A 57,671-nucleotide genomic window follows, 5' to 3' on the forward strand; every position below is an offset into this window, starting at 1 on the left:
CTAATTTATTTCTTTAAGCAACAATAAACTGCAACTTTATAAGTTATAGCAGAATGATGGTGCATTTCTGTAACAGAAATATTAGAATAAAAGTGTTGTAAAAGCATTCTTATGTTCTAATAAAGATACTTTCGTGTAAAATTTTTGCATTTGTTGTTTATTTAAATGATTTTTGATACAATTGCTAATTGTGTTTTGTACACTATAATTAATATATGAAGAAAATCTACTTTTTGGCTATAATGGCTGTAACTGTATTACTTTCAAGCTGTGGTCATGGTGGGCAGGGTGAGTTAGTTGGCGCTTACAATCGCAAATTTAAAAATCAACGTATTCCTCTGGGTATGGTGTATATTCCACCAGGTCATACACCAATGGGTGGATCTGATGAAGACATTACATTTTCTCAATCAGGGCCAAGCAGAATGACAACTATAAGTGCATTCTTTATGGATCAAACCGAGATTTCAAATGCAGAGTACCGTCAATTTACTAAGTGGGTTCGTGATTCAATAGCAATAGTAATGATGGGCAATCCTCAACAATTCATGATGACTCAAAAGGGTGCTGCAGCCAGTGCCTTGGGTGGTGAAAAATATATTGATTGGAAAAAAGTTGGTAATGGCTCAGCAATCTGGAGCGGTAAAAGCAAAGGAGCCAATGCAGCCAATGCAAGTCAATTAGATAATATGTATTATTCTGGTTTAGATGCTTTGCCAGGCAGAAAAGAGATTGATGTTCGTAAATTAGAATATTCTTATGGTATTTTAAATTTAGATAAAGCAGCTATAGGTCATAAAGATCCAAACAGCAAACGTCAGGACTATATAGACAGATATACGATTGCAGTTTATCCTGATACGATGGTTTGGAAAACAGATTATTCTTATTCTCAAAATGATCCGATGGTTAGAGGCTATTTTAATCATCCTTCTTATGATGATTATCCTGTAGTGGGTGTAAGCTGGGAACAAACACAAGCATTTTCACATTGGCGTACACAACTTTATCAAGGTGTAGCATCAGCAAGAAAAATGCCTTTAAATGCCAGAATGGATTATGATTTACCTTCAGAAACCCAATTCGAATATGCATCAAGGGGAGGTAACACTAAAACTAAGTACCCTTGGGGCGGCCCATACATCAGAAATACTAAAGGTTGTTTACAAGCAAATTTTAAACCTGGCCGTGGCGATTATTCAAGCGATGGTGGTATTTATACGGTTGGTGTAAGATCATATTTCCCTAATGATTACGGCTTGTACAACATGTCTGGTAATGTTGCAGAATGGACAAAAACCGCCTACAATAAATCTGCAAGTCCTTTATTACATGATTTAAACCCGAACTTTACCTACGTTGCCGGTAAAGACGATAGTAAATATTTAAAGCGAAAAGTAGTTAAAGGTGGATCATGGAAAGATACAGGCTATTTCCTTCAAAATGCAGTGTCTACTTACGAATATCAAGACCAACAAAGATCTTACATCGGTTTTAGATGCGTTTCTGCTTATCCAGGAACCGACTTAAGAAACTAAAAAAATCAAACCAACAAAAACTAAAACTAAAAGAAAAACATTAAAATTTTATGGCAGCAAAGAAACAACCAGGTTGGTTACACGTAGCGATTTCATGGGGAGCAAGTATTGTAATTATCGGGGCATTATTTAAGATTTTGCACATTGGCGGAATATTAGGTAACTACATGATAGGTATTGGATTAGGCGTTGAATCTATCCTATTCTTTTTGACTGGTTTCTTCCCACCTGAGCCTGAACCTGCTTGGGAAAGAGTTTATCCTGAATTAAGAGAAGATTTTAAAGGTGAGTTGCCAGTAGCAACAACAAGACCAGTTGCTGCAGTATCCTCTCCAAATACAGCAGCTTTAGATAAAATGTTATCAGAAGCTAAAATTGGGCCAGAGTTAATTGAAAGTTTAGGTACAGGTCTTCGTACATTCGGAGATAAAGTAGCTTCTATTTCTAACGTAGCTGATGCATCTTTAGCAACTACCGAATTTACAGGTAAAGTAAAAACTGCATCTGCCAGCTTTGATAACCTAAGTGCATCTTTCGAAAAAGCAACTGCTAACTTAAAAGCGATGGGAGAGAGCAATGTAGATTCTCAGGCTTATCACGATCAGGTAAATAATTTATCTAAAAACTTATCGGCTTTAAACGCTGTATATGAATTAGAATTGCAGGATTCTAGCGCACACTTAAAATCGATGAATAAATTCTATTCTAACCTTTCACTTACCATGCAAAACTTTAACGAATCGATGGAAGATTCTAAACAGTTCAAAGAAGAAGTGAATAAGTTAGCTAAAAACCTATCATCCCTTAATGCGATTTATGGTAATATGCTATCGGCTATGAACAGCCCTCGTGTATAATTTATATAGTTTTTAATTTTAAAATAGAAAGCTAAATAAACAATGGCAGGCGGAAAAGAAACAACAAGGCAGCGGATGATCAATATCATGTATTTGGTATTGTTAGCCATGCTGGCCTTAAACGTATCAGATACAATATTAGACGCATTCAAAAATATCAATGATAGTTTGGATACATCAAAAACCAACGTTAATACAGGTATAGATCAGCTTTTTTCTTCTTTCGAAAATTCAAAACTTAAAGAAGAACCAGCTCGTGCTCAACCAATTTATGATAAAGCTAAACAGGCAAAAGCAGCGGCTGATGAGTTGAATAACTATATTGAAGGCATTAAAAAGCAATTTACTGCAGCTGGCGATGGTATTAACCCAGAAACTGGAGACTTGACTAATCGTGATAATCAGGATATTGCTCCTAATTTAATGATTAACCAAAAGGAAGGTGAAAAGTTGAAAGCCAAAATTAACGCAACCCGCGAAAAATTAATTTCGCTTCTTGATCCGAAAGATAGAGAAGGCATTACATTTTCATTGGAAGCCAAAGATCCGGCTAGAAAAAGAAAAGGAAATTGGCAAGAAACATTGTTTGGAGAAGGAACTCCTTTAACTGCTGCAATGACAATTTTAACCAAGCTTCAAACCGATACAAAAAATGCTGAAGCTGAAGTAGTTAAAAAATTATTCGGAAATATGGATAAAGCTGTAGTTAACATAGATAAATTTGCTGCGGTTGCTGTGGCACCAACATCTTATGTTATTCAAGGTCAGCCTTATACTGCTGAAGTATTTTTAACTGCAAGTGATTCAAAATCAAATCCTGAAATTATTGTAGGAGGTGGTAAATTAAATGTTAGAGATGGTAAAGGAACTTATACAGGAAGTACAGGTAGTGTAGGTGTTTTTAAATGGGTTGGTACGGTTCGTATTAAACAAACCGACGGGCAGATAAAAGAATACAGAACGCCAGAGCAAACCTATCAAGTTGCAAAACCATCAGCTACGGTTTCATCAACAAAAATGAATGTTATTTATGCAGGTATTCCAAACCCATTTTCTGTTTCGGCAGCAGGCTTCCCTTTAGAAAGTGTAAAGGCTTCAATTTCTGGAGGCAGCATGTCTGGAGGAAATGGAAACTATATGGTAAACGTTTCTGGTGGACAAGTTGGTTCTGAGGTTTCAATAAATGTTAGTGCAAGCAATGCAGGCAAAACGGTTAACTTGGGTGTACAAAAATTTAGAGTAAAGGCAATTCCTGCACCTATTGCAAAAGTGGGTGGTAGAATTGGTGGTGATGTTTCATCAGTACAATTGAAAAGTGAAACAGAGATAGAAGCAGATTTAGATGACTTTCCTTTTGATGTAAGCTTTAAAATATTAAGATATAAAATAACAGTAATAAAACCGCGTTCTGAAGCAGTTACCATTGCTGGTAGCGGTGGGAATTTCGGTGGTGCTGTTAGAAGTGCAATGAATGCAATTACACCTGGTTCTAAAGTGTTCTTTGATGATATCGTTTCTCAAGGTCCAGATGGTCGTCAAAGAATTTTGCCTTCTGTTTCATTTAATGTTAAATAAAAGAAAGATGAAAAGGATTTTAAGCATTGCTGTTTTAGTTTTATCTACTGGGTTTGTATTTGCGCAAACGCCGCTTAAAAAGAAAACCACTACAACTTCAACAAAAGCAGTGGCAGGAAATATAGTTGTACCAATAGATAGCACTAAAAAGGTAACGGTAAAGAAAAAATTAAAAGTACCTCCAAAGGATGGTTTTTATGCCCGTAAGGATATAGATAGTACTGAAATGGTTCCTCTTGCAGATGTGCGTGAAGAAGATGTATTTTATGCAAAGCGCATTTGGCGTGAAATTGACTTACGCGATACTGTTAATTCTGTTTTAAAATCGCCGAAATCCAGGTTGATTGATGTTTTAATTTCATCAATAAAATCAGAAGAATTAACTGCTTATGCACCAATTGATAGTATGTTGAATGAAGATGATACTTTTCAAATGCCGCTAAGTGCAGATTCTGCAGCAAAAGGTGCTTTAGGAACATCGGAAATTTCAAACAATAAAACAGGAACAGTTACTACCGTTGTTAATGATTTTAATCCAGAAGCTTTCTTGAAATTTCGAATTAAAGAAGATTGGATTTTCGATACAAAGCGTTCTATTTTTGAACCGCGTATTGTAGGTATTGCACCATTGAAATACAATGAGATCTCTAAAGTTTGGCAGCCGGTATTTTGGGTAAGTTATGATGAGTTAAGACCAATTATTGCGCATAAGAGATTAGTAAATACAAATAATGATGCATCTTCTCTAAGTTTTGATGATTTCTTTCTTCGTCGGTTGTTTAGCAGTTATATTGTAAAAGAATCTAATCCTGGTGATAATAAACTTAGAGATATTATTTCTGACCCAAGAGAAAGATTGATGGAATCGGAAAGAATTAAAAAATCGGTTCTTGATTACGAACAAGGACTTTGGGAATATTAATATAATTAAGTTAATTAACCCATCAAATGATGAATCGATATAAGAAGGAGCAAATTGAAATCTGCTCCTTTTTTTTTGGTCAAAAACTGTTTACAAAGTCTTAATGGCTCCTAGTGATTTGGGTTTTCAGCTTGTACTTCTGGCACTTGAGGAGTAAAATATTCAAGCAAAGTAGCAACCTGTTTTTTATTAAGTACTTCACTTAATTCTTTTTCCGTTGCTTCTTTTATTTTTTTAACGGATTTGAAATGCGTTAATAATTTATCTGCAGTGGTTTTGCCAATGCCATCAATCTGTTCAAGTTCTGTTTTTAAAGTTCCTTGGTCACGTTTTTTTCGGTGAAAAGTAATGCCAAAACGGTGGGCTTCATCACGTAATTGTTGAATTACTTTTAGCGTTTCTGATTTTTTATCAAGATAAAGCGGATAAGAATCCCCGGGATAAAATAATTCTTCTAACCTCTTGGCAATACCAATTATTGTTACTTTATTTTCTATACCTAAAAGTTTTAAGCTCTTCACGGCAGAAGAAAGCTGGCCTTTACCGCCATCTATAATAATAAGTTGAGGCAAAGACTGATCTTCGTCGAGCATACGCCTGTAGCGTCGGAAAACAGCTTCTTCCATGGTTGCAAAATCATTTGGACCTTCAACCGTTTTTACATTAAAGTGTCTATAATCTTTTTTAGATGGTTTAGCATCTTTAAAAACAACAATAGCTGAAACTGGATACTTGCCCTGAAAGTTCGAGTTATCAAAACATTCTATGTGCTGTGGGAGTTGGGTTAGGCGTAAATCCTTTTGCATTGTTGCCAAAATTCTATCTGTGCGCAAATCAGGATTTAATTTTTCGTATTGATTCAGTTTTTCTTTTTTAAAAAATAGAACGTTTTTTTGCGATAGCTCTAAAAGTTTCTTTTTCTCGCCAAGTTTTGGTACGGTAAAACGTAAACTTTCATCTTCTAATGCCGGTTCAAAGGGTACAATAATTTCTCTTGATGTACTATTAAATTTTGTTCTGAAGTCTAAAAGCGCAAGCGTTAAAATTTCATCGTCACTTTCATCCAATTGTTTTTTAACCTCAATGGTTTGCGTTTGAATGATGGTTCCATTCATTACTTTCAGGTAATTTACAAATGCATACCTTTCATCAGATGCAATACTTACCACATCAACATTAGTAATTGCACTGTTTACAACAGTCGATTTGCTTTGATACTTTTCTAAAACTTGTAATCGTCTTGAGTACTGATGCGCCAATTCAAAATTTAATTCTTCAGATGCATTTTTAATAATGCCTTTTACATCACGTATAACATTGCCAATTTTACCGTTTAGAATTTCTTTTATCTCACCAATGTTTTTGTCGTAATCGCTTTCCGTTTGGTAAGCCTGGCATGGTCCTTTGCAATTACCGATTTGATATTCCAGGCAAACCTTAAATTTCCCTTCAGCAATGTTTTTATCATTTAAAGGCAAACTACAGGTTCGCAAAGTATAGGTTTCCTTAATTAAATCCAGAATGGTGTGCATCATGCCTATCGAACCATAGGGACCAAAATAGGTAGAACCATCTTTAATTACTTTTCTGGTCCAGTAAATTCGTGGGTAGTTTTCATTTTTAACAATAATCCAGGGATAAGTTTTATCATCTTTTAAATTGATGTTAAACTTAGGTTGATGTTTTTTAATTAAGCTATTTTCGAGTAACCAGGCATCAATTTCTGTATCAACTATAGTAAAAGTTATCTTTCTTATTTTAGAAACCAAAACCCTCGTTTTACCATTGAATTGATTTTTATCACTATTGAAATAAGAGCCAACACGGTTGCGTAAATCTTTTGCTTTTCCGATATACATTAACTTTCCGTCGGCATCCCAATATTGGTACACACCCGGTTTATGTGGTATTGCGGTTAATGCTGTTTTATGGTCGAAACTGCTCATTTAATTACAAAAATAGAATTCAAAAAGGGAAATCTCTCAGAGATATGATTATTGTTCAAAGAATTTGGGCGTGTCCCTAAGCTACGCAAAGGGTCAGGCTATCCATTGCAAGTCCTCAAACCGAAAAAAACGGTTCTCCGGTCTTTCCATTTCTATCCTTCACGCAAAACCCTTCGTATTAAAAACCTAATTTCTCATCAAGTTCTGTTGTCCCTTCCTCTTGTTTCTGATATTGATTACAATCAAATACAATAGAAACACCAGATTTTGGTGCATCGAAATCAGCATGGCTTATTTTTAAACCCGGATTAGCATAAACCCTTTTTATAAAGCCTGCGAAAATAGGCAGCGCAGTATTGGCACCTTCACCTTGACTAGTACTTAAAAAGTGAAATGCCCTGTCCTCGCAACCTGTCCATATACCGGTTACCAACTGAGGGGTAATCGCCATAAACCAACCATCGGAATTATTCTGTGTGGTACCCGTTTTGCCACCAATAGGGGCATTAACCTTATATTTATAATTTAGTCTCGCACCCGTTCCACCTGTAACCACACCTTTGAGCATTCTTGTCATCACGTAAGCAACTTCTTCGCTCATTATCGGTTTTGGTATTGGCTTTTGAGAGAATAAAACAACACCATTTTTATCTTCGACTCTTAATAAATAAACTGGTTGAGTGTAAATTCCTTTATTCGCAAAAGCACTGTAAGCACCAACCATATTGTAAACTGAAGCATCAAAAGAGCCAAGACAAATTGATGGATAAGCAGGTACATTTGGTATGCCCATTTTGGTTGCTAAATTGGCCACGGCTACCGGACCAACTTGTTTCATCAGGTAAGCGGTAACATAATTCTGAGAATAAGCTAAAGCTTTTTGTAAAGTAATCGCACCCTCAAGTGGTTTTCCAGATGATTTTGGTGTGTAAGGATCGCCATAACCCTCAATCGTTACGGGTACATTTGGAACAGTTAAGCATGGAGAAAAGCCATTCTCTACCGCAACTGCATAAGTAAATGGTTTTGCCGTAGAACCTACCTGCCGGGTGCCCATTTTTACTTGATCGTATTTAAAATGCTCATAGTTAATGCCACCAACCCAGGCTTTAACATAACCATTTGTCGGGTCCATCGTCATCATGGCGTTTCGCAAAAGCATTTTATAATAGCGAACCGAATCGATCGGTTTCATGATTGTATCGAGATTTCCTTTCCAGCTAAAAATGCTCATTTCAGTCTTAGTGTTGAAGTCATCTTTAATCTCCTCATCACTTTTCCCTTCAAGCTTTGCAGCTTTGTAGCGATCCGATCTTTTAATACCTTGTTCAATTTGTAAAGCTTTATCCTTAAAAGGATTTCTACCTTTCCAACTATTAATAAACTGAGCTTGTAAAATACGCATATATTCCTTTTGCGCTTCCTCGGCATAAACCTGCATGTCGTAATTCAGTGTGGTATAAATCTTCAATCCATCGCGATCTAAATCATATGGAGTTCCATCAGGCTTAAATCTACTTGGATCAGCTAAGACAGCTTTAATATCATTTTTCAGAACTGATCTGAAGTAAGGGGCAATCCCATCATTCACGGTTGCCGCGTTAAAATGAAGGTTAAGTGATGTTTCCTTTTCTTCATCAAACTGTTGTTGGGTTAAAAAATCAGATTTTACCATCATGGCCATTACCGTATTTCTTCTTGCTTTGGAACGCTCGGGATTACGTGTTGGTGAGTACATGGTAATTCCTTTCTGCATTCCAACCAAAGTTGCAGCTTGTGGAACCGTTAATTTATCTGGTGTGGTGTTGAAATAAACTCTTGCAGCCGATTTAATGCCGTAAGCCTGATTACCGAAATCAACCGTGTTTAAATACATGGTAATGATTTCTTCTTTCGTATAGTTTCTTTCCAGTTTAACGGCAACAACCCATTCTTTAAACTTTTGCATTACTCGTTTAAAGAAATTCCTTTGTCTGCCTTCTTCCGAAAATAAATTTAAAGCCAATTGCTGGGTAATGGTACTTCCACCTTGTTTTTTGCCTATTAAATTATATCCGATAATGGTAAAAGTACGCTGAAAATCAATTCCTGAATGTTCTTTAAAACGGGTATCTTCCGTGGCGATTAAACCATTTATTACGTTTGGAGAAATTTCTTTGTAAGTAACATTTGATCTGTTTTGAACAAAGTAGGTTCCAAGTGTTCTACCATCTTCGGCAATTATTTCTGATGCCTGATTACTTTTAGGGTGTTCAATATCTCTGAAAGATGGTAAGCTACCGAAAAGACCGAATCCCATCATGGAAATAAATATGGCAAATATTGCAATACCACCGATTACAATTTTCCAGATTCGTAGGTTATATCTTTTAACGTCGGCTGCAGAAAGGGATTTGTTCATTTTAATAATTGTTTTTGTAAAACTCCAGATACTCGCTTATACGATTCCTATCTGATAGTTTTTCGAAATTTTCTTTACTGATGATAAAGCTTTTGTACTTTGTAACAGGCACTTTCATTATGTTTTTTAACTGCCCTTTTATGCTTTCTTCATAAATTTTTGCATCTTCCAAATCAACAAAGCTGGTTACGTAAATCAGTTGGTCATCATCTAACTCTACCAATTTATGGGCCAAATCATTATCGGGATAATTTCCACGATTAAACTGACCAATTCCAAATCTCGAAGAGCTCAAAGTTAAGGAAGCATCGGCAACATCTATAACATAATAGTAAGTATTTGATGTAGCGGTGCTGAATATGCTTGCCGGTTTTTCTGTTTCTATCTTATTGTCTTTAGGTTTTTCGACTTGCTTTATAATTGCTTCGGCTGATTTATTAACGTCAGCAGCATTTATATTTTCAATTGGTTTTGGTTTTACATCTTCAGGTTTTGCCTGATTAACAAAACGAGGCTCATTAGAATCAAAATCAATTAGGGCAATTGGTCTCTGCTTAAATTCCTCAAGATTTGCTTGTATATATTTAAGGTGATCTTTAACTAGAGGCACTATAATCAAATCATTTGGATAAAGCGTTGTAATCAAATTGAATTCTGTTAAAAGCGCATCAATTTTTGATGTTCTTCCTACTGCAATTGCTTTCAAATAGGCATATTGTGGTGCTAAATCATTTGCCGGATAAGTCTTAATGTTTTCATCTGCCTGTTTAACAACATCTCCATAGTCTTTTTTAGCATAAGCATCAAAAGTGCGGTTGTAATTTGCATTTATCACGTTTTCAAGCTCATCTTGTTTAGCTGAATATGAAGGATCGAGAATGGTTTTTGCAAAATTCGATTCAGGAAACTTTGTTAACACCAATTGGCGATATTCATTAGATTTACCTTCTTCGATGCCTTTATAATTCAAATACAAGCTATAATAAATTGCCACTAGGTGATTGTTTTCAGGAAAACGCCTAAGCAATTCGAGGTAAACTTTATTTGCTTCATCTTTATCATTTAACTCTTGCTGATAAAAACTTGCAATTTCAAAATAGGCATCAACAATTTTCTGATTCGATATTGCCAGTAAATCAGTCGTTACAGGTAGGTTTGCTATAAATCGCTTTTCTAATGACGTTTGGTCAAGCGCAGTAGCCGAATCAGTATTATTAACATTACCAAACCCGTTCGCAACATTACCGCCTGCTAAAATTTGATTATTCTCTTGTGCAGATGAACGGATACTTTGACGCCAGTTATCTTCCAGTTGTCTATTTCCCCAACGCTTTTTAAAATCTGCAAAGCCATTGCTAATCGCTGCATTGTTGTTAAAATAAAATGTATTACCGACTCCTGAAGCTGGATTTGCGTTTAAAGTTTGATTGGGGAAAGAAGCATCGTTAAGAGATTGGTTGCCTGTAGAATTTAAAATATTAGAAACCTCAACCTTTGGTCTTAAATAAGCCTTCACTTTTGCTTCCTGTTCATTTATAGGAAGTTTTGAAATTGCTTGTAAAGTGTCTTCACTGGAAATGATTGTGTACCTATCAGACAAGTATTGAAGGTTATTGGCCTTTTTTACAATATTATCGTAATCAGGAAAATTCTTCGGCAGAATCATTACAGTACTATCGTAATACACTTTGGCCTTGATGTAATTCCTAAACACTTTGAAATTTAAATCTGCAATTTTCAAATAAGATAAAGCTTTTTGATTTTGGTTCTTTGTGTTCCTTTGAACTGACTTTTGATAATTGTCTTCCGCTTTTATATAATTGCCTTCTTTTGAAAAAAGTTCTCCAACCTGATAATAAATCTGGTCAGTATAATCAAAATTCTTATCATCTTTTAATAAAGTTAGTAAAGCTTTATCTTCATTTATTTTGTAGCCGCTTATTAACGCCTTTAATTTAATCCTTTGCAAATTTGAATGGAAGTACATTTCAAAAGGTGCGTTACTGTTTTCAACCTTCGTATAGTTAATGAATGCATTTTGAAGATCATTTTCTTTTTCCTGTAACTGAGCCAAAATATATTGCCAGCGAATTCTTAATTGTTTTTCGTCGGCATTTCTAATGGCAGTTTCTAATAATAAAATAGCTTCTTTGTATCTTTTCTGATAAATCCGCATCTGAGCCGTTGTTGCCAGAGGCATGGCTAAATCTTTTTTAAGTTCATCAGCCGATCTTAGCATGGTATCTAAAATCTTATCAGCATATACCATGTTATTTAATTCCATTTGGCTTCTGGCTTTCCAGTTCATCGCCATAATGAAGGTTTTTAAATCGCTGTTGTAGGTTTTGGCTGTATAATCAAAATACTCAGATGCGATGAAATAATTACCTTTTAAATAATTCGCCCTACCTAAAAGCATATATGCATCATCTATATAATTGCTAAAACTTTTGTCGTTAATAATCGTTTGACCTTTAAAAATAACTTCGTCAAGTGGTTTGTTAGCAGCACTTGGTGTTAAGGTTAAAATAACCTGTGGTTCAGGATCTAAATAAACCGGAAGAATTCTCTCATAGTTGTCAGAATAAGTTTGTAGCAAACCTTCGTTATACTCTGTTAATATAACGTTTGAGTTATAGATATAGTTATACCTTGCCGTTAAGTTTTGCATCTTACGGTCAACGGTAGTATCTTTATTAGCTACACAGCCATAAATTAAAAACAGGCTGAAAATAAATAGGAAGGGAGATAAAGTTTTGTCGGTGTATTTTTTCAAGTATAAGAAATCGCTTTAGTGGATATACAATTAACAAAATGTAAGCAAAATTATTTTATTTGGCAACAAATTTATTATTCAAAGTTAAATAATTATTGTATTAAATAATGGAAAAACCTAAAGATGAAATACCAACAAAGAAAGTGAATGCGGCTGCAAAATACTCTGCAATCGGTTTCCAAATGATTGCAACAATTGGTTTGTTAACTTTTATAGGTTATAAAATTGATGAACATCGAAATAGTAAAAGCAATTTAATAACGGCTGCTTTTGCTTTGGTAGGTGTTGGAATTGCATTATACCAGGTGATTAGACAAGCTACAAGAGATTAGTTTTAGTTGCCGGTTGGCAATTATCGGTTTTCAGTTGCCAGTTACGAATTATCGGTTATCTGTTTTAAAACCCAGTCTTAATACTTGATACTCAAATCTTGATACTTAGCACTTAAACCTTGATACTTGATGCTAAAATCCTATCTTTGCCAAAGTTTTTATTTGCAAAGAATTTATTCCATTGACTCTAGCCAAATTTACCAGTTTCTATTTTATTTTTATCGGTGTTTTAATCGGATTGGTAGCTATTTTGCCTTCTATTTTTCCAGGTTCGAATTTATTTGTACCCAACTTCTGGTTGATGTTTGGTTTTCTGGCAGGCATAACTTTTATCGCTTATTTACTTGTTGACATTGGAATAAAAAGAGATCCTGAAGTAGGGATTATGGCAATTATGGGATCAATTGCCGTGAAGATGATTTTTTGTATGGCTTTTGTATTGATTTACAGTATAAAAGGCAAGGGAATTGGGGTTCTATTTCTCCTAAATTTTTTTTCTTTATATTTATTGTTTTCAGTCTTTGAAATATACTGTCTGTTACGTAACTTGCGCCACCAAAATTTAAAGTAAAAATCTGCCAATAAATGGATTGTAACCAAGTTTTAGTATCTAAAGTTAAGAAGGTAATTGTTGTTTTTACGCTTTTAATCGCGTTTTTATCTATCAAGATTGATACTTTCGCTCAAGCTGATAGTGCTGTTGTTCCTGTTGATAGTGCTGTTGCTAAAACTGCTGAAGCTGTTTCTGGCGAACATGGTGCTGTTGAGCATGATGAGAAAAAATTCGAGCCTACCGAAGTGATTATGGAACACATTGCAGATTCGCACATGTGGCATCTTTGGGGACATACCTCATTGCCTCTTCCGGTAATTTTATATACAAATGGCGGTTTAGAAGTTTTATCTTCGGGTAACTTTCATCATGGCGAGCATGACTATACTGGTAAATACAATACTTACCGTTTAGAAGAAGACCATGTAAAAGTAGTTGGTGCGGATGGTAAAATTGACGAAGAAGCATCTGTTTTAGATTTCTCTATTACTAAAAACGTTGCGGCAATGTTCGTTGCTATATTAGTTATCTTAATCGTATTTATTTCGGTTGCTGGCGCTTACAAAAAGCGTGTTGGTAAAGCACCCAAAGGTTTGCAATCTTTTATAGAACCAATCGTGATTTTTGTGAGAGATGATATTGCTAAGCCAAACATCGGGCATAAATATGCGAAATTCATGCCTTATTTATTAACCACGTTTTTCTTTATACTTTTCAATAACATTTTTGGTTTAATACCAATTTTCCCAGGTGGGGCTAACGTTACAGGTAATATTGCTTTAACGTTTGTAATGGCTTTAGGAACAATGATAATTGTAAACATTAATGGTAACAAATATTATTGGAAGCACATTTTTAAACCTGATGTACCACTTTGGTTATATCCAATTATGATTCCTGTGGAATTAATTGGTATTATTTCTAAGCCATTTGCTTTAATGATTCGTTTGTTTGCGAACATTACCGCCGGTCACATTATTGTATTAAGTTTAATTTCCTTAATCTTTATTTTCGAAACATTGGCTATTGCTCCGGTTTCAGTTGCATTCGTATTGTTTATGGATGTATTGGAATTGTTAGTAGCATTTTTACAAGCCTTTATTTTTACATTACTTACTGCTTTATTTATTGGTATGGCAGTAGAAGAACATCATTAACAGAAAACTATTTTTTACAATTAATATAAATTAAATTAGTTATGGTAGGTTCAATCGCGGCAATTGGTGCCGGTTTAGCAGTAATCGGTGCAGGTATCGGTATCGGTCAAGTAGGTGGTAAAGCAATGGAAGGTATTGCTCGTCAACCAGAGGCTGCATCAAAAATTCAGACTGCAATGATTATCGCTGCTGCCCTTATTGAGGGTGCTGCTTTATTCGGTGTGGTAGTTGCATTATTAGGTAATAATCCTAAATAATCAATACTGAAAAAATTAGGTTGGGTATTAACGATTGGTTATTTACCCGCCTTATTAACTACGATTAAGATAAAAAAAATTAGATAAAATGGAATTAGTAACCCCAAGCATAGGATTGGTTTTTTGGACCACAATATCGTTTATTTGCTTATTGATATTACTTAGGAAATTTGCATGGAAACCTATTTTAGGTGCTATTCACGAACGTGAGCAAAGCATTGATGAAGCATTAAATAAAGCTGAGTTGGCAAAACAAGAAATGGCTCGTTTAACCAGCCAAAATCAAGATTTGATGCAACAGGCTCGTGCTGAACGCGATGAAATTTTAAAGGAAGCTAAAACCTTGAAAGACGGTATCTTAAACGAAGCTAAAAAACAGGCTCAAGTAGAAGGTGCTAAATTAATTGAAAAAGCTAAGATTGAAATCGAGAACCAAAAGAAAGCCGCTTTAGCTGAAGTTAAAGATCAGGTTTCTTCATTATCATTAGAAATTGCTGAACGTGTTTTACGTACTCAGTTAGATGATAAAACCAAGCAAGAAGCTTTAGTTGCCAACTTGTTAAAAGACGTTGAATTAAACTAAATAAGTTATAAGTATTACGTTTTAAGTTTTAAGTTGTGGGTTAGTGTAGCGATGGTTTATCGAACTACAACTTACAACTTATAACTTACAACTTACGACTCCAAGAATATGTCAGAAATTAAAGTTGCAAGCAGATACGCCAAATCATTAATCGACTTAGTTGTTGAAAACAACGGTTTAGCCGACTCTTATAATGATATGGTTTTGTTTGAGAGAGTGGTTGATGAAACCCCTGAACTGGAAGCAATATTAAAAAACCCAATTGTACCTTTAGATAAAAAGACTGGTATATTAAATGGAATTTTTGCTGATAAAGTTGGTAAGTTAACCATTGCCTTTTTCAAAATTGTGGTAAACAAAGGTCGCTCGGCAATTTTATTTGCTACAGCGAAACAGTTTATACAACAATACAATCAAATAAAAGGCATTGTTACCGCCGATGTAACTTCAGCAACAGCTTTAAGTACTGAAGCTAAAGAGCAGATTGTTGCAATTGTAAAAAGAGAATTAGGTGCTAATGAAGTTATTGTTAAAGAGAAAATTAATGAGAAACTAATTGGTGGCTTTATATTAAAAGTTGGCGATAAACAATTTGATGCAAGTATTGCAAGTGGTTTAAGTAAACTGAAAAAGGAATTTGCGCTTTAGAAAGTATCAATTAGTTAGTATCAAGTATCAAGTATCAAGATTGGGTTGAGATGAGATTTGAGGGGTGCTGAAATAACCGAAGAACTACAGCGCTAAAATATATAAACCCGATTGGCAGCGATAGGCTTTGAAGCTGAAAGCAAAAAGACTAAAGCAGAAAGCGGGACTGGAATAACAAAAGAATTACAAGATTTACATTTACAAAAGATATAAATTAAAATTATGGTAGAGGTAAGACCAGACGAAGTATCGGCAATTATCAGACAGCAATTGGCGGGCTTTAAATCAGAAACCGAACTGGAAGAAGTTGGTACCGTGTTGCAAGTGGGCGACGGTATTGCCCGTGTTTACGGTTTAACTAAAGTTCAATCGGGTGAGTTGGTTGAATTTGCAAACGGCCTGCAAGGCATTGTATTAAACCTTGAAGAAGATAACGTTGGTGTTGTACTTTTGGGTGCTTCTGACGAGATTAAAGAAGGCGATACAATTAAACGTACCAAAAAAATTGCCTCTATTAAAGTTGGTGAAGGTATGCTTGGCCGCGTAGTAAACACCTTGGGTTTACCTTTAGATGGTAAAGGCCCAATTTTAGGTGAAACTTACGAGATGCCTTTAGAGCGTAAAGCACCAGGTGTAATTTATCGTCAGCCGGTAAATGAGCCTTTACAAACTGGTATTAAGGCAATCGATGCAATGATTCCAATCGGTCGTGGTCAACGTGAGTTGGTTATTGGCGATCGTCAGATTGGTAAAACTGCAGTTTGTATTGATACCATTATCAACCAAAAAGAATTTTATGAAGCAGGCCAGCCTGTGTTCTGTATTTATGTAGCTATCGGTCAGAAAAATTCTACCGTTGCAAACATTGTACGTACACTTGAGGAAAATGGCGCTTTACCATATACAGTTGTTGTTGCTGCTTCGGCTGCTGATCCTGCTCCAATGCAGTTTTATGCTCCGTTTGCAGGTGCTGCAATTGGTGAGTTTTTCCGTGATACAGGTAGACCAGCTTTAATTGTTTATGATGATTTATCTAAACAAGCTGTTGCTTACCGTGAAGTATCTTTATTACTTCGTCGTCCACCTGGCCGTGAGGCTTATCCAGGTGACGTTTTCTACTTACACAGTCGTTTGTTAGAAAGAGCAGCAAAAATCAACGCAAATGATGATATTGCACAAGCGATGAATGATTTGCCTGAATCTATACGACATATTGTTAAGGGTGGCGGTTCATTAACAGCACTTCCAATTATCGAAACTCAAGCGGGTGATGTTTCTGCATATATCCCAACCAACGTAATCTCGATTACTGATGGTCAGATTTTCTTAGAGTCGAACTTATTCAACGCAGGTATCCGTCCGGCTATTAACGTAGGTATCTCGGTATCACGTGTGGGTGGTAATGCTCAAATTAAATCGATGAAAAAAGTAGCTGGTACTTTAAAGTTAGATCAGGCTCAATACCGTGAATTAGAGGCTTTCTCTAAATTCGGTTCTGATTTAGATGCTGCAACGAAATCGGTTTTAGATAAAGGTGCACGTAATGTACAAATGCTAAAACAAGCACAGTTTACTCCCTTTACGGTTGAGAAACAAGTTGCAATTGTTTATGCAGGTACTAAAAACTTAATGCGTAGCGTACCAGTTGATAAAGTAAAAGAATTCGAAACTGAATATTTAACACAATTGGAAATGCGCCATCCAGAAACTTTAGCAGCGTTAAAAGCTGGTAAGTTTGATGATACCATTACAGGTGTTTTAGATACAGTAGCAAAAGAGATTTCAAGTAAATACTAATAAGTATCAAGTAGTTGGTATCAAATATCAAGACAAAGTTTGACACCTAATCTTGCTACTTGCTACTGATGAAATAAATAGATTAATTAGACACAAGTAGCTTGGATCATCTATCAACAGAGGCAATATGTCTTAACTTGATACTTGATACTTAATACTCGATATTATAAAGAATGGCTAATTTAAAAGAAGTAAGAAACCGAATTGCGTCGGTACAATCAACCCAGCAGATTACCAAAGCTATGAAAATGGTTTCGGCAGCGAAGTTGAAACGTGCAACAAATGCAATTATCGCTTTACGTCCTTATGCAACTAAACTGAAAGAGATTTTAGCTAATCTATCGGCAAGTTTAGAGGGTTCTTCATCGCCTTTTATCCAAGAGCGTGAGCCTAATAAGGTGTTAATTGTAACGGTATCATCAAACCGTGGTTTGGCTGGTGCCTTTAACATGAACGTAATTAAAGCGGCCAATAATTTAATTGCTGAGAAATATAGCGAACAGTTGAAAAACGGTAACGTGAGCATTATTTCTATTGGTAAGAAAACGCAGGATTTTTACGAGAAACGTAATTACAACGTTATCGGTAACAACAATGAGGTTTATAATGCGTTAACTTTCGAAAACGTAACTAAAATTACCGATGCTATTATGGCTGGTTTTATTAAAGGCGACTTTGATAAAGTAGAATTGGTTTACAATCGATTTAAAAATGCAGCGGTTCAAATTATTACTTCAGAGCAATTGTTGCCTTTGCCAAAAGCAGAAGAAACAATGGTTGAAACTAAATCAGCCAATGTCGATTATATTTTAGAGCCATCTCAAGAAGAAATTGTAGAGCAATTGATTCCTAAATCGGTTAAAATTCAGTTGTATAAAGCAGTGCTAGATTCTCATGCATCAGAACATGGCGCACGTATGACATCAATGGATAAAGCAACTGAAAACGCTGGTGAGTTATTAAAAGCATTAAAACTTTCATATAACCAAGCTCGTCAGGCAGCAATTACAACGGAGTTAACTGAGATTGTAAGTGGTGCAGCAGCATTGAACGGATAAAGACAGTTTGCAGCTCTCAGTTTTGAGTTAGCAATTCAAAGCATCGTAAAAATACAAACCCATTCTTAATTGAGATGGGTTTTTTTATGCCCAGTGTTTAAAGGTGACCACAAGAGGAACAAAAGAAAACCAAAGTTTGGTCTTTATTTTGGTCTTAGTAAAGACCTTTGTCTCTTCTGTGGTTAATTAAAATTACTCGTATTTCAATATACTTTTAAAGCATTTTTATTTTAGAATCCAAAATTATTATTTTTATTTTGGAATGAAATCCAGAATTATTATGTTTTTATTGGATTGTAATCCAAAATTATTATATTTTTGTTTTACAATTACTTAGCATGATAGTAAGAAAACAAATGGATTATGCCTTGGCTAGGCTATTTAAAGGCAAAGCATTTATTGTATTTGGCCCGAGGCAATCGGGTAAAACAACATTTGTGGAGCAATTACTAGCTAAAGTTGAAAAAAAAACTTTATACCTTAATGGTGATGATGCTGATGTTCGCGAAAATTTGGCGAAACCCAATGCTACAAAAATAGCACAATTACTTGGTGATTATGAAATTCTTTTTATTGATGAAGCCCAGCGAATCTCTGATGTAGGGTTATTTATAAAAATAATAGTAGATAGATTTAAGCAAATTCAGGTTATAGCAACAGGTTCTTCGGCTTTTGAATTATCAGGAAAAATTAATGAACCATTAACCGGTAGAAAATATGAAATGATGCTTTTGCCTTTTTCGTATGCTGAATTGGTGCAAAAAACTGATTTTATTACCGAAGAACGCTCTTTAGCGCAACGTTTAATTTATGGCTCATATCCTGAAGTAATCAATCAGCCAAACCATGCAGAAGAACACTTAAAGTTATTAATCGATAGTTACCTGTACAAAGATTTATTCGCATTAGAAGAGGTGAAGAAACCTTTGCTATTTGAAAAAATTGTGAAAGCTTTGGCATTGCAGGTTGGAAGTGAAGTAAACTTTTCTGAAATGGCTCAACTCGTAAAAGCCGACCAAAAAACCGTAGAGAAATATATTGATTTATTGGAAAAGGCTTTCGTTATTTTTGTTTTACCAGCATTTTCAGGCAATGTTCGTAACGAGATTAAGAAAAATAAAAAGGTATTTTTTTACGATACAGGTCTGATAAACGCAGTAACTAGAAATTTTAATGCGTTAAACAATCGCAATGATGTTGGTGCGCTTTGGGAGAATTATATGATTAGCGAGCGTATGAAATACCTGCAACAAAATCAAATTGAAGCTGAATTGTTTTTTTGGCGAACCACCCAACAACAGGAAATAGATTATATTGAAAAAAGAGGTGATAAATTATTGGCTGTTGAGTTTAAGTGGAATGAAAAAGCTAAAGATAAAATTCCTGTAACTTTTACTAAAGCTTATCCAAATGCAGAAACCTTAATAATATCTAAAGAAGATAGAGGAAGTTTTTTGAATGGCGAAGTTTCTAGTTTGTAATGCAGAAAAACCCATTTCTTAATTGAAATGGGCTTTATTTGTTTAAAAATAAATGTTCTCTGGATTAATTATCAACCGTAAATATCCACTCTCAATTTTTTTAATATTTGTGCCATCGCCCCGATAGACTGATGCATTGAATTTTGCTTCTAACAAATATTTTCCTGATTTTAGTTTCTGCAAGTTTGTGACTTCAAATTTAGATTGGCTTTGTAATTCAGGCTTTAACAGCGCATGATATGCAAGACTAGAGTATCCATTTGTTTGCAGACCATAATTATCCCCAAATAATTCAAAAACAACGCCGTTTTGTGAATTATTTCTATTAAAATCCATGGCGAATTTACGTTCGCCCACAGAAAATAAATCTAATTTGTTTTTAGGTACAAAAAATATGGTTTGGTTGGTTTGTGGCTGAGCTTGATTTTTGTTGTATTTTTTTAGTAAAGATATCTCAATTCCATTTCTATCCTCATCTTCAAAAAGGAACCCTACTCCAAACATCACTGAATCTTTATCCCCCGAGGTATACTCTTTCTGCTTTACTAACGAATCAAGCTTGACATTAGCTACAGCATTTCTTAATGAGTTACTCCTACTTTTTGATTTTTTTTGTACCATTTGCTTTCCATCAATGATGTACGAAATTGAATCTTTTAATAGTTCCAATGGATCAGTTTTTTCAATTGCAGGTGGTTCAATGATTGGACTTTCTTTTTTGCATGCAGCAAGGCACATTATGGCTATGCCAAGCCCGAGTAAATTTTTAAATTTCATAGCAGTGATTTATTTGTGTGTGCTTAAAAGTAATAAAATTCTACAACTAAGAAATTAATAGTTGCATAGTTATTTGTAACTTGTAGGTAACATCCTGATAATTAATTCAATTAAAATTCGACTTACATTCATAGGTAGTTTAATATCTTTGTATCAGAATTTAAATCATGAAGAAGTACATTTTTATTATTATCGCAGTCGCTCCTTTTTTTGTTAAAGCACAATCTCCTGCCAGAGATTATACCAACGCAGTGCTTTGGCAGCAAACATCTGGAGAATACAAGGCTTTGTGTTTTCAGGCTTATAACTTTGCTCGGTTATCCTTAAAAGAATCACTATGGGCAGATACAAGTCGAAAACCAAATTGTGTTATCGTTGATATAGATGAAACAGTTCTAGATAATTCGCCATTCCAGGGACACGAAATTAAGAAGGGTTTGAGTTATAATCCTACAGATTGGACTGCTTGGACAAATTTAGCTCTAGCAGATACCGTTCCTGGTGCTTTTGCTTTTTTAAAATTTGCAGCATCAAAGAATATAGAAACTTTTTACCTCAGCAATCGTGATGAAAAAGACTATTCAGCAACGTTAAAGAATTTACAAAAGTTCGGATTTCCATTCGCAGATGATGCGCATTTGTTGGTTTCTAAAGGAACTTCTAACAAAGAACCTCGTCGCCAGAAAATTGCAGAAACACACAATATCCTTTTGCTTTGTGGCGATAACTTAAGCGATTTTTCGAATGTGTTTTATCGTGAAAATAAAAATACTGCTGCGCAAGTAAATTCAAATCAAACCTTATTTGGTACAAAATATATCTTGTTACCAAACCCAATGTACGGCGATTGGGAAAAGCCTTTGTATCAAGGGGAAAAGCTTAGTGATAAAGATAAATCTAAGCAGCGTTTAGAACGATTAAAAAGTTACTAAGTATGTGTAAATATTCAGCAATAAGTATTACTTTTGCTGCATCATAAAAATAAACATTATGGAGAACAACGAATTAAAGCACAATACAGAAAGTATGAAAACGGCTAACCAGCCCGGAATATATAAATTAATGATTTTTGGCGTACTGGTTTGCATGGTAGGTACTTATGCTCGTTTCGCTTTCGATTCTTGGATGTTATCATTAGTATCATGGATAATTTTATTTATTGGTGCATTTATTTGCATTAAGGGTGTATTCAAAATTTTAGACGCATAAAATATTTTCTTTCTAAATATAAAAGCCAATTACGATTCTTAAGTAATTGGCTTTTTTGGTATTAAGGTTTTTTTTAGAAAAATATTTGCAGCATTATATCATCCAAAAGCGGTTCTACGCCTAGAATATATTAAAGCTGAGTTCTTGCCAGAAACAATTATGGGTTACCTAAAACACTTTTTTGTATAAAGGAAAAATAGGGCAGTAAATCTAACCGAAACGCCCAACTTCTAATGGCCATTTGAAGCAATATTTTAAAATGATTAATTTTTTAGAACCACAAAATCATGAAAAGGAATATAATTGCTATTGCCATAATTGTAACCATGTTTGGCTGCCAAAATGCCGAAAGAAAGGCTGAAAGTGCTGATGCGATGAGCATCGATGAATTAAATAAAGAAGGTATTGATACAGCTACATCAAAAATTATCAAAACTGCTGATATGCGTTTCAGGGTTAAAGACGTGCAGCATACTAAAGAACGGTTAAGCGAAACCATTAAAGCGCAAGGTGGAACAGTTGCAGAATTTTCTATTCAAAGCAACATCCAAGAAACCGATAAAATTAAACAATCTACCGATTCGTTAAAAGAAATTACTTCATACCGAACGGAAGGATATTTAGTTGCCAAAGTTCCATCCGAGAAATTAGATGAATTTACCAACACCATATCAAAAATGGCTGTTTTTGTAAATAGCTCTTCAATGAAGATGGATGATCAAAGCATTGTCTATTTAGCCAATAAAATGAAGGCACATAACAGGGTAGTAGCATCTAAACAAATTGGTGAAATTCCATCCAAAAAAGTAGAAAATGTTGAAACCTCAATAGCTTTGAACGACGATTATGTAGACAAAAAAATTGACAACATGAGCATCGATTCAAAAGTTAAATTTAGTACCATTACTTTAAATTTTTATCAGGATAACACGGTAAAAACGATGGTAGTTGCTAACGATAACCTTTACGACTATCGTCCGGCTTTTGCAAACAGACTTTGGCTTAGCATAACAAATGGCTGGACAATTTTTAAGGAAATTATTCTTGCCTTGACTAACCTTTGGATGCTTTTTGTACTAGGAATTGGGATGTTTTTTACAATTAGATATTTTGTAAGAAAGAATAAATCTGCAATGGAGTTAGCTACAAAAAACGTGGTTAATCAACGCCTATAGCCATCATATTCATTAACGAGGTACGAATTAATTTATCCTTTAGATATTATTCGTACTTCGTAACACCAAAGGTTATTTTTTAACCTTTACAGTTAATCCCTTAACCTTAGTTTTGTTATCGCTAACAAAAGATTCCCAACCAGAATAGGTTTTTGATTTTCCGCCCGAAGTTATTTTTTGAAAAGAATGGCAAACCGCTACAGCTAAACCATCTGTTGCATCTAAAAATTCAGGAGTTTCTTTAAAGTTTAGCAGACGCTGTAACATGGCAGCCACTTGTTCTTTAGTTGCGTTTCCGTTGCCTGTGATAGACTGTTTTATTTTTCGTGGAGCGTATTCTGTTACCGCAATATTTCTCGAAAGTGCTGCTGCAATTGCAATCCCTTGTGCCCTGCCTAGCTTTAAAAGTACTTGAATATTTTTACCGTAAAATGGTGCCTCAATAGCTAAAACATCTGGTTTATACTCATCGATAAGTACAACTGTTTTTTCGAAAATTCGTTGCAGTTTTAAAAAAGGATCATCAAGGTGAGTCATCTTTACTACGCCTAAACTAATTAATTCTGTTTTATTTCCCTTCTCTAAAATTACGCCATAACCCATCACCGCAGTACCTGGGTCGATACCCATAATTACACGTTCCTTTTTTTCGTTCAACATTACAGCAATATTAAGCATATTTGCAAACTAAAAAGATAAACTTGACGGTAGGTAACAAAAAAATATTTTCGTTCATAATTAAAGCGGCAATCGTTGTATTTGCTTTTTGGTTTATCTACCATAAAATTGTTGCCAATAAAAATCTTCAAAATTTCGAATCACTTTTAACGGGTCTGCCTACAGCAGAAATTGTAAGTATAATCGGATTAGTATTTCTGCTGATGTTTGTAAACTGGTTTTTAGAAGCTGCTAAGTGGAAACATTTAATGAGCCGGATTGAAAGTATAAGCTTTTACCGGGCCATCGAATCTGTTTTCTGTGGCTTAACTTTAGCCATTTTTACACCAAATCGTTTGGGTGAATATGGTGGAAGGGTTTTCTTCTTATCACCAAAGAGAAGAATTGTTGGCGTTGTTGCTATGGCTGTTGGTAATATTGGTCAGCTGGTTTTAACAAATGTTTTTGGAGCAATTGCACTAAGTGCATTTATTTACCGATTTATAGATTTAGATTATCGTTTGTTCTTCGCCATTCAAATTTTAGTCGTGGTATTCTGTTTGTTTTTTATTGTTTTCTATTTCAATATTCAATGGCTTAATGGCATTCTTTTATCGTTCAAATTTACTCGAAAATATAAAAAGTTTTACAGCATTTTAGGGCGGTACAGAAAGGCTGAATTATTCAAAATTCTACTATTTTGTTTAGCCCGATATGTGGTTTTCAGTTCACAATATTTTATACTTTTTATTTGGCTGATACCTGGATTGCATTACGTAGATATTGTAATGATGATAAGTATTTTATTTTTTGTCCAATCTACATTGCCATCTTTAGATTTGTTTGATGTAGGCATCAGAAGTGTAACAGCATCATACTTTTTCGGCTATATTACCAATCACGATATAGCTGTTATTGCATGTACGGCAAGTATTTGGCTCGTAAATATTATTATTCCTGCTATATTAGGCACATATTTCGTTTTTAAACTCAACTTTTTTGGAACTCCTAAATCTAATTAGTCTATTATCAGCTGCGTTAACCTTGGTTTATGGTTTATTAGTTTTCAGTTTTATCCGAGGATGGCATAAACTAACTTATTTTACTCCTCAAAAAAAAATACTTAAAACAAAAGTTTCTATTATTGTTGCTGCCCGCGATGAAGAACAAAACATCGGTAAAACCATTGATGATTTAATTGCGCAAAACTATCCTAAAAACCTCACAGAAATTATTATTATCGATGATCATTCTAGCGATAAAACTGCCGAGATTGTTTTAGAGTATTCTGATAGAAGCGTTAAATTGATAAAACTTAATGAAGATAGAGCATTAAATTCTTACAAAAAAAAAGCGATTCAAACGGCCATTGGTACATGTTCTGGCGATTTAATAATCACCACAGATGCAGATTGCCGAATGGGCAAAAATTGGTTGGCTACCATTGTAGAATTTTATGAAACAAAAGATTTGAAAATGATTTCATCTCCAGTGGCATATTTTCAAGAGAAAAACTTGTTCGAAAGATTGCAATCTTTAGAGTTTTTATATCTGATAGGTTTGGGTGCATCAACTATTGGTAACAAAGCACCTTCAACTTGTAATGGTGCAAATTTAGCCTACCAAAAATCTACTTTCTACGAAGTTGGCGGCTTTCAGGGTATTGATGATTTAGCATCTGGTGATGATGAATTATTACTGCACAAAATTGCAGCAAAATATCCAGAAAGGATTGGTTTCTTGAAAAACAGAGAAGCGATTGTATATACCCATGCAAAAGAAAATCTAAATTCTTTTATTCAGCAAAGAAAACGTTGGGCATCTAAAAGCACGCGTTATAAAAATAAAGCGATTATTGTTCTTGGTGTATTTGTATGGATATTCAATTTGAGTATTTTAGTTAATTTTATTACTGGATTATTTCTTCCTGGTTTTCTTATCATCACATTTTATCAATTATTGGTTAAAATGATTTTGGAAAGTGTATTTTTATGGAACGTTACAGGCTTTGCAAAAAGACGCAGCCTGATGGTTTTAATCCCTGTTTTAAATGTTTTGCATATTCTCTACATTATCTATATCGGCATTGCCGGAAACAGCGGTAAATATAATTGGAAAGGCAGAATGGTTAGATAATGGATAACAGCCCATCGAAAAAGGTTTGGTTAAAACTCAGGCGAAATAAACTTGCTTTAAGCGGCTTGGTTTTTATTTTGTTGTTAATGTTAATGGGTATTTTAGGCTATTTAATTATGCCCGATGATTCACCAAATGCGAATGTAATGCATTTACAATTAACCAATAAAAAGCCAGGAAGAAGCTTTCAGTTTTTAATTATTAGTAAAAATCCAAATGTGAAGAAGGTTAGTTTTTTTGAGCGAATGCTTTACGGCCAGGAATCTAATTTTAAGAGTATTCCGATTACAGCATACAGGATTATTAAAGATAGTGTTTTTGTTCGAGAGTATATTGGCGATGATGAAAAGGCTGAGGAAACAAGATTTAACTTAAAAGAATTATGCAATACTTGTACACTTCCATCTAAGTTAGGAAACCCTCTTCAGCTGTTGCAAAGTAATAATATATACACTAAAACATTTCTTTTAGGAACTGATATTTATGGTCGAGATTTATTGAGCCGCTTAATTTTAGGCATTAGAGTATCGCTTTCGGTAGGTTTAATGGCCGTGCTGATTTCTTTATTTATTGGTGTAACTTTAGGTGCACTAGCAGGTTATTTCGGTGGAAAGGCCGATGCAGCAATTAGTTGGTTTATGAATGTGATTTGGTCATTACCATCGCTGTTACTGGTTATTGCAATTTCTTTTGCTTTAGGGAAAGGTTTCTGGCAAATTTTTATTGCGGTTGGTTTATCAACCTGGGTAGACGTTGCAAGATTAGTTCGAGGGCAGGTTATGGCACTCAAAGAAGTAGAGTTTGTTGAGGCCGCAAGGGCGTTAGGTTTTAGTACTGCCAGAACAATTATTAAGCACATTTTACCAAACATAGCAGGACCTATTTTAGTTGTAGCCTCGGCAAATTTTGCTTCCGCTATTCTTTTAGAAACAGGCTTAAGCTTTTTAGGTTTTGGCGCTCAACCACCAATGCCAAGTTGGGGCAGTATGATAAAAGAGCATTTTGGTTATATCATAATGGATGCAGCTTATTTGGCTATGCTGCCTGGCCTTGCTATTATGCTTACGGTTTATGCTTTTAATGTTTTGGCTATTGGCTTACGCGATGCTTTCGATGTTAAAGGACAGAATGTAACGGTTTAATCATTAATATATAAAAGGAATTAAACGCTTTGTGTTTTTTATGTATTCTAAATAGGCAGTACCAAACTCATTTTTTAATGCAATTTCTTCAACTGAAATTCTATAAATAAAAGCTACAAAAATTGGAATACAGATTACCAATAAACTCAACCCATTTGAAAAGGTAATGGCCAGCCCTAAAAATGACATAAGTACACCTGTATATGATGGATGGCGAATAATTGAATACAATCCGTCTTGTTTCAAAGTTTGATTTTTTGCTATCTGAACATCAACTGTGAAGGCTTTGCCCAATTGTTGTATTGCAACGAACCGTAATATGAAACCAAGAATGGCAATTAGCATGCCTGCATGAAGAATGTATGGCTGAAAAATAATAATGCTAAAGTCTTTAAATTGTGATAAAAAACCGCCGAGAAACATGCTTATCATAATTGTTATCCATAAAATGGTAAGACTGTTTTTGTCCGCTCCACCACTTTTTCGCTCAGATTTATTCCGGAGTTTATAGTTGCGATGAATTTCAGTTAATAAAAAAAGCAGCCCAAAAATTAAGGGAAAATATGTAGTAATTACTTGCACGGTTTATTTTTTAGATTTTTTTCTTCTTTGATGCTTTAGCTAAAGGATTAAATTCGAGTGCTAAATTTATCCAGAAATCTAATTCTATATTCTGGTTAATCACATCTTCTGAAACTAAAATATAGCCTTTCATCATTTTTCCAACCATTTTCATTTGCGCCCACCTATCTTTATTTACCAAAGTATTTAAGATTTCAGAATTAATTCTTAGCATTATCTTATCCTTCATTACCCCGATACACATTTTGCCATTAACCATAAAAACTAACCCGCTAAACATAATTTTTTCTTCAACATCTGGTAAGTATTTTAGTTTTTTACGGATATGGTTAGCAAGAAATTCGTCAAAAGGCATAGTAAATTGTTTAAAACTAATTTAAACATTCCATATCCGTTTGACAAAATTTAACCGTTAATAATTAAATTTGTATCAATGTTACTAAGGTGTTTTCAGGAAGAATTTTTAGAAGCTGGTTGCGATGAAGCTGGAAGAGGCTGTTTAGCAGGGCCTGTTTTTGCAGCAGCTGTAATTTTGCCTGAAGGTTTCATCCTGGAAGGTTTAAATGATTCCAAACAACTTTCTCATACACAAAGAGATTTGTTGAGACCAATTATAGAAAAAGAGGCACTAGCTTGGGCAGTTGCATCATGCGATCATGAAGAAATTGATAAAATAAATATTCTTAATGCATCGTTTCTTGCCATGCACCGGGCAATTGAAAAACTACAATGTCAACCCCAATATTTAGTAATCGATGGTAATCGTTTTAAAGCTTATCCTCAAATTCCGCATAGTTGCATTGTAAAGGGCGATGGGAAATATTTAAACATCGCGGCGGCATCTATTTTAGCGAAAACGCACCGAGATGAATATATGACCAATCTTCATTTAGATTATCCCCATTACAACTGGCAACAAAATAAAGGATATCCTACAATTTCACATCGTAAAGCAGTTATAGAAATTGGTTTATCGCCATATCATCGTAAAACATTTAATGTAAGTGACCCACAACTTAATTTGTTTTCAAAAGCAGTCTAAATTTCGTATTTTCACCACATTGTGAAAATTCTGTTAATTACTAAGCGGATTCCCTTTCCGCCAAATAGTGGTTATCCGATTGTGGTTTATAACACCATGAAAGGCTTGCTACAGCTTGGTGCAGATATCACTTTGTTCAGCTTAAACCCTGCAAATGCCAGATTAGATTTAGAAGATATTTCCGATCCGGTTTTCGATTCGGTAAAAACACACACATACGATTTAGATACAGAGGTAACGATGTGGTCGGCATTTTTTAATATTTTCACAAACGAATCTTACAATGTTTCCAGGTATTATACTGAAGAAGCTGCTCGACAATTGGAAAGTTTACTTCGCGAAAATAGTTTTGATATTATTCAATTTGAAGGACTTTTCGTTGTGCCTTACCTGGATGTTGTTAAGGCAAACAGCAATGCCAAATTGATTTACCGAGCGCATAATATCGAGTTTACCATGTGGGAACGACGTTCTCTTTCAGAAAATTTTATAATCAGGCGTAAATATCTTGCCTTTCTTTCGCACAGGCTTAAAGCATATGAAATGGAGCAAATTAACCGTTTCCATCAAATATTTGCCATAAGCGAACCAGATAGACAAAGCATTTTGCGTTTCGGTTGTGAAGTGCCAATGTCTGTTTTTCCGGTTGCCATCGATTTAGAGAAATATAAAGTTGATAAAACGAAAACCAGTTTTCCTACTTTGTTTCATTTGGGTGCGATGGATTGGCGACCAAATCAGGAAGGGTTGGAGTGGTTTTTAGATGATATTTGGCCCGATATAGAAAAGCTAAATAAAGATCTCAGATTTTACATTGCAGGTAAAAATATGCAAAAGCATTTTTTCGATTACGATTCGGATAACCTAATTGTAGAAGGTGAGGTTTTTGATGCAGTAGAATTTATGAATTCGAAAGCGATTATGATTGTGCCCTTAATTTCTGGAACAGGTATGCGGGTTAAAATTATAGAAGGAATGGCAATGAAAAAATGTATTATCGCCACAACAACCGCTGCCGAAGGCATAAACTGCAAACACGGATATGATATTTTAATTGCCGATTCGGCTGATGAATTTTACCGTTCAATTTTACAATGCATTATTAACCCGAAACGCTGGATGGAAATAGGAGAGAATGCCCGTAAAACAGTAGAAAATGACCATGGTATTCATCTTATCTCATCGAAAATGCACAAGATTTATGAAGAGTTAATTAGAAGCTAAAGAGAGAAATGATAATAAAAAATCTTCTGAATTATCTTTTATTCTACACTAACTTATTATTTTAAATCCACCATAAACAAAATAAATACCTTTTAAATTTTGAGTCAAAACATTGCCAATTTCTTAGTAGTTTTGCCGCAAGCATTAGAAAACTAAAAATATGATTATTTGCTGCGCTATACTTATCGCATGGAGATAATGGGATCGCTTTAGTACCAAAGAAAAAATCAAGTAACGAATGAAAAACACCGCATTAACAGATAAACATATTGCTTTAGGAGCTAAAATTGTTCCATTTGCAGGTTATAACATGCCTGTAACTTACGAAGGTATAAATGCAGAACATGCCACAGTTCGTACTGGTGTTGGTGTTTTCGATGTTAGCCACATGGGCGAGTTTATTTTGAAAGGTGATAATGCATTAGACTTAATTCAAAGGGTAACAAGTAACGATGCTTCAAAATTATTTGATGGTAAGGTTCAATATTCTTGTTTGCCGAATAAAGATGGTGGTATTGTTGATGACCTTTTAGTATACCGTATAGATGAGAAAAGCTATATGTTGGTGGTAAATGCATCTAATATAGAAAAGGATTGGAACTGGATTAAACAGTTTAATGATAAAGATGTTGAGATGCACAACATTTCGGATAAAACATCATTGTTGGCAATTCAAGGTCCGAAGGCGACTGATGCCTTACAAACTTTAACCGATGTGGATTTAGCATCAATGGAATATTACACCTTTGTTAAGGGTACTTTTGCTGGGGTAAATAATGTTATAATTTCTGCTACAGGCTACACTGGTGCTGGCGGCTTCGAAATTTATTTTGATAATGAACATGCCGATAAAATTTGGGATGCAATTTTCGAAGCAGGTAAGGCTTACAATATTAAACCAATTGGTTTGGGCGCTCGTGATACTTTGCGTTTAGAAATGGGCTTCTGTTTATATGGGAATGATATAGATGACAGCACCTCTCCAATTGAAGCAGGCTTAGGATGGATTACAAAGTTTACAAAGGAATTTACCAATTCTGGAGCCTTATTGGCACAGAAAGAAGCTGGTATACAAAAGAAGTTGGTTGGTTTCGAAATGATTGACAGAGGTATTCCACGTCATGATTATGAAATTGCTGATGCTGAAGGAAATATTATCGGTAAAGTAACTTCTGGTACGCAAGCACCATCACTTCAAAAAGCAATTGGTATGGGCTATGTAGCTAAAGATTTTGCTAAAGAAGGAACTGAAATTTTTATCAACATTCGTAATACACCTATTAAAGCTAAAATAGTTAAGTTCCCTTTTTATAAATAGATAAAAGTTTAAGTATCAAGTATCAAGATGGACTGTCTTGATACTTGATACTTTTTACTCGATACTCCAAGTATGTCAAAAAAAATAGAAGTTTGTTTAACACCTGCATTGATTGATTTATATGATATTGAGCAGAGTATTGTTGTTGTAATTGATATTTTAAGAGCAACATCATCTATAACTTATGGAATAGATAATGGAGCAGAAGCAATAATTCCTGTTGCCAATGTCGAAGACTGTTTAACTTTTGTGGATAAAGGTTATTTGCTTGCAGCCGAGCGAAACGGTGAAGTAGTAGCTGGTTACGATTTTGGGAACTCACCATTTTCTTATACTAAAGAAAAAGTTAATGGTAAAACAATTGTTTTAACAACCACTAATGGTACTAAGGCATTACATTTAGCAAATAAAAGAGCATTTCAGGTTGTTATCGGGTCGTTTTTAAATTTAGATTCACTTTGTGACTATCTAAAAAATCAAAATAAAAACGTGCTATTGCTTTGTGCCGGCTGGAAAGATCAGTTTAATTTAGAAGATACTTTATTTGCAGGTGCAGTTGTAAATAAATTGCGCAAAAATTTCGAACATTTTGATGATTCTAGCGTTGCCTCCGAAGATTTATATTCATTAGCGAAAGATGATTTAAGGAAATATTTACATAAATCTTCGCACAGCCACCGACTTGCAGAATTGAATATAGAAGAAGATGTAGTGTTCTGTCTTCAATTAAATGTTTGCAAAGCAATTCCAGTGCTTGAAGGTGAAAGGTTAGTTTCCTTAAACCTCAAAACTCTCTAAAGGGGGTATTAATATCGAAATTATTAGATAAATTTTAAACAGGCTCTTAGATTTACCTTTTGATAGGCAAAGCCTCCTTCAGATGATAGGGGTTTATAAGCTCCGAAATCGTTGGGCTATTTTTGATGGTTATTAAAGCTTCTTCGTGTGCTAACCAATAAATGTCTTCAGCTCTTTTCATATCAAAAGTGCTTATTGCGCCCAAACCTTTTGGCTCTATTACCACATTACAAAATTTTGCTTTTCGTTCCATATCATGGTTGATTGACATAACACCGGCACGGCCCATTAAATTAGTAATACCTGTAATTTTATCAACAGGCTTAAGGTGATTACATGATGATCCAATAATAAAATCACATTCTCCCATCAAAGGTTCTACCGGAAAATTATTTAAAATCCCTCCATCAACATACATTTGCCCATCTATCATTATTGGCTTAAAAATGCCTGGAATACAACTTGAAGCATGAATAGAACGAATTAAGGGCCCTTTGGTAAAATAAACCAGTCTGCCTTCACTAAAATTTACAGCAGCAATAGTTAGCGGAATTTTTAGTTTTTCAATAGAATCTTCAGGAAAATATTCTTTTAGAATTTGTGAGGTATTTTCAATGTTAATTAAGCCTAAAGAACCAACAGCAGGGCGTATAAATCTCCACAACTTTGTCTTTAAAAAAATACTTAGTCCTTCTTCAGGATCAATGCCTGCTGCAAAGAATGCACCCGCAATTGCACCCGCACTTGTACCACTAATGTGACTAAAAGTGATACCTAAATTGCTAAAAGCCTTTAACACACCAAGGTGTGCAATTCCTCTTATTCCGCCGCCTGATAATACAATTCCAACTTTCATGTATGTAGATGTAATCCTTTTATTAGATTTAATAACGCTTATTTGTTACGAAATATTTGATATTCTATAAATTATTCGCTAATTGCAATGAACTAAAAACTTACTTTTTCTTCGGTTTATACTTCGATTGATTTAAAATCTTCTGCGCATCATTATCTGTCATCAACTGCTGTAAAGTAACTTTTGGGTTTTGTTTCATGTACTTTCTTACAATTTGCCAGCCCATCCAAACGCCTAATTTTGGTGCCGATTCTCTGTTTTCACCAAAACCTGGTGTAAATGGTCCATCAGATAAATAAACCTGAATTTTTTGATAATCTGTTTCATATAGCGAATTATTCTCTAAAAAATATGCCCAAATATCCTGTTCGAAATTTTGTGCCCAATTAAGTTGATTGGTACTATAACCTATTTTAGTAGAATCAGTAATGCTTTCAGGTAAAACCTGATCAAGGAAGTATAGAATTTTACCTTGAAAAACCATTTTTGATAATAATGTTCTGTTTGCATCTGGTTCAGGAAAAAGTTCTTCATGAGCGAAAGTTTCAGCAACTCTAGGTACAATATTATCGGGCGTAAATCTTCTGGACATGTACAGCGGAACACTTTCTATAATTCCACGATAAAATTTACTGTCTTTACCTAAAAAGGTATCTAATCCAATACCTAAATAACCATCACCAATTGGCGTTGGATAAGAAAATCCCGAAACAAAAGAAATTAAGCGAGGAATTTTAACCTTCGGATAATAATATTTAATGTACTTAAAGGTTTCTGATAACCCTTCTTCTTGTAGTTTTAGATTTGGATAAACACTACCCACTTCCTTCATTAAGTCATTATATGCAGGGTCATTATAAAGCGTACGTATAATTTCCGAACCTGCATATTCGGGCGTTCCAACCATTTTATGGATGTAATCATCATAGAAAAAACCATATTTTTTTTCTAAAGAAATATTGGTTTGATCTATATTTTTGTTCTTTCCTGAAAGAAGGTCTTTATCGAATCTCTCTATCTTAATCTCAACTTTTATATCGCTTACTTCGGGTCTGTTACTTTGCTTGCAAGAAATAAATGCAATTGCAAACAGAAAAAATAGATAAATTTGCTTGTGTTTTACGTTATACTTCATTAGTAACAAACTTAGAGAAAATTGTGATGTAAGAAAAGGTGATTGAGTGACAATTTTATCGATCTCTTATCAACCTTTGAATTAATAAATGAAAAGAGGAAATATATAAAACATAACTATGAAAAGAATATCGGCGATTTTAATTTTATCATTTTTAAGTATAGCCGTTTGGGCGCAAAATTTTAATGGTTCGAATTATGGTTTTCGGTTGGGTTTAACAGCCACACCAACTATCGGATGGATTAAACCAGAGCAAGGTAAAACTGAAGGTGTTGGTTTAGGCTTTTCTTATGGCCTAATAGGTGATTTTAATTTTGCACCGAATTATAGCTTCTCCACAGCTTTAACCATCACCACAATTAATGGAAAAAGTACAGAGATAAACGTTATGCCCTACCATTCTACAAGTAGTACAACTAATCCTGTTGGTTACGATTTAAAATATAAAATGCAATACATTGAACTTCCGCTAACCATTAAATTGAAAACCTTAAAAACTGATGGTAAACGCTTTTATGGGCAGTTTGGATTATCAAATTCGGTTAATATTAGTGCTAAACAGGATGCGGAAAGAAATGGCTCTCAAGTTGGAGATAACCAAAACATTTCAGATTATAGCAGATTTTACCGTGCAGGCTTAATTATTGGCGGTGGTGGCGAATTTGATATTTCTGGAAGTACGAGCATTCTGGCTGGATTAACTCTTAACAATGGTTTTACAAATATTGTGAAAGATGGAAGCAGGAAAGTTAAAAACCATTATCTGGCGCTTAACTTCGGCTTATTCTTTTAGTCGTGATAAATATACTTTCTAATTGATACTACAAAAATGAAAATAGCGCTGGCGCAACTCAACTATCATATTGGCAATTTCGAATCCAATACTCAAAAAATAATCAGCAATATTCAATTGGCTAAAAGTAAAGGAGCCGATTTGGTTGTATTTGCCGAACTGGCGATTTGTGGCTATCCTCCAAGAGATTTTTTAGAATTTGATGAGTTTATCTCGCTTTGCGAAAGTTCGGCACAGGAAATCGCTAAACATTGTACAGATATTGCTTGCATAGTTGGATTACCAATTAGGAACGATGTTTTACAAGGTAAAGATTTATTTAATGCGGCATATTTTATTGAGGATGGAAAAGTAAAATCTATAACCAAAAAAGCTTTACTACCAACTTATGATGTTTTTGATGAGTATCGCTATTTCGAGCCCGCCACAATATTTAAGTGCATAGATTTTAAAGGAAAAAAAATTGCTTTAACCATTTGTGAAGACCTCTGGAACATTAACGATAACCCGCTTTATGTTTCCAATCCGATGGATGAGTTGATTAAAGAACAACCTGATGTTATGATAAATATTGCAGCATCGCCTTTTTCATATACGCATGATGATGAGCGTATAAAGGTACTTTCTGATAATGCCAAAAAGTATCATTTACCTGTTTTTTATGTAAACCAAGTTGGTGCGCAAACCGAAATTATTTTTGATGGCGGTAGCCTAGTTTTCGATACGGATGGAGCAATGAAAGCAGAAATGAAATATTTTGAAGAAGATTTGCAGGTTTTCGATTTAACAGAAGTAGAAAATGTTCGCAACAAATATCCCCAGCCAGAAAGGTTAACCGATATCGAACAAATTCACGATGCTTTGATTTTAGGTGTTCAGGATTATTTTAGAAAATCGGGATTCAGCAAAGCTGTTTTGGGTTTATCCGGAGGAATAGATTCTGCCGTAGTTTGTGCTTTGGCTTGTTCAGCTTTAGGGGCAGAAAATGTAATGGCCGTTTTAATGCCTTCTAAATTTTCCTCCGATCATTCTGTGCAGGATGCATTGGATTTGGTTACTAATATTGGTTGTATGCACGAAATTATCCCGATAAAAGATGCTGCAGAAGCTTTTGATAATATGTTGGCACCTGCATTTAAAGGCTTGCCATTTAACTTAACCGAAGAAAACATTCAAGCCAGAATACGTGGAACAATAGTTATGGCAATGAGTAATAAATTCGGCTATATTTTACTCAACACTTCTAACAAAAGCGAATGCGCTGTTGGTTACGGAACTTTATATGGCGATATGTGTGGCGCAATTGGTGTAATTGGCGATGTATATAAAACGCAGGTTTTTCAATTGGCTAAATACATCAATAAAGAAAGAGAAATTATTCCGATTAATACAATTGTTAAGCCCCCATCTGCAGAATTAAGACCAGATCAGAAAGATTCCGACTCATTGCCAGAATACGATATTCTTGATAAAATTTTATATCAGCATATTGAATTAAAACAGGGTTCGGCAGCACTAATTGCAAAAGGTTTTGATGAGACATTGGTGAAAAGAATTTTGAAAATGGTAAATGTTGCAGAGTTCAAGCGCTACCAAACGCCTCCAATTTTGCGTGTTTCGCCAAAAGCTTTTGGTATGGGTAGAAGGATGCCAATTGTTGGAAAATACTTGACATAAATCATCAAAAGCATTAATATTATTTCTATATAGTTTATTTTAAGTACTTTACCTTAAATTATTAAGCCTAACGCTCTAAATGGTTAATTTTTATAAATCCATTCTTACGGTTGAAATGCGTTCGCTAATAGATATGCATGCCCAAAGCTTTAGTAAAATTCCTGGTGTTGTAATTATTCATGAAACTTTAAATTGGACTGTTGTTTATATGAGTGAGAGAGGCTTAAATCAACTTGGCATTTCTTTAGAAGAAGTTTGCAATTTAACCAATGCCGAATATTATTCAAGATTTTTTAATACCGAAGATGCTAAAGATTATGTTCCTAAGATTGGTGCTTTTTTGCATGCAAATAATAAGGAAGATACGCTTAGTTACTACCAACAGTTAAAATTCCCTGGGATGGATAACTGGAGATGGCATTTGTCGAGCACTAAAATATTTTTTCGTGATAAGGCTAATATACCTGTCTTATCGATTACAGTTTCCATACCTATAGATGCAATGCACCACATGGCAGTAAAGGCCGACAGGCTTTTAGAAGAAAATAATTTTCTAAGAAATAATTATAATAATTTTTTAAAATTGAGCAAACGTGAAAAAACAATTTTAAAGGAAATTGCTTTAGGAAAAAGCTCAATAGAAATAGCGGCCGAATTACATATTTCTCCAACAACTGTAGATACACACAGAAGAAATGTTAGGTATAAACTTGGCACAAAATCGTCTTTCGAAATATCTAAATACGCTAGAGCTTTCGATTTGATTTAATAAAATCGGGAGTAACAATATAGATATCATATAGAGCCTGTCGGAACTCTTCTAAAATTCTTCGACAAGCTCAGGATGAAAAATTTATACTAAAGTAGCATCAACAGAAATTGTTGTATCTAATAATTTAGAGATTGGGCAATTTTTTTCTGCATCAGCAACCAATTCATCAAATTTTTCTTTTGATAAACCTGGAACTGTGGCTGTTAAAGTTAAATGTGATTCGGTGATTTTACCTTGTGCCGGATCTAAGTTAATTACACATTTAGTTTCTAAGTTTTCAGCTGTGAAACCTGCTTCATCAATTTTAAAAGATAGCGCCATGGTAAAACAACCAGCATGTGCAGCAGCAACTAACTCCTCCGGATTTGTACCTACGCCCTCAGCAAAGCGTGAACCGAATGAGTATTGAGTGTTATTTAATGTTGTACTTTGGGTAGTTAAATTTCCTTTACCTTCTTTACCTGATCCTTGCCATACGGCTGTTGCATTTCTTTTCATTTGAATTTTATTTTGAGTTATTTTAGATTTCTAACAAATAAAGATAATTATATGTTTGTTTATTAACTGCAACTATAATATTAAGAATTTGTGATGTGTTGGAAAATTTATTCAATTTCTGGTTCAATAATTTTGCGTTGATTAAACTTGCTTTTTATAGATTGAACCAATAAAATGCCTACTCCAATCATTATGGAAATATCAGCAAAATTGAAAACACCTGTTTCGAAAACATAAAAATCTATGTGCATAAAATCTGTTACTGAGCCATGAACAATTCTATCGTAAAGATTTCCGATTCCACCACCAATCAGAAAACACAAAGCAATTTGCATGCTTTGAGGTAAATTTGGTTTGGAAAAAAGAAAGTACAATCCGTAGCCTAAAAATAATATTGGCAAACCCATTAAAAAAATCAATCGGAGTATATATGGCATTTGATCGCCAAGACTTAAAAAAGCACCGCTATTTTCTACTTTTGTTAATGTAAATCTGTCTTTTACGATACTGATGTGCTCATATTCACTAATTTTATTACGAACAATATTTTTAGATACCTGGTCGCAGCCAATATTTAGCAGTAAAAAGAAGATAAGGAAAATTATCCTGAAGGAGTGTTTGGAATTCATATTAACTTAACGTAAAATATCAGCATCAACAGGTGTATAACCTAAGTGCCTGCTTAAAGACATAATTTGCCCTTTGTGATGAAATTCATGTGTAATTACATGCGTAAATAATTTTAACGGACTTAAGCCGATTAGCTGTCCGTTTCTGTTAATTTCTAATTCAATTTGATAGTCATTTCCAAAGGATTCAAAGAATTCGTTTAAATATAAATTAACCAAATCAAAATAGATTATACAATCGTTGAGGTTTTTATAATCTTCAAATGGCTTATAATTTATACTCTTTTTTAATGCCCTTTCTCCAATCCAGGATGAATATGTATCGCAAATATGAACAAGTAAATTACGAACTGAACCTCTGCCAAAAGTGCTATTCTCTTTTAAAAAATCTTCTTCTGCTATAGTTTTAATATAGTCCAGAATTTTTTTTCTGGATGATAAGACTAAATTATATTGTTGGGCGAGTAGATCTATCATTTTTTACCCATTTTTTGTAAGGAATTATCAACGCCAATAATATAGCTAATACACTTAAAACTTTGGCAATTACATCACCAGCTTTAACATAAAAAGTTATCTCATCATTTAAGTTAATATCAGCTTTGATAGCGGTTCTTGTCCACCATTTTGTTTTTTGCGTTACATCGCCACGTTGATTTATGAAACATGAAATACCCGTATTTGCAGAACGTGCTATATCGCGATGCGTTTCTATCGCCCTTAACTTTGCATACATTTCGTGTTGATCTTTACCAGATGTATTTCCCCACCAACCGTCGTTGGTAATAATGGCTATAAATTGTGCGCCATCTTTAACTTGTTTACCAATCCAATCGCCCCACAAACTTTCATAACAAACTACAGGGGCAGCTCCGATTCCACTTTGCGCATACAAAACACTTGGTTTATCCTGCCAACCCCAACCGCCAACACTTCCGCCAAGCTCAGAAAATACGCCATCCATAAAAGAAAATACTGCAGGGAAAGGCATCTTTTCTGCTCCGGGAACTAATTTTGATTTATGATAAAACTGAACGTTTGCAGAATTTTCGACTTGCATAGCAGAGTTGAAATTATCATAATAGAATCCAAGATCGGGTCGGAATTTTGCTGAAATAGTTCTTTTATCGGGATATGTTTTTACACTTTCTATACCCGTAATTAAAGTTCCGTTTTTGTATTTGCTAAGAAAATCCTGAAGAGTCAAAAAGTCTGGATTGCTGCGGATTCTATCTTCATCTGCATAATTTGGAATTGCGGTTTCCGGCCAAATGAAATATTCGGTGTTGGTTTGGCCGATAGAATCCGATAGATGGGTTAAAATTTTTATTTGTTCTGCGGCTGGGATTGCCTCCAGTTTTAAATAAGGATCTATATTGGGTTGTACAACAACTACATTACTTGGTGTTCCTTGTTCTGTGGCATTAAAATATTTCGTCAATGAAATTCCAATGGGAATCAGTACAAATAAGCCCCAAATTCCTAATGCTTTGAATTTTAAATAACCCGTTTGTAATTTAAGTTTTTTATAAGCTTCGAAAGCCAAAATATTACTTATTAATATCCAAAGCGAGCCGCCATAAACGCCTGTATAATCGTACCATTGTGCCAACTGATGCATTCCTGCTAAGCCGTTCCCTAATGTCATCCAGGGAAAGGCTAGATCCCAAGTTTGTTGCAAATATTCTAAAGCAATGTAAAAAGAAATTAACCCTAAGTATGCAGTAGTTTTGTTTGTGTGTTTATTTAGTCGATAAAATAACCAAAAGGCGAAAGTCATTAAAGAAGCGCCTAACCCATAAGGGATTAACGAAACAGGTATAGCGACAAATGTTCCGTTATAAGAACTTATTGCATTATAAACCCAATATGTTGATGCTGTGTTCCAAATAAGGAATGTTAAACCTGCAGTTAAGAAAATACGTTTACCTGATTTTTTATTTTCGCTACTCGAAATATTTTCAAGGGCTATAAATAACGGAACTAATGCAACTAATAACAATGGCGTTGTAAACGGCATTGGCGGCCATGCTAGCCAAAGTAGAAATGCGCTTAATAAGGCGAGGGAGTAAGTTTTTTTCGATTTCATTTTTAAGGAGATTTGTCATTTTGAGCTTGCCGAAGAACACTAAGCGTTTCGACAAGCTCAACATGACAATCGAATATTAAAAGCTATCTAAAATATTCGCTTTTTTGGCTTCATATTCTTCTTGCGTAATTAAATGTTTATCGTACAATGTTTTTAGTTTACGTAGCTTTAATGTTGTTTCATCTTCAGGTTCCTCTATAACTTCTGCTATTTGAAATGGTTCAGGTTCTTCAGCCTTAGTGGCCTCTGTTGGAATAACATCAACAAAAGCTTGTGGAGCAGTATTTGTTGTTGAAGCCATCGCCCGGTTTTCTTCCAGTTTTTGTTGATGCAATAATTCCTTATACGCTTCTAACTGTTGGTTAGCTGCCTGATGCAATTTTCTTGCCTGCACTTTAGGAATAAATTCGGTTACAATATTTTCTCCATGCTGCGGAACGCAAATAAATTTAGAACCAAATAATTCTTCCTTAAATGAAATTTCCTTAACACTTTTCCATGAAATGTCTTTAAAATTCATAGTTAAACCTAGGTTGCCGGGTTCACAATAAAAAATTCTCTTGTTTGTAATGGCAATGCTATCAGGTAACAAGTTTACGGCAGGTTTTTTTTGTACACCAAGGTATAAAATTTCTTCTCCAGTGGTTAAAAGGTCATTTAATTTTCCAATAACTTTTTCAACCGCTTTTGGGTCTTGTTCGTCACTTAAAAATCTATCTATGCTAATCATAATGTTGTTTAAAATTGATTGTTGTTAATTGATTGATGTTAATCTTCAGGGCTTTCATATTTATCTTTGTTCTTTACTCTTTTATCCTTGCTCATCTCTTTACCTGCAATGCAAATTACAAATTCTCCTTTTAAAGTATTGTGTTCAAAATGTGATTTTATTTCCACCAAAGTTCCGCGTACAGTTTCTTCAAACATTTTGGTTAACTCCCTACTTACTGATGCTTGCCTGTCTTCACCTAAGTATTGTGCAAATTCTTCTAAGGTTTTCAGTAAACGATGCGGACTCTCATAAAGTATAATGGTACGATCTTCTTCAGCAAGCTTTTTAAATTTTGTTTGTCGCCCTTTTTTAACCGGTAGAAATCCTTCAAAGCAAAAAGCATCGGCTGGTAAACCAGAATTTACAAGTGCCGGAACAAATGCTGTTGCACCTGGCAAACACTCTACCGGAATTTCATTTTTTATCGCTTCACGTACCAGGAAAAAACCTGGGTCGGAAATTGCCGGAGTGCCTGCATCAGAAATTAAGGCAATTTTTTGTCCTTCATTTAAGAATTTAATAATCTCCGAAGTTGCCTTGTGTTCATTATGTTGATGATGTGAAAACACCTTTTTATCGATACCAAAATGTTTAAGCATTGGTGCACTTGTTCGAGTATCTTCGGCTAAAATTAAATCACACTCCTTTAAAATGCGTATGGCCCTAAAGGTCATATCTTCTAAATTGCCTATCGGGGTTGGCACGAGAAATAGTTTTCCATCCATAGTATCAAGTATCAAGTATCAAGTAACAAGTATCAAGTATCAAGATATGCATGATTGAAAACTGCAAACTGAAAACTGAAAACTCTTTCTATCTTTGTGAAAAAAATAAATAATGCTGCAAGTTAACTATATCCGCGAAAATAGAGAGAAAGTTTTAGAACGTTTAAGTGTACGTAACTTTAAACAACCAGAGTTGGTTGATGAAATCATCAAGATTGATGAAGAACGCCGCTCAACTCAAACTTCGCTTGATAGTATTTCTGCAGAAGCAAATGCAGCCGCTAAGCAAGTTGGCGATTTAATGCGGGCTGGAAAAAAAGAAGAAGCTGAAGCCATTAAAGCAAGAACTACCACTTACAAGGAAAACATAAAAAACCTTACCGAAAAGCTAAGTGAACTAGAAAATACTCAGTTTAATTTGGTGGTTCAGTTGCCAAATTTACCATACAATTTAGTGCCTAAAGGTTCTACCGCCGAAGAAAACGAAGTTGTTTATTTACATGGCAAGCCAGCAGAATTACCAACTAAGGCCTTGCCGCACTGGGAATTAGCAGCAAAGTATGATATTATCGATTTTGAATTGGGTGTTAAAATAACAGGTGCGGGTTTCCCGGTGTATAAAGGAAAAGGAGCAAGGCTGCAACGTGCTTTAATAAATTTCTTTTTAGATCATGCAACTGCTGCGGGTTATAAAGAAATGCAGGTTCCACATTTGGTAAATGCAGCATCAGGTTTTGGTACAGGCCAGTTGCCAGATAAAGAAGGGCAAATGTACCACTCAACAGTTGATGATTTGTATTTAATCCCAACTGCAGAAGTACCCGTAACTAATCTGTATCGCGATGTAATTGTGAAAGAAGAAGACCTGCCAATAAAAAATACAGCTTATACACCTTGTTTTCGTAGAGAAGCCGGTTCTTACGGTGCTCATGTTCGTGGTTTAAACCGTTTACATCAATTTGATAAAGTTGAAGTTGTTCAAATTACGCATCCTGATAAATCATACGAAACGCTTGAAGAGATGAGCAAATACGTTCAATCTTTATTGCAGGAACTTGGTTTGCATTACCGCGTTTTGCGTTTATGTGGTGGTGATATGGGCTTTACTTCAGCCATGACCTATGATATGGAAGTATGGAGTGCAGCACAGGAACGCTGGTTGGAAGTATCTTCTGTATCTAATTTCGAAACCTATCAGGCAAATCGATTGAAACTTCGTTTTAAAGGTAAAGAAGGTAAAGCCCAACTGGCTCACACATTAAATGGAAGTGCATTAGCTTTGCCGCGTATTGTAGCTTCTATTTTGGAAAACTATCAAACAGAAAATGGAATTAAAATTCCTGAGGTTTTGGTAAAATATACTGGTTTTGATATGATTGATTAGACCTCAGCCTTTAAAAGCCAGAAATTATTTTAAGTTAGTGCATTCTTTTCCTTAAAGAGAGGGAAACGAAAGATAGTGGGTTTAGACCAATATCAACACAAAAAAAGCTTTGCAGCGATGCAAAGCTTTTCATTTTTATAGATAGGTGTATTTTGAATACTTTGTCGATTACAAAATCAAAATTAATAATAAAATGATAATGATAATTGCACCTACAGAAAGATAAACACCACCAGAAACTGCACGAGCCTGACCTTTTAATTCTCTTAATTCGCTACGTAAAGCTTTACGTTCTGCTTTAGTTAAGTTAGATTTATCCATGTCTCTGATTTCTTCAACACGAGTTTTAATCTTTTCTAACTTTAAAGATTGTTCAGTAGTTAATTCTGTTGGGTTTTTAGCTTTTTCAGCAGCTTGTACTGTGTTAAAACTAACTCCTAAACTAAAAATAAGAGCTAAAGTGTAAATAAATTTTTTCATAATATTTAATTTTTTTAGTGTTTAATCTCTGTTTAACAAAAAACCTACCAAAATGTTCCGGTAGGTTTTAAAAAGCATTAAACTAAATGTTAAATAGGTTATTTAATTTCAAAAATGGCGTTTACAGTAAAATTTAGCTTAATTTTCTTAAAATCTATTTCTGGTGCAGCTTCTGCATCAGCCATTGCCGATTTAACCATGTAGTTTCTATAAACTGGTTGTATAACATTGTCGCCACCATCCTGTATTTCAATTACACCACCTAATTTATCGCCAAGTGCTTCTACCATGTAAGCAGCTTTTTCTTTTGCAGCTAGTAATGCTTTAATTTTAAGTTCCTTTTTTAAGCTTTCAATTTTCGAATAATCGTAGCTTTCAATATTTGTACTGGCAATTCCTTTAGGGTCAATTGCTTCTAATATCCCATCAAATTTATTTAAATCGCTAACTTTTAAACGATATTGTTTACTCGCTAAAAAATCAGGATTTTTCTTTTTTTCTGTAGCATAATTCCAGCTACTTAAGTTACTTATGGTTAAATTTTCTTTAGCAATTCCAGCCTTTTGAACCGCTGCATAAAGTTGTTTTTCCAAATCGGTAATTTCTACTTTTTTCTTTCCATTTAAATATTCTTTCAGCGAAATACTAATGTAAATAATATCTGGTGTAACTTCTGTTTCTGCGCTACCACTAACATTAATTTTGCGGCGTAAATCTGTTTGTTGAGCCATCGCTGTAGATAAACCAAAAAATGCAACGAGTGCAATTGCTATTAACTTTTTCATATTTATTTTTCTTTTGTGTGTGCTGTAATGATGTTGTTTTAATACAAATTCCACACCGAGATTAATTTTTTTTTAAATTTATAGAAAATGAGCGTAAGTAATCAATGGCAAAACCTGCCCCGCTATTCGTTACAAGTCCTCGCTACGCTGTGGGCTTTTTACTCCTATCGGGTTTAAAAACAAAGGGTTGTACCACTATGATAACACAAAGTAGATAAGCAAATATGGACTGTGAAATACCGTTTAAATACCTGTCTTTTTCAAATAATATTCCATTGAATTGCATGGTAATTTTAAAAAGAACTGTAGTTTTTGCTACTTAAACCCGACAGAGCGTATAGCCCGGAATGGTAGCGAAGCGAAAATGAGAACTATAAGCGATGGTGGGACTGCTATTGCCGAAGCATTACAGAACCGTGATTTTCTAAATAAAAATACTAGAAATTAAAAAAAATTATGCGCAAGGTTTTATGCTTAAATAGACGGAAATATAAATGTTTATAAAACCTGGCGCAGCAGAATATTCTGCAGAATTTTAATCGTGTTGCAGTTGGAGTAAACTACAAATTGGAATACTAATTTTAGGTATTTATACCTTTGAAACTTTAACAGCAGTTGGTCCTTTTTGTCCCATTTCTACTTCAAACGTAACTTTATCGCCTTCTTTAATTTGTGTAACCAAACCATTTGCGTGAACAAAAATACTATCCTGAGTTTCTGTGTTTTTAATGAAACCATAACCTTTACTATCGTTGAAGAATGTAACAGTTCCTTTTTTCACAGGGTTTTCGTCAATAATATCTTCTTGTCTTGTTATACCAATTTGAACATCTTCGATGTTAAATACCTTTTTCTTTTTCGGATCTGGTGGGGTAGAGGAGATATTACCATTTTCATCAACGTATGCAAACATTTCTTCAAGAGCTAAGCCCTTTTTTGCATTAGACTGACGTTCTTCTTTTTTCTCTTGTTTGTCTTTTTGCTTTTTTAGTCGTTTTTTTTCGTTCTCTTTTTTACTGTATGTTGCCTGAGATTTAGCCATATTTATTTATTTGTTTTGTTTTTTGTGAAGTGAGTGGAATACAGATTAATGCAAATATAATAATACTAAAGCAGAAATACGATTTTATTCCGTCAGTACTCTATAGTGCAAAACTCAATATTTTTGTTTTAGCCACAGATTCGCTGATTCATTTCTGCGCAATTATTTATTTTAATCTGCGAATTAGCAGTAATTATATCATCCATTTTTCCATTTATCCTTTTCAATTTGATAAACGAAATTCCATTTTACAGATTCGCCATAATAAGCTATTTCTATCTCGTTAACTTTTATTGCGCCCAATTTCTCTGTTGCCTTTTGAGAGCGGTAATTTGTTGCACCAATGTGTAAAATTACCTTATCTACAAATTGAAAGGCATAATCTAACATTAGTTTTTTTAAGGCAGCATTATGCCCCTTACCCCAAAAATCTCTTCCAATAAATGTATAGCCTACAGAAATTGATTTATGTTTATCATCAAATTCATAATATCTTGAGCTGCCAACCGCATGTTTTGTTGCCTTATCGTAAACAATAAATGCGCCTTTTGATTCTATTGCCCCTTTAAAAAAGTTTTCAAATACTTCTTTTTTATAACGGTTTTTATTTGGGTGTTGTTCCCAAATTAAAGGATCGGAAGCTACAGCATAAAGATTTTCAAAATCTTCTGCCTTTAGCGGTGCAAGTTTAATTAAATCACATTCTAAGGTCGGTTGTAAATCGAAATGCATTTTGTCTTGTATTAAAAAAAGGCCGGCAAAAGCCGGCCGTAATGTTATTAACGATGTAATATTTTGCTGTTTATACACTCGTTATAAACAAGCGCAGGTTTATCCAGATGTTATTCTGAACTTGTAAAGAACTTTTGACCATTTCGACAGGCTCAATGTGACAGCTATTCAACCAGGCCCTCGATTTCTACTAATTCGTTTGCCTCCTTTTGATAATCTACATTATCGATTTCGAAACCAAACAAGCTTAAGAAATCTGAGCGATAGCCTGCTAAATCGCCAATTGAAGGTAAAGTTTCAGTTGTAGCTTCTGTCCAAAGTTCTGCAACTTTAGCTTGTACATCTTCACGCATTTCCCAATCGTCAATTCTAATTCTCCCTTGCTCATCAACAGGAACAGGACTGCCGGTATATAACCGCTCTGCGTATAATCGCTGTATTTGTTCTATGGTACCTTCGTGAATACCTTCTTCTTTCATTATTTTGTAAAGCAATGAAATATATAATGGAATTACCGGAATAGCCGAACTCGCTTGTGTAACCAAAGCCTTGTTAACAGAAACATAAGCCTTACCGTTAATATCTTTCAATTTGTTGGCAATTGTAAAGGCTGTTGCTTCCAGGTCATCTTTCGCACGGCCAATTGTTCCTTTACGGTAAACCGCCTCGGTTAACGATGGACCAATATAAGAGTAAGCAACAGTTGTTGCACCTTCAGCCAATAGGTTTTCTGCTTTAAGGGCGTCAATCCACATCGCCCAATCTTCTCCACCCATTACGGCTACCGTATTTGCAATATCTTCTTCTGTTGCTGGTTCGATAGAAATTTCGCTAACATTTCCGGTATGGAAATCTACAGTCTTATTGGTATATGCTCCGCCAATTGGTTTTAGTGTAGAACGATGTAAAACTTCTGTATCAGGGTGTTTTCTTACAGGAGAGGCCAGGCTGTAAATTACTAAATCTACCTGGCTCAAATCAGCTTTAATAGTTGCTAAAGTTTTCTCTTTAATTTCTTTTGAAAAGGCATCACCATTTATGCTTTTTGCATATAAACCAGCAGCATGTGCTTCTTTTTCAAAAGCTGCGCTATTGTACCAACCTGGAGATGCCGTTTTACCCGTAGAAGGTGCTTTTTCGAAAAATACTCCTATTGTTGATGCATCTGAACCAAAGGCTGCGGTAATTCTTGATGCAAGACCAAAGCCTGTTGATGCACCAATTACCAATACTTTTTTAGGTCCGTTAATATTACCTTTAGATTTTACATATTCAATTTGGTTCTTTACGTTTTGCGCACAACCATCAGGATGTGATGTTAAGCAAATAAAGCCCCTCATTCTCGGTTCAATAATCATTTTGTTCTTTTTTACGTTTTGTAATATTCAAAATTATTGCAGTTTCGGGGAATGAAAAATTACCTTAATCCCCAAATCTTTAACGAAGATAAATTTTTAATTGCTTAACGCTAAACGAAATTTAAATAAATGGTTTTTTAATTAACAAATTAAATCGTCCTGTGTATTAATTAAGTGTTAAGTTGTCTGCTTTATTAATTTTCTATTAAATTAGCGGAATCAGTTAACATTGCCTTAATTTCCTTATGAAAAAATTAATATTTCTATTCTTATTATGTATTGTTGCTTTTGCCAAGCTTTCTGCACAAACTCAATATCAAAATACAGGCTGGCTTTTTTTGCTTAACAACACTAAGATTAATAAAAAATGGGGATTGCAGTTTGATGTTCAAGTGCGTTCTGCGGATAATTGGAAATATGTTAGAAATACATTAGTTAGGCCGGCGGTACAATATTTTATAAACGATAAACATAATGTTGCACTTGGTTATTTGTGGCAAACAACTCAAAATCAAATAGACGGAATTGCAAATACTCATTTTGATGAACATCGAATTTTTGAACAATACATTTATACCCACAAAATTAAAACAGTTTTTGCAAGTCATAGGGTAAGGGTAGAGCAACGTTTTATAGAAAGGGCAACTGAGGATATATTTGCACAGCGTTTTAGGTATTTTATCAGGTTAATTAAGCCTTTGCAAAAAGCGCAGCCTACGTTTACCAAAGGGGCTTTTATTGCGCTGCAAAATGAGGTTTTCTTAAACTTTCAAAATAAGGCAAAAATAAATAATAGCATATTCGATCAAAACCGTATATACCTGGCAGGCGGTTATCGGTTCTCTAAAAAGTTTGATATGGAAGTAGGTTATATGAACCAGGCCGTAAAAAATACAAGCAGCCATACCAATAATAATATTGTTCAACTAGCACTTTATACGAGGTTTTAAAATCTTTAAGTCATTTTTTGTATCAGGACTATTACAAAATGTTAAAGGTGTTGTAATTGATAACGCTTTTTGCTCAATTTGCCGCGTGAAAAGATTTTCAATACTATTTTTAGCATTATTGTTCGGCAGGCGGATGCAGGCTCAGGAAATTAAAACTTCATCAACAGATATTGCGCCAACTTCTAAAAGTTTATTTAACCCTGAACACACAAGAAAAGATTCGCGTAAAGGCGATTTTTATTTCCATTGGGGTTATAACCATTCTTGGTATGGAAAAAGTGATATTAGATTTCAAGGACCAAATTACGATTTTACATTAAAAGATGTAGTTGCTCATGATAGGCAATCTAAATTAAGTTGGGATTATTTGAATCCGGGATTAATTACAGTTCCTCAATACAATATTCGGGTTGGTTATTTTATTAAAGATAATTATAGCATTTCAGTTGGCTGGGATCATATGAAATATGTAATGGATATTCCGCAAACAGTTGCAATTACAGGATTTATAGGGTCAAATATTTCGAAGGAAGGCGTATCAACAGGATCTATGGCGGGTAATTATAACGGGCAAATGATTAACGTTAAGGAAAGTATGTTAACTTTTGAACATACTGATGGCTTTAATTATGCTAATGTTGAAGTGGAGCGTTATGATGATATATGGGTGGCTCCGGGTGGTAACACCTCTTTAACTCTAGAAACCGGATTAGGTGGAGGTATGGTTGTTCCTCGTTCTGATGTCCGTTTATTTGGACTTGGAAGAAACAACCATTGGAACGTTGCAGGTTATGGTATTTCTGCCAAAGTCGGGCTGAAATTTTATGTTTGGAAAAATATTTATCTTCAAAATACAACCAAAGTAGGTACAACGAATTTGAAAACAATTCATACTACTGGCTGGGACGAATATGATAAAGCAAGTCAGAAAATTAATTATCTTGAAAATATGTGGGTAATTGGAGTTCAGTTTTAGTACTAACTTCGTTTGGATATCATTTTTTTAAACCAAAGTTCAACATAATGCTATATTTATTTTATTGTTTTTTGATAACGTTATTTAATTTAACAGCAACCTCCACCTGGTTTGCAATTAGCAGATTGAGATTTAAGTTGCGGTAGCTGGATTTTTTGTTTTGATGGCGGAATACCGCAACTATCTGATGCCAGGCAGGCTGTATTTTTTGAAACAAGTTCAAAATCTTTTCCATCAAAAGCCAAATCGTACTTTCCAATAGTATCTGATTGATATTCGACTTCGATTTCTAAATTTCCAATACCCAGCTTTTCTTCAGAAAGATTTATAATGTGCAATAGCTTTTCGGGTTTTAAGCGATGCTCGAAATCATTTGCATCCCAAAGTTGAAAGTTTATAACTTTCTCCAAGCGTTCTACGCCGCCACAGTCAATAAAATGTTTGGTAACTAAGCCAACTTCTGTTACATGAAAATGTTCCGGAACAAATTCTCCTGATGGTAATTTGAAATTTACAGCTTCGGCTGTTTCTAAATATTTTTTAATCTCTAATAGTTTCATAATCAAGTTTTAATGCAGTATTATTATTTAAAAAATGTTAGCAGCAGTTTTGCTCCCTATCGTTAGCAATGATATTGGAGAAATATGTCTTTAAAATATCAAAGGTTTTTTCATTGATACAGTAGCAAATCGTGGTTCCTTCAATATTTCCTTTAATTAGTCCGGCATTTTTTAGCTCCTTCAAATGCTGAGAAATGGTTGGTTGCGCAAGGGGTAGTTCGTTTACTATATCACCACAAATACACTCATTTACTTTTAATAAATAATCTATAATGGCTACTCTTGCCGGATGACCCAGTGCTTTTGCAATTGTCGCTATTTGGTTTTGCTTATCTGTAAAGTGTTCTGTTTTTGTTGCACCCATTTTCAATTAATTTTAATATTGCAATATTACGATATAGTTTCTGTTATGGAGAATTTTATGAAAAAATATTTTATCTTTTGCTTTCGTTTTAAAAATGCTTGTTAATAAAAATGCCTTCTTCATTTTCATAAAAGAAGGCATTTTTTATTTGAATGCGCTTTAACTTTCTCGTAATAGGGTAAGTAAAAGTTTTATCAAGGCATAAATAAACTAATTTTTACCAGGGGCTTACTTCAGTTTCATCTTCAATATCGTTACTGTAAAATTTTCCAGTTGGGGCTTTATCATCTATTAAGGTATGTTTAATAATAAATTTTACTGCACTTTCAACAGTTCCGGGGCCATTGTGATGGTTAAAATCTGTGGCCGTATAGCCTGGGTCTATTGCATTTACTTTGAATGGCAAATCTTTGAGTTCATAAGCTAATACAATTGTATAAGCGTTTAAAGCGGCCTTCGAAGTTCCATAGCCTGCGCTTTTTACATCGTAGTATTTCCAGTTAGGATCACTATGAAGCGTTAAAGAACCTAGCCCTGAAGTAATATTGCTTATTCTAGGACTATCTGACTTTTTAAGTAATTCTAAAAATATCTGAGTTACGTTAATCACACCAAAGAAATTTGTGTCAAACACTTCCTGGATATTCTTTAGCGGTGTATCTGAAGCATTTTGTGGGAATGGTCCACTTATCCCTGCGTTGTTGATTAAAATATCTAATTTGCCTTGCTCTTTTTCGACAATGCTTTTTGCCTCCAAAATTGAATCAGTGTTGGTTACATCAATTTCAATAGCTTTAATATTTTGAAATCCATTTTCAATTAGTTCTTGCACTACCGATTTTCCTTTTTCCAGGTTGCGGCTACCTAAATATACAAATAATCTTTGTTTCGAAAGTTGTTTAGCTGTTTCCAAACCAATGCTTCTGTTGGCTCCTGTAATTAATACTGATTTCATATTTATTGTAATTAAATTATAGTGCAAATTGTTTTTTTAAAATTGAAATCATTTGCCATTTGGCAAAAAGCAATTTAGTAAATACTTTTTCTAACTCTGCTTAATGGGGATTGTGTAATGCCTAAATAAGAAGCAATATAGGCAAGCGGTATACGGTTAGTAATATTTGGATATATTTCAAGAAATTTTAAATATCTTGTTTTGGCATCCTGAGATAATAATTGGCTGATTCTTTCTACTTTCTGCAAGAATGCTTTTGAAATAATTTTACGTACAATATCATCCCAGTTGATTATGGTAATAGAAAGTTCTGTCCAATCTTTTTTTGAGAAAACGATAATCTTGCAATCTGTAATTGCCTCTACATAAGATGATGAAGGAATTTCATTATCGAAACTATTTAAATCTACAATAAGATTGTTTTCTTCAATAAAAATATTTAGTAATTTCTTCTCCTTTATTATTGTAATAGCACACTCTGATGATACCATCTAGAATAAATTCTACTTGTTTTGCAATTTTCCCTGCTTCTGAAAATACTCATTCTTCCTGAAGTTTAATTCAGTTGCTTTACTTGAAATTAAAGCTATCTGTTGTTGATTTAAATTGCCAAAACGCAATAAGTATTCTGCAAATTCTTTCATCCCTTAAAATTAGTAAAAATTATTTTTTGAGGATTTGTCATTTGGCAAAAAGCAACTAGAAGGATGTAATGATTTTTTTCTTGTTGATTAAGCTAATTATTTGCTTTTTTTTTAATCTTTTGGCTCCCATAGTTGGATTTTGTTTCCTTCTGCGTCAAGGATGTGCACAAATTTTCCATAATCATAGGTTTCAATCGTATCTACAATTGTTACACCTTCTTTTTTCAATTCCTCAACTAGGGTTTCCAAGTTTTCAACTCGATAGTTTACCATAAAATCCTTTGCAGATGGTTCAAAATATTTTGTTGTTTCTGCAAATGGCGTCCATTGTGTTTGTGCTTTTTTTGTGTTGTCAGCTCCTTCATACCAATCAAAAGTTGCACCATAAGGATTTGTTTCTAAGCCCAAATGTTTTTGATACCATTCGGTCATTTTTTTTGGGTCTTTGCATTTGAAAAATATGCCACCAATACCTGTTACTTTTTTCATTTCCGTTGTATTTTTACGTGTAAATATTTTTTTTGGTTTAAGCGAAGTTAATCTGGTATCATTTTTATTTGATTTTCTATTTGTTGGAAATATAAATCAATCAACCAGGTTTTTGATTGAATTTCAAATTCGAGCATGTTAAGGTTAAAATTGAATTAAGTATTTCTGCGAACATTCGTAGCTAGATTTAAATAAACTTAGTAAATATAAAACGCATTTGAAATCCTATTTATAAAAAAAAGCGCCCAGAATTTATCCGAGGCGCTCAAATTAACATTTGTGTGTTTGCAAATTATATTTTTCTTATCCTACCAGAACCAATTACAGTTTTTTCTACAGTTGCATTGCCAGAATAATTAATGTTACCCGAACCGCTAATAACTGCTTTAATGCTTTGTTCAGCTTTTATATTTACTGTGCCAGAACCACTCATAGTTGTCGATAAATCATTTACAGATAAATCTTTTCCAGAAAAATTGCCAGAACCACTAATTACAATCGTTGCTTCATCAGCAGAGCCGTTAATATTTAACTTACCAGAGCCACTAATAACGCTATTTAAATCATCAACATCTGCAGTAGTATTCACCGTTCCAGAGCCGCTTACCGTTACAGAAAGTGTTTTTGCTGATACATTTCCTTTAACACTCATAACGCCAGAACCGCTCATTGTTAAACTTTTAATATTTTTAGCAGTTACGTAAGCTGTTATTTTTTTGTTTTCGTATTTATGTTCCCAACTTGTCCAGCTGTTTTCAGGGCGAATAATTAATACGTTGCCTTTAACCTCAGTAATTAAAGTTGCAATGGCATTGGCATCACCTTCAAATCTGCAACTTTCGGTGTTGCCTAAAGTAATTATAACATTTATCGGACCGCCTGCGGCAACTCCATTAAAATTTCTAACGTCCCTATCGTCTTCTGCTTTTATCGAATTGTTTGATGGTAGGCTTGTATTAGCAAATGAATTATAACTTGCTGTAATTAATAGCGCAGCGCATAAAATTGAGAATATTTTTTTCATGGTATTAAAAATTATGCTTTTTTGTTTAAAACATTAAAGCGAATTTGATTATGGTTTTTTAATAAGACGACGGTTTTTTTTAAAAGTTGCATGGAGTTTAAATTATTATTCAAATATTTTGGACGTTGAAAAAAACATCATTGATTGCGTCTCTTTAGATCTTAACAAATTTTTAGCTCCATGTTTGAAAGCCAATGTATTTAATCCACTACCTTTTTTGTTGCAATGTAAAATAATGGGTCGTTTTTAAAATTATCTGCGTTAATGCTTGCATCAACCTTTATGGTTTTCCAATAGTTGGTAGGTTTAATTAAACTATAATTTCCAGTTTTCAGCGAAACTTTGACAGGCATATCGAAACCCTTAACATCCGTAACCCAACGATAAGAAAGCATACTGTTGTTAATTTTATACTCTAAAACAGGAATTTTGCTGTAGCGTAAATATTGGTCGAAAACCTTATCTAATTTTAAACCACTTTTACTCGCGATATAATTTTCTACTTCGGCGGTTGTTACTGTTTTATGATAAAAAGTTTCACTTATACCACGAAGAACCTGTCTAAATTTTTCATCGTTATTAACTAACTGGCGGATGGTATGAATTAAATTTGCTCCTTTATAATACATATCGCCTGAGCCTTCTTTATTTACACCATAGGGGCCAATAATTGGTGTTCGGTTACCTATGCTTTTTCTAATGCCAATTACATATTCATCAGCAGCTTGTTTATTTTCGCTGCATTCTGTAAAAAGTGTTTCAGAGTAATCTGTAAAACCTTCATGTACCCACATATCTGCAATATCTTTAGTGGTAATGCTGTTGCCAAACCATTCGTGCCCGCTTTCATGAACGGTTATATAATCCCATTTTAAGCCGTGGCCTGTACCACTTAAATCTCTGCCCAAATAGCCTTTTTTAAATTGATTTCCATAAGCAACGGCACTTTGATGTTCCATGCCTAAATGGGGAGCCTCAACTAATTTATAGCCATCTTTATACCATGGATAATGACCAAACCAGTATTCGAAACATTTAATCATGGGTTTTACATCAGCATCCCAATGCGGACGTGCTTTTGCACTATCAACTTTTAAAGCCCAAAAATCAAGGCTTAATTTTCCTGCTTCACCATCATAACTATCTGTCCAATGAGCATATTTGCCGATATAAAAAGTAACATCGTAATTGTTAATCGGGTTGCTTACAAACCAGTTATATTGTTTGTAGCCATCAGGTTTATCAACTGTGTTTCTTAATCTTCCGTTCGATATTTCCTGCAAATCCTTCGGTACGCTTATGCTGATTAACATGCTGTCAACTTCATCGCTTTGATGATCTTTATTTGGCCACCAAACGCTTGCACCTAAACCCTGGCATGCAACAGATACGAAAGGATTTTCGGCAGAATCTTTCTTGAAAATAAATCCACCATCCCAAGGTGGATTACGTGCTACAGTCGGATTGCCCGAGTAAAAAACTGTAAATTTATCTTTAGTTCCTTTTTTAATTGTTTTCGGGAAGCTTGTAAAAACAGCATTGTATTCTCTGGTGAAAGGTAATTCATTACCTTTATAAATTACTTTTTCAATCTTTAAATTTGAAAACAAATCGAATTGAAGCTTGGTAAAATCTTGCGTTGCTGTAAATACAAACTCATTACTTCCGCTTACTGATTTTTGTTCGAGGTCTATTTTAACATCTAAATGGTAATAGTTAATGTCGTAACAAGTTCGTAAAGGTGTCAGGCTTCCCCTAAGGCTATCGGCTCTTGAATTTACCTGGTTTTTGCCAAGCATTTGAGCGTATAAAGTTGATCCACTTAATGATATGACAAGGAGTAATAATATTTTTTTCATTAGATGGTTTATTACTTAATTACATCAACTTCAATAAAGCTGTCGTTAAATATGGTTTGAGTGGCTTTAATGTAATCGGCTTCGGTAGCTTTATATGGGTTTTCTACAAATTTTTGTGGGTTACGGGCAAATAAAGGGAAAGCAGTACTCTGCACCTGAATCATAATTCTATGTCCTTTTTTAAAGGTGTGTAAAACATCCTGTAATCTAAAATTAACATCAGTTTTCTGGTTTGCTACCAAAGCTTCGGGTTTTTCGAAACTGTTACGGAAACGGGCAGGCATAACTTCTGAGCGTACCATTTGCCAATAATTACTTAAAGTAATGTTCTTATTGGGCATGTAAGCATTGTTCGGTTCATCGGCAGGATAAACATCAATCAGTTTTACAATAAAATCTGCATCAGTTCCTGTAGTTGCAACTTTAAGGTGCGACATAATTTCGCCACCCAAAGTAATGTCATTATCTAAAATGTCGGTTTGGTAAACTAAAACATCTGGTCTGCGACCTGCAAAGCGCTGATCTTCGCTCATATAATTATGCGGTGTAAAACCCAGCGTTGTGGTTAAGTCTTCAGTATAAGGAACAGGTTTTAATGGGTCGCTGATGTAAGTTACAGAGCCTGCTGATGCGGGAGCAGTCATGCTTAACTTTCCATCTGCACTTAAATAAAGTTTTTGTTTAGTCGCTTTTTCCGTCGGCCATTTATCAAAAGTTTCCCAATCTTTTTTGCCTGTATCATACATATAGGCTTCGGGCAAGCCAGAATTTTTATCGCCATTACCTTTTAAGAAATGGTTAAAGAATTTTGCTTCGATGTTTTTTTGATAGAATGTTGCAATACTATCTCCAAAATAAACGTTACTGTGCATAGTGTGTCCGGTTTCTCGGCTCCATCTTCCATGCCCAAAAGGTCCCATCACAATTGTATTATATGCGTTCGGGTTTTTCTTTTCAATTGATTTATAAATGTTTAATGGTCCTGATAAATCTTCTGCATCATACCAACCACCAACTACCATTACTGCTGGTTTAACAGTATTATAATGTTTTAACAGACCGCGTTTTTGCCAAAATTCATCATAGTTTGGGTGGTTCACTGTTTCTTGCCAGAAAAAATTATCCTTATAATATTTATCAGCATTTGTTAGCGGACCTAAATCCAATGCAAACTGATAACCATCTTTAGTGTTTGGTTTAATGGTTTGCTTACCATACCATGCTGTAGTTTCTGGCTGTGTTTTTTGAACCCCAAACACAGGAAAAGTAAAGAAATAGCTTTGAAGAAATGATCCGTTGTGATGGAAATCATCAAAGAAAAAATCGGAAATTGGAGCTTGTGGCGACGAAGCTTTTAAAGCAGGATGGTTACTTAAAATACCTGCTGCGGTGTAAAAACCTGGGTAAGAAATTCCCCATTGACCAACCTTCCCGTTATTATTGGCAACATTTTTTACCAGCCAATCAATCGTATCGTAAGTATCAGAACCTTCATCAACATCAGTTTTTGCTTTTTTGTTATCAATAACCGGTGTCATGTTTGTAAAGGTACCTTCACTCTTATAACGGCCACGAACATCCTGCATCACTACGATATAACCTTCTTTCATCATCAAATCAGATGGGCCTAACTTTGAAGGAAATTTATCTTCGCCATAAGGTGCAATGCTATAACAAGTCCTCTGCATAATCATCGGATATTTTTTGTCTTTCGCAGCATCTTTTGGCGTGTAAATGGCTGTAAACAGTTTCACCCCATCTCGCATGGTAATGTAGATTTCTTTTTTAGTGAAATTTTCTTTCGTGTAACTGCTATTGGTTTGGGCAAAGCTCGCCGTAGCAGATAAAAGGAATACTGATAATATAACTTTGAAGTATTTCATATTGATTTATTTTAAAACAGATAGGATGATGTAAGAACTGTTTGATGTATCGTGGTAAATTTTATGCGTTGCTTTTTGGAAATCACCCGGTTCTGCCTGGTAAATATCCATGAATTTTTGCGGATTTCTATCGGCTAGTGGAAACCATGAATTTTGAATTTGAACCATAATTTTGTGCCCTTTTTTAAAAGTGTGTGCAACATCAGGTAAAGCATAATTAACTTTTGTTATTGCCGCTGATACAAAAGGCTCGGGTTTTTCGAAGCTATTTCGATATTTTCCGCGAAGTATTTCACCAC

At 34.4% G+C, this 57,671-nt stretch carries 59 protein-coding genes (1 of these 59 cut by a window edge); 29 read left to right on the forward strand and 30 right to left on the reverse strand.

Annotated elements, in window-relative coordinates:
* Positions 1-215: 215 nt before the first annotated feature.
* From porK to porN, 4 genes are read left to right on the forward strand one after another with little or no spacing between them, the layout of a single operon-like run.
* Positions 216-1,538, forward strand: coding sequence for a T9SS ring complex lipoprotein PorK/GldK (porK, locus tag IEV50_RS14985; RefSeq protein WP_188415846.1), 1,323 nt, complete (start codon positions 216-218; stop codon positions 1,536-1,538).
* A gap of 50 nt (positions 1,539-1,588) precedes the next feature.
* Complete coding sequence (gene porL / locus IEV50_RS14990) at positions 1,589-2,395, forward strand: type IX secretion system motor protein PorL/GldL (protein ID WP_188415848.1); 807 nt, start codon at positions 1,589-1,591, stop codon at positions 2,393-2,395.
* Between the two features lie 42 nt (positions 2,396-2,437).
* Entirely contained in the window at positions 2,438-3,970 is a 1,533-nt protein-coding gene (porM, locus tag IEV50_RS14995; RefSeq protein WP_188415849.1) for a type IX secretion system motor protein PorM/GldM, read from the forward strand.
* A 7-nt stretch (positions 3,971-3,977) separates the two neighbouring features.
* Positions 3,978-4,892, forward strand: a complete 915-nt coding sequence (porN, locus tag IEV50_RS15000) for a type IX secretion system ring subunit PorN/GldN (protein WP_229746752.1) — start codon at positions 3,978-3,980, stop codon at positions 4,890-4,892.
* Between the two features lie 110 nt (positions 4,893-5,002).
* Here the strand turns inward: porN and uvrC are convergent, their stop codons facing one another.
* The 3 genes from uvrC to porW form a co-directional block, all read right to left on the reverse strand.
* Complete coding sequence (uvrC, locus tag IEV50_RS15005) at positions 5,003-6,838, reverse strand: excinuclease ABC subunit UvrC (RefSeq protein WP_188415851.1); 1,836 nt, start codon at positions 6,836-6,838, stop codon at positions 5,003-5,005.
* 178 nt (positions 6,839-7,016) lie between these two features.
* Complete coding sequence (locus IEV50_RS15010) at positions 7,017-9,239, reverse strand: transglycosylase domain-containing protein (protein WP_188415852.1); 2,223 nt, start codon at positions 9,237-9,239, stop codon at positions 7,017-7,019.
* Position 9,240: 1 nt separating this feature from the next.
* Positions 9,241-12,015 (reverse strand): type IX secretion system periplasmic lipoprotein PorW/SprE, encoded by a 2,775-nt coding sequence (porW, locus tag IEV50_RS15015; RefSeq protein WP_188415853.1) that lies wholly within the window; start codon positions 12,013-12,015, stop codon positions 9,241-9,243.
* A gap of 107 nt (positions 12,016-12,122) precedes the next feature.
* Between porW and IEV50_RS15020 the strand changes: the two genes are divergently transcribed.
* The 9 genes from IEV50_RS15020 (at position 12,123) to IEV50_RS15060 (ending at position 19,881) form a co-directional block, all read left to right on the forward strand.
* The gene (locus IEV50_RS15020; protein ID WP_188415855.1) at positions 12,123-12,347 is read left to right on the forward strand and encodes an AtpZ/AtpI family protein; all 225 of its coding nucleotides are present in this window, start codon (positions 12,123-12,125) and stop codon (positions 12,345-12,347) included.
* A gap of 181 nt (positions 12,348-12,528) precedes the next feature.
* Entirely contained in the window at positions 12,529-12,918 is a 390-nt protein-coding gene (locus IEV50_RS15025) for a hypothetical protein (protein WP_229746753.1), read from the forward strand.
* 14 nt (positions 12,919-12,932) lie between these two features.
* Entirely contained in the window at positions 12,933-14,057 is a 1,125-nt protein-coding gene (gene atpB, locus IEV50_RS15030; protein ID WP_188415856.1) for a F0F1 ATP synthase subunit A, read from the forward strand.
* A gap of 41 nt (positions 14,058-14,098) precedes the next feature.
* A complete protein-coding gene (atpE, locus tag IEV50_RS15035) occupies positions 14,099-14,314 on the forward strand; it encodes an ATP synthase F0 subunit C (protein ID WP_188415857.1) in 216 nt (71 codons plus the stop codon).
* 88 nt (positions 14,315-14,402) lie between these two features.
* Positions 14,403-14,897, forward strand: a complete 495-nt coding sequence (locus IEV50_RS15040; protein WP_188415858.1) for a F0F1 ATP synthase subunit B — start codon at positions 14,403-14,405, stop codon at positions 14,895-14,897.
* 108 nt (positions 14,898-15,005) lie between these two features.
* Positions 15,006-15,545 carry an ATP synthase F1 subunit delta gene (gene atpH, locus IEV50_RS15045; protein WP_188415859.1) on the forward strand — a complete coding sequence of 180 codons (540 nt, stop codon included), beginning with the start codon at positions 15,006-15,008 and terminating at the stop codon, positions 15,543-15,545.
* A gap of 222 nt (positions 15,546-15,767) precedes the next feature.
* A complete protein-coding gene (atpA, locus tag IEV50_RS15050) occupies positions 15,768-17,342 on the forward strand; it encodes a F0F1 ATP synthase subunit alpha (RefSeq protein WP_131556008.1) in 1,575 nt (524 codons plus the stop codon).
* Positions 17,343-17,515: 173 nt separating this feature from the next.
* Positions 17,516-18,400 (forward strand): ATP synthase F1 subunit gamma, encoded by an 885-nt coding sequence (gene atpG / locus IEV50_RS15055; RefSeq protein ID WP_188415860.1) that lies wholly within the window; start codon positions 17,516-17,518, stop codon positions 18,398-18,400.
* Positions 18,401-18,738: 338 nt separating this feature from the next.
* A complete protein-coding gene (locus IEV50_RS15060; RefSeq protein ID WP_188415861.1) occupies positions 18,739-19,881 on the forward strand; it encodes an ATP-binding protein in 1,143 nt (380 codons plus the stop codon).
* Positions 19,882-19,923: 42 nt separating this feature from the next.
* Here the strand turns inward: IEV50_RS15060 and IEV50_RS15065 are convergent, their stop codons facing one another.
* The gene (locus IEV50_RS15065; RefSeq protein ID WP_188415863.1) at positions 19,924-20,658 is read right to left on the reverse strand and encodes a hypothetical protein; all 735 of its coding nucleotides are present in this window, start codon (positions 20,656-20,658) and stop codon (positions 19,924-19,926) included.
* Positions 20,659-20,825: 167 nt separating this feature from the next.
* Here IEV50_RS15065 and IEV50_RS15070 point away from each other — a divergent pair, with 167 nt between their 5' ends.
* The 3 genes from IEV50_RS15070 to IEV50_RS15080 all read left to right on the forward strand — a co-directional run bounded on the left by IEV50_RS15070 (position 20,826) and on the right by IEV50_RS15080 (position 23,042).
* Positions 20,826-21,590, forward strand: a complete 765-nt coding sequence (locus IEV50_RS15070) for a 5'-nucleotidase, lipoprotein e(P4) family (protein ID WP_188415864.1) — start codon at positions 20,826-20,828, stop codon at positions 21,588-21,590.
* A 58-nt stretch (positions 21,591-21,648) separates the two neighbouring features.
* Entirely contained in the window at positions 21,649-21,867 is a 219-nt protein-coding gene (locus tag IEV50_RS15075; RefSeq protein WP_123207329.1) for a hypothetical protein, read from the forward strand.
* A 287-nt stretch (positions 21,868-22,154) separates the two neighbouring features.
* The gene (locus tag IEV50_RS15080; RefSeq protein ID WP_229746754.1) at positions 22,155-23,042 is read left to right on the forward strand and encodes a DUF4349 domain-containing protein; all 888 of its coding nucleotides are present in this window, start codon (positions 22,155-22,157) and stop codon (positions 23,040-23,042) included.
* 72 nt (positions 23,043-23,114) lie between these two features.
* Here IEV50_RS15080 and ruvC read toward each other — a convergent pair whose 3' ends face one another.
* The gene (ruvC, locus tag IEV50_RS15085; RefSeq protein WP_188415866.1) at positions 23,115-23,702 is read right to left on the reverse strand and encodes a crossover junction endodeoxyribonuclease RuvC; all 588 of its coding nucleotides are present in this window, start codon (positions 23,700-23,702) and stop codon (positions 23,115-23,117) included.
* Between the two features lie 41 nt (positions 23,703-23,743).
* Here ruvC and IEV50_RS15090 point away from each other — a divergent pair, with 41 nt between their 5' ends.
* Genes IEV50_RS15090 through IEV50_RS15100 form a run of 3 tightly spaced genes read left to right on the forward strand, consistent with a single transcriptional unit; the run spans position 23,744 to position 26,977 of the window.
* On the forward strand, positions 23,744-24,721 hold the full coding sequence (locus tag IEV50_RS15090) for a lysylphosphatidylglycerol synthase domain-containing protein (protein WP_188415868.1): 978 nt from the start codon (positions 23,744-23,746) through the stop codon (positions 24,719-24,721).
* Positions 24,699-25,835 carry a glycosyltransferase family 2 protein gene (locus IEV50_RS15095; RefSeq protein ID WP_188415870.1) on the forward strand — a complete coding sequence of 379 codons (1,137 nt, stop codon included), beginning with the start codon at positions 24,699-24,701 and terminating at the stop codon, positions 25,833-25,835. The genes IEV50_RS15090 and IEV50_RS15095 overlap by 23 nt, the downstream gene beginning before the upstream one ends.
* Positions 25,835-26,977, forward strand: coding sequence for an ABC transporter permease (locus IEV50_RS15100; protein ID WP_188415872.1), 1,143 nt, complete (start codon positions 25,835-25,837; stop codon positions 26,975-26,977). Before IEV50_RS15095 ends, IEV50_RS15100 begins: the two co-directional genes overlap by 1 nt.
* 3 nt (positions 26,978-26,980) lie before the next feature.
* On the opposite strand, the gene IEV50_RS15105 is transcribed toward IEV50_RS15100, so the two are convergent.
* Together IEV50_RS15105 and IEV50_RS15110 are read right to left on the reverse strand one after the other, a co-directional pair.
* The gene (locus tag IEV50_RS15105; RefSeq protein WP_188415874.1) at positions 26,981-27,559 is read right to left on the reverse strand and encodes a methyltransferase family protein; all 579 of its coding nucleotides are present in this window, start codon (positions 27,557-27,559) and stop codon (positions 26,981-26,983) included.
* A gap of 10 nt (positions 27,560-27,569) precedes the next feature.
* Complete coding sequence (locus IEV50_RS15110) at positions 27,570-27,914, reverse strand: TfoX/Sxy family protein (RefSeq protein WP_188415876.1); 345 nt, start codon at positions 27,912-27,914, stop codon at positions 27,570-27,572.
* Positions 27,915-27,992: 78 nt separating this feature from the next.
* Here IEV50_RS15110 and rnhB point away from each other — a divergent pair, with 78 nt between their 5' ends.
* The 4 genes from rnhB (at position 27,993) to IEV50_RS15130 (ending at position 31,941) form a co-directional block, all read left to right on the forward strand.
* Entirely contained in the window at positions 27,993-28,601 is a 609-nt protein-coding gene (gene rnhB, locus IEV50_RS15115) for a ribonuclease HII (RefSeq protein WP_188415878.1), read from the forward strand.
* A gap of 21 nt (positions 28,602-28,622) precedes the next feature.
* Entirely contained in the window at positions 28,623-29,825 is a 1,203-nt protein-coding gene (locus IEV50_RS15120; protein ID WP_188415880.1) for a glycosyltransferase, read from the forward strand.
* 238 nt (positions 29,826-30,063) lie between these two features.
* Positions 30,064-31,143, forward strand: coding sequence for a glycine cleavage system aminomethyltransferase GcvT (gene gcvT / locus IEV50_RS15125; RefSeq protein WP_188415882.1), 1,080 nt, complete (start codon positions 30,064-30,066; stop codon positions 31,141-31,143).
* Positions 31,144-31,215: 72 nt separating this feature from the next.
* Positions 31,216-31,941, forward strand: coding sequence for a 2-phosphosulfolactate phosphatase (locus IEV50_RS15130; RefSeq protein ID WP_188415884.1), 726 nt, complete (start codon positions 31,216-31,218; stop codon positions 31,939-31,941).
* 52 nt (positions 31,942-31,993) lie between these two features.
* Here the strand turns inward: IEV50_RS15130 and IEV50_RS15135 are convergent, their stop codons facing one another.
* Positions 31,994-32,797, reverse strand: a complete 804-nt coding sequence (locus IEV50_RS15135) for a patatin-like phospholipase family protein (protein WP_188415886.1) — start codon at positions 32,795-32,797, stop codon at positions 31,994-31,996.
* A gap of 100 nt (positions 32,798-32,897) precedes the next feature.
* The gene (gldB, locus tag IEV50_RS15140; RefSeq protein ID WP_188415888.1) at positions 32,898-33,932 is read right to left on the reverse strand and encodes a gliding motility lipoprotein GldB; all 1,035 of its coding nucleotides are present in this window, start codon (positions 33,930-33,932) and stop codon (positions 32,898-32,900) included.
* A 118-nt stretch (positions 33,933-34,050) separates the two neighbouring features.
* Between gldB and IEV50_RS15145 the strand changes: the two genes are divergently transcribed.
* The 3 genes from IEV50_RS15145 (at position 34,051) to IEV50_RS19845 (ending at position 37,171) form a co-directional block, all read left to right on the forward strand.
* On the forward strand, positions 34,051-34,725 hold the full coding sequence (locus tag IEV50_RS15145; RefSeq protein ID WP_188415890.1) for a porin family protein: 675 nt from the start codon (positions 34,051-34,053) through the stop codon (positions 34,723-34,725).
* Positions 34,726-34,761: 36 nt separating this feature from the next.
* Positions 34,762-36,402, forward strand: coding sequence for an NAD+ synthase (locus tag IEV50_RS15150; RefSeq protein ID WP_188415892.1), 1,641 nt, complete (start codon positions 34,762-34,764; stop codon positions 36,400-36,402).
* 79 nt (positions 36,403-36,481) lie between these two features.
* Positions 36,482-37,171 carry a response regulator transcription factor gene (locus IEV50_RS19845; RefSeq protein ID WP_188415894.1) on the forward strand — a complete coding sequence of 230 codons (690 nt, stop codon included), beginning with the start codon at positions 36,482-36,484 and terminating at the stop codon, positions 37,169-37,171.
* Positions 37,172-37,255: 84 nt separating this feature from the next.
* Here IEV50_RS19845 and IEV50_RS15160 read toward each other — a convergent pair whose 3' ends face one another.
* The 6 genes from IEV50_RS15160 to rsmI form a co-directional block, all read right to left on the reverse strand.
* A complete protein-coding gene (locus IEV50_RS15160; RefSeq protein WP_187071592.1) occupies positions 37,256-37,672 on the reverse strand; it encodes an OsmC family protein in 417 nt (138 codons plus the stop codon).
* Between the two features lie 107 nt (positions 37,673-37,779).
* Positions 37,780-38,301: a signal peptidase II gene (lspA, locus tag IEV50_RS15165; protein WP_188415896.1), complete on the reverse strand. Its 522-nt coding sequence runs from the start codon at positions 38,299-38,301 to the stop codon at positions 37,780-37,782.
* Positions 38,302-38,307: 6 nt separating this feature from the next.
* Complete coding sequence (locus IEV50_RS15170; protein ID WP_188415898.1) at positions 38,308-38,778, reverse strand: DinB family protein; 471 nt, start codon at positions 38,776-38,778, stop codon at positions 38,308-38,310.
* A complete protein-coding gene (gene lnt, locus IEV50_RS15175; protein ID WP_188415900.1) occupies positions 38,750-40,390 on the reverse strand; it encodes an apolipoprotein N-acyltransferase in 1,641 nt (546 codons plus the stop codon). Before lnt ends, IEV50_RS15170 begins: the two co-directional genes overlap by 29 nt.
* A gap of 76 nt (positions 40,391-40,466) precedes the next feature.
* Positions 40,467-41,120: a PH domain-containing protein gene (locus IEV50_RS15180; RefSeq protein ID WP_188415902.1), complete on the reverse strand. Its 654-nt coding sequence runs from the start codon at positions 41,118-41,120 to the stop codon at positions 40,467-40,469.
* Positions 41,121-41,158: 38 nt separating this feature from the next.
* Positions 41,159-41,887 carry a 16S rRNA (cytidine(1402)-2'-O)-methyltransferase gene (gene rsmI, locus IEV50_RS15185; RefSeq protein ID WP_188415904.1) on the reverse strand — a complete coding sequence of 243 codons (729 nt, stop codon included), beginning with the start codon at positions 41,885-41,887 and terminating at the stop codon, positions 41,159-41,161.
* Between the two features lie 112 nt (positions 41,888-41,999).
* Between rsmI and serS the strand changes: the two genes are divergently transcribed.
* Positions 42,000-43,271, forward strand: coding sequence for a serine--tRNA ligase (serS, locus tag IEV50_RS15190; RefSeq protein ID WP_188415906.1), 1,272 nt, complete (start codon positions 42,000-42,002; stop codon positions 43,269-43,271).
* Positions 43,272-43,439: 168 nt separating this feature from the next.
* Here the strand turns inward: serS and IEV50_RS15195 are convergent, their stop codons facing one another.
* The 5 genes from IEV50_RS15195 to fabV form a co-directional block, all read right to left on the reverse strand.
* A complete protein-coding gene (locus tag IEV50_RS15195) occupies positions 43,440-43,751 on the reverse strand; it encodes a hypothetical protein (protein WP_188415908.1) in 312 nt (103 codons plus the stop codon).
* A gap of 98 nt (positions 43,752-43,849) precedes the next feature.
* Positions 43,850-44,536 carry an SIMPL domain-containing protein gene (locus IEV50_RS15200; RefSeq protein WP_188415910.1) on the reverse strand — a complete coding sequence of 229 codons (687 nt, stop codon included), beginning with the start codon at positions 44,534-44,536 and terminating at the stop codon, positions 43,850-43,852.
* Positions 44,537-45,125: 589 nt separating this feature from the next.
* Positions 45,126-45,578 (reverse strand): cold-shock protein, encoded by a 453-nt coding sequence (locus tag IEV50_RS15205; RefSeq protein ID WP_109926476.1) that lies wholly within the window; start codon positions 45,576-45,578, stop codon positions 45,126-45,128.
* A 198-nt stretch (positions 45,579-45,776) separates the two neighbouring features.
* Positions 45,777-46,310 (reverse strand): GNAT family N-acetyltransferase, encoded by a 534-nt coding sequence (locus IEV50_RS15210; RefSeq protein ID WP_188415912.1) that lies wholly within the window; start codon positions 46,308-46,310, stop codon positions 45,777-45,779.
* A gap of 164 nt (positions 46,311-46,474) precedes the next feature.
* Entirely contained in the window at positions 46,475-47,668 is a 1,194-nt protein-coding gene (gene fabV / locus IEV50_RS15215) for an enoyl-ACP reductase FabV (protein WP_188415914.1), read from the reverse strand.
* 245 nt (positions 47,669-47,913) lie between these two features.
* Here fabV and IEV50_RS15220 point away from each other — a divergent pair, with 245 nt between their 5' ends.
* Entirely contained in the window at positions 47,914-48,618 is a 705-nt protein-coding gene (locus tag IEV50_RS15220; protein ID WP_188415916.1) for a DUF2490 domain-containing protein, read from the forward strand.
* 85 nt (positions 48,619-48,703) lie between these two features.
* Positions 48,704-49,594: a hypothetical protein gene (locus tag IEV50_RS15225; RefSeq protein WP_229746755.1), complete on the forward strand. Its 891-nt coding sequence runs from the start codon at positions 48,704-48,706 to the stop codon at positions 49,592-49,594.
* 89 nt (positions 49,595-49,683) lie between these two features.
* On the opposite strand, the gene IEV50_RS15230 is transcribed toward IEV50_RS15225, so the two are convergent.
* The 10 genes from IEV50_RS15230 to IEV50_RS15270 all read right to left on the reverse strand — a co-directional run.
* Complete coding sequence (locus IEV50_RS15230) at positions 49,684-50,154, reverse strand: DUF6428 family protein (protein WP_188415918.1); 471 nt, start codon at positions 50,152-50,154, stop codon at positions 49,684-49,686.
* Between the two features lie 37 nt (positions 50,155-50,191).
* Positions 50,192-50,518 (reverse strand): ArsR/SmtB family transcription factor, encoded by a 327-nt coding sequence (locus tag IEV50_RS15235; RefSeq protein WP_188415921.1) that lies wholly within the window; start codon positions 50,516-50,518, stop codon positions 50,192-50,194.
* Between the two features lie 217 nt (positions 50,519-50,735).
* Positions 50,736-51,473, reverse strand: a complete 738-nt coding sequence (locus IEV50_RS15240; RefSeq protein ID WP_188415923.1) for an SDR family oxidoreductase — start codon at positions 51,471-51,473, stop codon at positions 50,736-50,738.
* Positions 51,474-51,547: 74 nt separating this feature from the next.
* Positions 51,548-51,964 carry a Crp/Fnr family transcriptional regulator gene (locus tag IEV50_RS15245; RefSeq protein WP_308785481.1) on the reverse strand — a complete coding sequence of 139 codons (417 nt, stop codon included), beginning with the start codon at positions 51,962-51,964 and terminating at the stop codon, positions 51,548-51,550.
* Between the two features lie 12 nt (positions 51,965-51,976).
* Positions 51,977-52,117 (reverse strand): hypothetical protein, encoded by a 141-nt coding sequence (locus tag IEV50_RS19850; protein ID WP_308785482.1) that lies wholly within the window; start codon positions 52,115-52,117, stop codon positions 51,977-51,979.
* Positions 52,118-52,228: 111 nt separating this feature from the next.
* Positions 52,229-52,606 carry a VOC family protein gene (locus IEV50_RS15250; RefSeq protein ID WP_188415925.1) on the reverse strand — a complete coding sequence of 126 codons (378 nt, stop codon included), beginning with the start codon at positions 52,604-52,606 and terminating at the stop codon, positions 52,229-52,231.
* A 292-nt stretch (positions 52,607-52,898) separates the two neighbouring features.
* Positions 52,899-53,630 (reverse strand): head GIN domain-containing protein, encoded by a 732-nt coding sequence (locus IEV50_RS15255; protein WP_188415927.1) that lies wholly within the window; start codon positions 53,628-53,630, stop codon positions 52,899-52,901.
* A gap of 200 nt (positions 53,631-53,830) precedes the next feature.
* Positions 53,831-55,489 carry a M1 family metallopeptidase gene (locus tag IEV50_RS15260; protein WP_188415929.1) on the reverse strand — a complete coding sequence of 553 codons (1,659 nt, stop codon included), beginning with the start codon at positions 55,487-55,489 and terminating at the stop codon, positions 53,831-53,833.
* A gap of 11 nt (positions 55,490-55,500) precedes the next feature.
* Complete coding sequence (locus IEV50_RS15265) at positions 55,501-57,372, reverse strand: CocE/NonD family hydrolase (protein ID WP_188415931.1); 1,872 nt, start codon at positions 57,370-57,372, stop codon at positions 55,501-55,503.
* Between the two features lie 6 nt (positions 57,373-57,378).
* On the reverse strand, positions 57,379-57,671 hold the end of the coding sequence (locus IEV50_RS15270) for a CocE/NonD family hydrolase (protein WP_188415933.1). 1,576 nt of this gene lie beyond the right edge of the window; 293 of the gene's 1,869 nt are visible here — the last part of the coding sequence; its start codon lies off the right edge, out of view; the stop codon is at positions 57,379-57,381.

It is taken from the genome of Pedobacter mendelii (assembly GCF_014635725.1).
Lineage (GTDB): Bacteria > Bacteroidota > Bacteroidia > Sphingobacteriales > Sphingobacteriaceae > Pedobacter > Pedobacter mendelii.

Bases quoted from the DNA above. Each gene is read 5' to 3' on its own strand.
- porK (WP_188415846.1), top strand. From the start codon at position 216: ATGAAGAAAATCTACTTTTTGGCTATAATGGCTGTAACTGTATTACTT.
- porL (WP_188415848.1), top strand. From the start codon at position 1,589: ATGGCAGCAAAGAAACAACCAGGTTGGTTACACGTAGCGATTTCATGG.
- porM (WP_188415849.1), top strand. From the start codon at position 2,438: ATGGCAGGCGGAAAAGAAACAACAAGGCAGCGGATGATCAATATCATG.
- porN (WP_229746752.1), top strand. From the start codon at position 3,978: ATGAAAAGGATTTTAAGCATTGCTGTTTTAGTTTTATCTACTGGGTTT.
- uvrC (WP_188415851.1), bottom strand. From the start codon at position 6,838: ATGAGCAGTTTCGACCATAAAACAGCATTAACCGCAATACCACATAAA.
- IEV50_RS15010 (WP_188415852.1), bottom strand. From the start codon at position 9,239: ATGAACAAATCCCTTTCTGCAGCCGACGTTAAAAGATATAACCTACGA.
- IEV50_RS15020 (WP_188415855.1), top strand. From the start codon at position 12,123: ATGGAAAAACCTAAAGATGAAATACCAACAAAGAAAGTGAATGCGGCT.
- atpB (WP_188415856.1), top strand. From the start codon at position 12,933: ATGGATTGTAACCAAGTTTTAGTATCTAAAGTTAAGAAGGTAATTGTT.
- atpE (WP_188415857.1), top strand. From the start codon at position 14,099: ATGGTAGGTTCAATCGCGGCAATTGGTGCCGGTTTAGCAGTAATCGGT.
- IEV50_RS15040 (WP_188415858.1), top strand. From the start codon at position 14,403: ATGGAATTAGTAACCCCAAGCATAGGATTGGTTTTTTGGACCACAATA.
- atpH (WP_188415859.1), top strand. From the start codon at position 15,006: ATGTCAGAAATTAAAGTTGCAAGCAGATACGCCAAATCATTAATCGAC.
- atpA (WP_131556008.1), top strand. From the start codon at position 15,768: ATGGTAGAGGTAAGACCAGACGAAGTATCGGCAATTATCAGACAGCAA.
- atpG (WP_188415860.1), top strand. From the start codon at position 17,516: ATGGCTAATTTAAAAGAAGTAAGAAACCGAATTGCGTCGGTACAATCA.
- IEV50_RS15060 (WP_188415861.1), top strand. From the start codon at position 18,739: ATGATAGTAAGAAAACAAATGGATTATGCCTTGGCTAGGCTATTTAAA.
- IEV50_RS15065 (WP_188415863.1), bottom strand. From the start codon at position 20,658: ATGAAATTTAAAAATTTACTCGGGCTTGGCATAGCCATAATGTGCCTT.
- IEV50_RS15070 (WP_188415864.1), top strand. From the start codon at position 20,826: ATGAAGAAGTACATTTTTATTATTATCGCAGTCGCTCCTTTTTTTGTT.
- IEV50_RS15075 (WP_123207329.1), top strand. From the start codon at position 21,649: ATGGAGAACAACGAATTAAAGCACAATACAGAAAGTATGAAAACGGCT.
- IEV50_RS15080 (WP_229746754.1), top strand. From the start codon at position 22,155: ATGAAAAGGAATATAATTGCTATTGCCATAATTGTAACCATGTTTGGC.
- ruvC (WP_188415866.1), bottom strand. From the start codon at position 23,702: ATGTTGAACGAAAAAAAGGAACGTGTAATTATGGGTATCGACCCAGGT.
- IEV50_RS15100 (WP_188415872.1), top strand. From the start codon at position 25,835: ATGGATAACAGCCCATCGAAAAAGGTTTGGTTAAAACTCAGGCGAAAT.
- IEV50_RS15110 (WP_188415876.1), bottom strand. From the start codon at position 27,914: ATGCCTTTTGACGAATTTCTTGCTAACCATATCCGTAAAAAACTAAAA.
- rnhB (WP_188415878.1), top strand. From the start codon at position 27,993: ATGTTACTAAGGTGTTTTCAGGAAGAATTTTTAGAAGCTGGTTGCGAT.
- gcvT (WP_188415882.1), top strand. From the start codon at position 30,064: ATGAAAAACACCGCATTAACAGATAAACATATTGCTTTAGGAGCTAAA.
- IEV50_RS15130 (WP_188415884.1), top strand. From the start codon at position 31,216: ATGTCAAAAAAAATAGAAGTTTGTTTAACACCTGCATTGATTGATTTA.
- IEV50_RS15135 (WP_188415886.1), bottom strand. From the start codon at position 32,797: ATGAAAGTTGGAATTGTATTATCAGGCGGCGGAATAAGAGGAATTGCA.
- gldB (WP_188415888.1), bottom strand. From the start codon at position 33,932: ATGAAGTATAACGTAAAACACAAGCAAATTTATCTATTTTTTCTGTTT.
- IEV50_RS15145 (WP_188415890.1), top strand. From the start codon at position 34,051: ATGAAAAGAATATCGGCGATTTTAATTTTATCATTTTTAAGTATAGCC.
- IEV50_RS15150 (WP_188415892.1), top strand. From the start codon at position 34,762: ATGAAAATAGCGCTGGCGCAACTCAACTATCATATTGGCAATTTCGAA.
- IEV50_RS19845 (WP_188415894.1), top strand. From the start codon at position 36,482: ATGGTTAATTTTTATAAATCCATTCTTACGGTTGAAATGCGTTCGCTA.
- IEV50_RS15160 (WP_187071592.1), bottom strand. From the start codon at position 37,672: ATGAAAAGAAATGCAACAGCCGTATGGCAAGGATCAGGTAAAGAAGGT.
- lspA (WP_188415896.1), bottom strand. From the start codon at position 38,301: ATGAATTCCAAACACTCCTTCAGGATAATTTTCCTTATCTTCTTTTTA.
- IEV50_RS15170 (WP_188415898.1), bottom strand. From the start codon at position 38,778: ATGATAGATCTACTCGCCCAACAATATAATTTAGTCTTATCATCCAGA.
- lnt (WP_188415900.1), bottom strand. From the start codon at position 40,390: ATGAAATCGAAAAAAACTTACTCCCTCGCCTTATTAAGCGCATTTCTA.
- IEV50_RS15180 (WP_188415902.1), bottom strand. From the start codon at position 41,120: ATGATTAGCATAGATAGATTTTTAAGTGACGAACAAGACCCAAAAGCG.
- rsmI (WP_188415904.1), bottom strand. From the start codon at position 41,887: ATGGATGGAAAACTATTTCTCGTGCCAACCCCGATAGGCAATTTAGAA.
- serS (WP_188415906.1), top strand. From the start codon at position 42,000: ATGCTGCAAGTTAACTATATCCGCGAAAATAGAGAGAAAGTTTTAGAA.
- IEV50_RS15195 (WP_188415908.1), bottom strand. From the start codon at position 43,751: ATGAAAAAATTTATTTACACTTTAGCTCTTATTTTTAGTTTAGGAGTT.
- IEV50_RS15200 (WP_188415910.1), bottom strand. From the start codon at position 44,536: ATGAAAAAGTTAATAGCAATTGCACTCGTTGCATTTTTTGGTTTATCT.
- IEV50_RS15205 (WP_109926476.1), bottom strand. From the start codon at position 45,578: ATGGCTAAATCTCAGGCAACATACAGTAAAAAAGAGAACGAAAAAAAA.
- IEV50_RS15210 (WP_188415912.1), bottom strand. From the start codon at position 46,310: ATGCATTTCGATTTACAACCGACCTTAGAATGTGATTTAATTAAACTT.
- fabV (WP_188415914.1), bottom strand. From the start codon at position 47,668: ATGATTATTGAACCGAGAATGAGGGGCTTTATTTGCTTAACATCACAT.
- IEV50_RS15220 (WP_188415916.1), top strand. From the start codon at position 47,914: ATGAAAAAATTAATATTTCTATTCTTATTATGTATTGTTGCTTTTGCC.
- IEV50_RS15230 (WP_188415918.1), bottom strand. From the start codon at position 50,154: ATGAAACTATTAGAGATTAAAAAATATTTAGAAACAGCCGAAGCTGTA.
- IEV50_RS15235 (WP_188415921.1), bottom strand. From the start codon at position 50,518: ATGGGTGCAACAAAAACAGAACACTTTACAGATAAGCAAAACCAAATA.
- IEV50_RS15240 (WP_188415923.1), bottom strand. From the start codon at position 51,473: ATGAAATCAGTATTAATTACAGGAGCCAACAGAAGCATTGGTTTGGAA.
- IEV50_RS15245 (WP_308785481.1), bottom strand. From the start codon at position 51,964: ATGGTATCATCAGAGTGTGCTATTACAATAATAAAGGAGAAGAAATTA.
- IEV50_RS19850 (WP_308785482.1), bottom strand. From the start codon at position 52,117: ATGAAAGAATTTGCAGAATACTTATTGCGTTTTGGCAATTTAAATCAA.
- IEV50_RS15250 (WP_188415925.1), bottom strand. From the start codon at position 52,606: ATGAAAAAAGTAACAGGTATTGGTGGCATATTTTTCAAATGCAAAGAC.
- IEV50_RS15255 (WP_188415927.1), bottom strand. From the start codon at position 53,630: ATGAAAAAAATATTCTCAATTTTATGCGCTGCGCTATTAATTACAGCA.
- IEV50_RS15260 (WP_188415929.1), bottom strand. From the start codon at position 55,489: ATGAAAAAAATATTATTACTCCTTGTCATATCATTAAGTGGATCAACT.
- IEV50_RS15265 (WP_188415931.1), bottom strand. From the start codon at position 57,372: ATGAAATACTTCAAAGTTATATTATCAGTATTCCTTTTATCTGCTACG.